Below are 57,671 nucleotides of genomic sequence, written 5' to 3'. Positions count from 1 at the left end.
GATTATCCGATTCATGGAGCGGAAAAATCGACATCATCGTCAGTGGTCTCCCGTTCGCCTCGTTCCCGGCAGCGTTGCGGCATGACTTATTGGCACAATTCCAAACGTTACTACGACCAGGCGGTCACTTCATCGCCTTTCAATACACCCGGTTCCAGTTCAAGATGTTCCGAGATTATTTTCAAGAACACAGTTACTCGCACACGCTCTACAATCTTCCCCCGGCTTACGTCTTCGAGGGGGTGCAACAGGAGGAAATGAATCATGCCTACGCTCTTGATCGTTGATGACGAAGCCGACATCCGTCAATTGCTTCGACTCTATTTAACAAATGAAGGTTACGAGATCATCGAATCCGAAAACGGTGAGGAGGCGTTAGCGACTCTTGCAACGCGTCCAGTTGATGCGATGTTACTCGACGTGATGATGCCCGTTCGCGATGGCTTCTCGACTGTTCAAGCAGCGCGCGCTGCCGGTCACACGTTACCCATCTTGATGCTGACGGCGAAACGCGAAGATATGGATAAAATTCAAGGTTTGACCTTCGGGGCGGACGATTACATCGGTAAACCGTTCAATCCGCTTGAAGTCGTCGCCCGCGTCAAGGCACTGCTGCGACGTGTCAGCCAGTATCATGTCCCAACTACGGCTTCAGCCGTTCAGGTGGGGCCATTCACGCTCAAAGAAGACGAACGCGTCATCTTTAAGTATGATGTTCCGCTTGCCCTGACCCGCCGTGAATTTGATTGCCTGGCGCTCTTCTTGAATCATCCGCGTCGTGTTTTTTCGGCTGACGACCTGTATGAGCGGGTTTGGCAGGAGGAAGCACTTGGTTCCGCATCGAACGCTGTCATGGTCTTGATCCATAAGCTCCGTGATAAAATCGAGGACGTTCCGAAAGAACCACGCTACCTCCAGACGGTCTGGGGCGTCGGTTATAAGGTCGAACCATGAGACGGATCAAATTGACGGTCTGGATGCTTGTTTTACTTCTGCTCGCTGCATTTTTGAGTACGGCACTTGCCTGGTTGCTGGCGAGTCAATTGCCGCTTGGTGGAAAAACGGTTCCCCGTTACTACTACACGACGGAAGAAGACACGGTGAGCGCTGTTAAAGAGGACATTACACGTTATCAAAATGGACAAATACCGACCGGGCCCTATGAGTGGGCAGTATACGATGCCAATGGTCGTCTGGTCAGCGCTTCCGACAAGTATCCGAAAGACTTAACACCGAGCCGACTGCTTGCTGAGCAAACACCAACCGAGCGGGAGCCATCAGACACAGGAAAGGTTAGGACATTGCACCATATCGAAGCGATCTATCTTGGAACCCGTGAGCCTGGCTATTTTTTGACTGTTCAGTCCGATAAACCAACACTCAATGAATATCAAGTCGGTAATTCGAACGCCTTCTTCATCTTACAAGTCGTCTTGTTCATCGTCTTTCTACTGCTTTTAACACGTTGGATCGCTGGTTTGTTCCGCGAACTCGAGCGACGGCTTGAGCGGTTGACGGTCGAACCAGCGCCAACAGAACCGTTACCTCCCGTCAAAGGACCGAAGGAATTCAAGTTGTTCGCCCAATCGATCGAACGAATCGAACAGGAACTCCGCACCTTACGCGTACGCGACCAGGAGCGGTTCGTCGAGCAGTTGCGATTGATCACGAGTCTGTCGCACGACCTACGGACTCCATTGACCTCAATCCAAGGCTTCATTCAGTGGCTAACCGAAAAACACGAGACGTTATCCGCGACGGAACGGACGGAGCTTCTAGCGATCGTCACCCGACAGTCGGAAACTCTCGCTTCCCGGATCGACGAATTGTTCACGCTCGCTAAATTATCGAACACCGATTATCCAGTCGAACGGACATCGCTTGATCTCGTCACACTGACGGAACAAGTCCTGGAGCTGTTTCCCGGCATCGATGGCGGCATCGATGGCGTCATCGATGGTCCACCTCACGTGGCATTGTTCGCCGATCCGATGCTCTTACGACGCTTGCTTGAGAATTTGATTCGCAATGCGACTCTTCACGGAACTGGTGACCTTCGGATTTCGATCAACGATGAAGCAGAAGACATTCAGCTGATCTGCTCAAATGCGATTGAAACGACCTATACGCTAGAGGAACTAAACACGTGGCTGACGCCATTCGGGACGTCGGATGCTTCTCGCTCGTCTGGTGGCTCCGGCATCGGTTTGTCAATCGTTCAGCAAATCATGGCGCGTCATGAGGGGAGCGTCGCGTTGACTTCAAAAGACAACCGCTTCATCGTGACCTGTCGTTTTCCACATGCTTCTTAAGATTGCATCCGATGTTCGCATCGGGTGCTTTTTTAGTCAGGTTGTTACTTCTTAGACACTTCTTTGAAATTGGAATTCGATACACTAAAGACTGTTAGAAATTAGTTGTCGTTTTAAAGGAGTTGTTCGTGTTTTATGAAATCCTCGTCTCGTTCGATTACATATATGCCAGGGCTTGATGGCTTACGTGCCTTTGCTGTTCTATCTGTCATTCTCTACCATCTGTCTGTTTCATTCTTCTCCGGTGGTTTCCTCGGTGTTGATCTCTTTTTCGTCCTATCCGGTTACCTGATTACTGGTCTCTTGTTACGCGAGTGGCAAACGACCGGACGCCTCGATTTGAAACGGTTTTGGATTCATCGCTTCCGTCGCCTATTCCCAGCCCTATTCGTCATGCTGTTACTCGTTCTCGGGTACGTGACCGTCTTTGAACGCGAGCTGTTGCACACGGTTCGCCAAGATAGTGCCTTTGCGCTCATTTACGGGACGAACTGGTGGTATATCTTCCATGATGTTTCTTATTTCGAGTCGTTCGGTAAGCCATCACCGATTCAAAACCTTTGGTCGCTCGCAATCGAAGAGCAGTTCTATCTGTTATTCCCGATCTTACTCTGGTTCGGAATGAAAAATCGCCGCTTATTTTTGCAATTGATCGGCGTTGCGATCGGCGCATCCGTGCTCGCGATGGCGATTCAGTTCACACCCGGTGAAGATCCAAGTCGTGTCTACTACGGCACGGATACTCGGTTATTCGCCTTGTTGATCGGCAGTCTGCTCGCTTTCGCGTGGCAACCGACCCGCTTTAAGCTCGATATCCCAAAACGTGGTGTCCGGTTACTGAATCAAACAGGTGCCGTTACTTTACCGCTCTTACTCATGCTGATGATCGTCACAAGTGAGTTCGGAAGCTTCTTATACCGGGGTGGCTTTTTCCTCGTCTCGCTTCTTGCTGCGTTATTGATTGCTACGATCGCCCACCCGGCGTCGATCTGGAGTCGGTGGTTTGCACATCCAGCACTCGTTGCGATCGGCAAACGATCGTACGGTTTATATCTCTGGCATTTTCCCGTCATCACGTTGATGACACCGGTCGAGCAGATCGGAACGTTCTCGTTGCTTCGGACCGTATTGATCGTCGTCGTGCTTATCGCCTTGACCGAAGTATCGTATCGCTTCATCGAACGTCCGATTCGTCAACACGGACTGTCCGGTTACTTAAAACGTCTATCGTTACATCCGCGGCAGTTACGTCAGTTTTCAACGATGCAGTGGACGAGTGTTGCCGTGTTGACGATTCTTATCGTCAGCTTCATCGGTAACTTATCGATTCTTGCTGTCTCCGATACGCCGAAGCCAGAACCTGCTTTCGAGAAGATAGCGGCGCCAAAAGAAAAACCAAAACCGGTCCTCAAACCGACGACACCGAAAGCAACACCCGATCAGCGAAAAATCTGCCGACCGACGCTTGCAATCGGAGATTCGGTCCTGCTCGGTGTTGAAGATTATCTCGGCAGTACACTCAAGCAACTAACAATTGATGCAAAACTCGGTCGTCAGCTGCGAGAAGCGATTCCGCTGAGTGAGCAGTATGCGGCGTACAATCAGCACGGACGCCAAGTCATTATTCACCTCGGAACGAACGGGAGCTTCCGGAAGGATCAGTTGAATAGTTTGCTCGATCAATTCGCAAATGCCGATCACGTCTATCTGGTCACTGCACGCGTCCCGCGTCCGTGGGAAACAGAAGTCAATCAGATGTTACGGGAGGCATCGAAGCGGAAGCGTGTCGAACTGATCGACTGGCATGCCGTTGCCGTCAAACATCCATCTTACTTCGAAGCAGATGGTGTCCATTTGAATATCAAGGGAGCACGTGCCTATTCGAAGATTCTTGCGAAAGCGACGAATTGTGCTGTTTCAACGAAATAAGACTACGTCAAACAAGGTAGCGGAACGATCCGCTACCTTGTTTTTTTGTACTCACCCTGTCGCTAGCAGCCCAAGATAGATTAAACTGACGCTGAATAAACTCAGTAAGACACCCACTGCATGCCGACGATATCCGAGTAAAAGCAATGGTAGCGTGGCGATGCCAATCATCAAGACCCACCCGTCCCCTGCTGGACCACTGACCGGTAGTTGCCCTAGCGTCGGTTGTTCCAGACGACTGAGTGAAGCGCTCGCCATGAACAGCAATACTAAAATGATACTTTCCATCCGTAGTAGTGGACGCGGATCGTACGTTGAGTCAAAACGCAACCGACGCCTTACGAGCGTTCCATTACAGAAGGCGTAGAACAAAAGTGGTAGCAGCAGGAGGTGCTTCAGCAACAACGCTTGACCGTACGGCACACCCCAGAGATTCGTATAACGTTCAAGTGGAATCGCCAGTTGCATCAGTAACAGACCCGACAGGATGACACCCGTAAAGGCGATCCGGGCAAACGGACTGAACCAACTTAAAAAGGCAGACCAATGAGCGGTCGAGCGGGCACCGATGGCTATCCAAAACACGACACCGATCCATGCCGTCACACATAAGAAGTGACTAAATTGAAGCGTCCACCCGAGCGCACCGTATTTGGCCGCCGCATGACTCGTTCCTGCGATACCAATCCATAACGGGATCGTCAAGAGTGCGAGCAGGATGGACCGTTGCTTTTGCCATGCGAATACGATCAACAGGAGTAAAGCAGAGAAGTAAACGACAAGAAACATCCGACCGATATGCAACTCCAGTAACCCCGTTCGTAGAGCTTCTGTCATCGTTTGCGTCGAAAGTAGAAAACGAACGGCACCAAAGACCGGGATGCTCGTTCCAAGAACGAGCATCCCGAGTCCCGCTACCGCCCACGACGTACCGTCCATTAATGGCGGTTTCCGTTTCCTTGGGATGAAGCATAATACCAAATAGCCCATCCAAAGCGCTCCACCGATGTAGACGAGTAGTTCTCCTAGAAACGCACTCATGTCGTGCGACGACGTAACAAGAGAAGGATGACGATACTGATTAACAGTCCCCCGACGATCCATGGGAGCAGTGTCGGAACGAGTCCTTTTGAAACTGGCTCCGCTTCAGGAACGACTGCTGCTTTTGTTTCCATCGGCTCAGCCTTTTCTACGGTGCTTGTTTCAGCTTTTGCCTCACCTAGTACCGTAAAACGAATCGTTCCTTTAACGGGATGACCATCATCTGAAATCGATGCCCACTTGATCGTGTATTTTCCTTCCGTTAAAGGCTCTGAGACGACAGCACTCAGTTCATTTCCGATGATGAGCGGTTTTGCGAGAGACTGTTCGACGCCATTCGCGTCTACTACACGTAAGGTGCTTGTTTTTTCAACAGCCTCACTAAACGTCAAGCGGATCCGATCGACGGGTTCAGATAATGCCGATCCCTCTGCCGGATTCGAGCTTTTTAAACTCGTATGTGCTTCGACCGATATGGGCAACAGACAAACGAGGAATAGGAGTACAAATCGGATGATGCGCATGTCGTTTACCTCCTTTCTGCTTGATGTGTAAAAGAAAACCCGCTGTTGCCAGCGGGTCGTCCTTTATTGTTGCGTGCGACGACGGAGTGCGAAGAATCCAAGGATCGATGCTGCTGCGATACCAAGCAATGACCAGACGATACCTGTCGTCGATGTTTCTTCTTGCATACCACCGAGACCTGTGTTTGGCATTCCAGGCGCACCTTTGAATTTATCTGGGAACTGATCGACGATTGCTGTCGCAGTTCCTTCCCCTACGCCGTACATATGCGCGTACGCTTCGCGAATTGCTGGGTACGTTTTGTCGTAATCTTTTTCATTGTAGCTATTGAAGGCAAGTAAGAGTTGGTCAATGTGAACCTTCAATCCTTCTTCCAAATCTTTCGCTTTCAAACGTCCTTCTGTTGCTGCATCAAGGAATGCTGCCTGTTCGACACGGTACTCATCGAGTTCCTTCACAGCCATGTCGCGTGCTTGATCATCTTTCGCACCTGTTGCTTTGACATAGTCAACGAAGTAGCCGATGTGGCTCGACCAAATCTTCTTGAATTGTTGCGCTGCTTCACTACCATAAACAGAGCCAATCGAAGCTGTCAGGTCATCCGTATTTTGATTCAAGGCACCAGCCGCAGCGTCAAAGTCTTTTGCTCCGTCAATTCCTTTTTGCATCGCGAGCACTGCAAGCGCCGCGTGTTCAGAGAAGTTTCGGTTCAGTCCGGCACGAAGATCAGCTGCTGGTGTATCAACTTTCGTATTTTTGAATTTATCTGGGTACTGATCGACGATCGCACCAGATAACCCTTCTCCCACCATATACATATGCTCGATTGCTTTACGTAGATTACTGTAGGCAGCATCATAATCACCAGCAACGTAGCTATCAAACGATGTTAACAGTTGCGTGATATGGACTTTTAGTCCTGCTTCGAGATCCGCTGCCTTCAGACGTCCTTCCGTTGCCTTATCAAGGAATGCAGCCTGTTCGACACGATACTCATCAAGCTCTTTCAATGCTTTTTGTTTCGCGTCTTCGTCCTTGGCACCAGTTGCTTTGACGTAATCGACGAAGTAACCGATATGGCTCGCCCAGATTTCTTTGAAGGCAGCGCCTGCTTCTTCCCCGTAGACGGAACCAACAGCTGCCGATAAATCATCCGTGTTTTGATTCAAGGCACCGGCTGCCTGCTCAAAATCTTCTTTACCATCAATTCCTTTTTGCATCGCAACGACTGCGAGATACGCGTGTTCAGATAGAATTTGATCGAGTGTCGCTCGTAAATCCGATGCTGGAGATGAGACATCGAGGGAGACTTTTCCTGAACTGTGAGACATCTTACTATGGTCCTCATGACCATGTGCACTAACACCTGCTGCTGGAATCAACAATGCGGCACTAAGCGGAACAGCGAGATACGACTTTTTCATCTTCATCTTATGAACACCCCTTTAATTTTTTGGACTTCACATAGATAACGTAAGGAGTTCACGAATGGTTTTATCTTTTTACATTTTTTATTTAAAATATTTTTTCTGAAGAAATAAACTTATGCAGCACTTTCATTATTTTTTAGTTTTTATTTACTCATTTCGCGAAACAGCCAACTTATTTTCTAATCATTTCATTAGAATCTTCTTATAACCTCATCTTTTATCTTTTATAGAACAGGAGTGGACTTATGAAACGGATTGTCATTGGCGCAGTACTTGCTTCGCTCGTCGTCTCGCAAGCAGTTGGACCTGTCGAAGCAAAAAGTAAAGCGAAGAAGAAACCTGTCGTGCAAGTCGATCGAGACAAAAATGGAATTCCAGATGCTTGGCAAAAACAATATCATTTGGGATATGGAAAACAAGTCGCAACAAAAGATCACGATCGCGACGGTTTGATGAATGTACAAGAGTATCAACTTCGTCTCAACCCCACTAAATCGGATTCGGACCGCGACGGAATCAAGGATGGGAAAGAGGATTCGGACCGCGACTTACTTACGAATCAACAAGAATACACAGCGCATCTAAATCCATTGAAGAAGGATTCCGATCAAGATGGTATTTCTGATGATAAAGAAGACCAAGATCAGGATCGATTGACGACACGAGAAGAATTCATCGTGGGTACGCAGCCACTGAAAAATGATTCAGATCGTGACGGCATCAAAGATAACGAAGAGGACCGCGATCAAGATACGCTTCTGAATGAAGACGAATTCGAACTTGGTTCTGATCCAACCAAAGCAGACAGCGATCATGACGGGACTCGAGATGATCAGGAAGATACGGATCAAGACGGAGTTCAGAATGACCAAGAACTCAAACGGATCATGATCAAAGTGACGAATACGAATAAGAAAAAGTTCGAGTGGCGTTACAGTAATGAACATCAACGGAAAGAATTGCGCTTTAAAGACGAGATCGGTATTACTGACGTTGCGACGTTAAAAGATCGTCTTCTCGTCACACCATCGATGACGGAAGAAGAATTATTAACGTTAGTCGCACAGGCGCTTCAATTACCAAACATCAAAACGTTACACGTCCAGATCAAGTTCTATAATGGACAGGAACTCGAATCAGAAGATGAGCACTCGGATGACGATGATTCTTCGGATGACTCAGAAGATGATGATCAAGATGATGATCAAGATGATGATCAAGATGATGATTCAGACGATCATGGAGACGATGACGGGGATGATCACGGAGATCATGGTGATGACGATTAATCGTCTATACGAAAAATGAGAGGACGGAATAGTATTCCGCCCTCTCATTTTGTATTTCCTTATTCTTCAATGATGGTGACCGCTACTTCCGCCAGCTGGTTTTGCTCCACCTTGTAAGATTTTTAAATCTTCTTTCGATAACTCACCGACGATGAACTGCCGTGTTGGCATGATCATCGCACCTTCACTGCTTGCATGCGCTTTGACATAATACAAGCCGGATTTTGGTAGTGCCTTCGCAATCGTATAGACACCTGGCTTTGTCTCCTCTGCCGGTTCCATACTATAGCGTACTGTTCCATCCGCTTTCCAGATTTCGAAATGTACATAATCGACTTTTTGAACCGGTTTGGCTTCACGCCAGACTGTTGCTTCAAATGTCTGCTTTTTCTTGGCATCCGGTTGTAAGTCCTTTGGGATATTCATTTTGATCGATAACGGCTTAGCTACGGCATACTGTTCTGCTGCATCGGAATCGACCGCACAGCCAGCAAGACTCGTCGTCGTGACGAGCAGTCCGCCGAGCATGAGTGTTTGTATCGATTTACGCATTGAAGAACCTCCTTACACTCGGAATACGACGGATGACGAGGAAATCGACCAGCCAGACGACGAGCAACGATAGACCGACGAGCGGGAAGACGATTCCCAGCACGACAAGCACAGCGAGGAATCCTTTCAACATGAATGCTTTCGGTCCTTTCGGCGCCCCCATCCCTTTACTTGGTTTTCGCTTCAGCCAGAGATAGAAACCACTGACTGCCACGAGAATGATTCCGAGACAAATCAACAGACTAATTAACTGATTGAACAAGCCGAATTCCGTTCCCTTGTGGAGTGTGATCCCGGTCGCGACGATCTTTCCGACGATACCATAGTTGTCATAACGATAGTCGGCGAGCACGGCACCGGAATATTGATCGAGATGGATCGTCGCTTCATTCTGTGCTTTCGCTGGATACGCAGACAGCGTATAGACACCGCTCGGATCACTTGGAATACTGATCTTAAAGCTTGGATCCATCCCTTGTTGTTTGCCGATTGCAACGATGTCATCGATCGAAGCCGGGACGGCTCCTTCGACTTTTGATTGCGGGACATCAAGTGTTTCGGCAGCCCACGGGACTTCCGCGATATCCTTCGTTTGAAGTGTTGACGTCGGTGCCTCCCCACCCCAGATGGACGGTGGATAACCAAGCCCTTGGTTCGTGACAAGGGACTGGAAGTTCGTTCCCCAGAAACCGGACCACGGTAAGCCAGTCAAGATCAGGAACAGCATCCCTGCTGTGATCCAGAATGCTGGAACAGCGTGGAGATCACGACGGAATAACTTCTTGCCTTGACGAAGACGTGGGAACAAGACACCTGACAGTCCCTTTTGCTTACGCGGGAACCATAGGAACAGTCCCGTCACGATCAAGACGATTGCCCAACAGGCGACGAGTTCAACGATCCGATCGCCAGTCGTTCCCGCCATCAGTTCCCCGTGGATCTCTTCGATTTTATTCATGATCCGGTCATCGTCAGATAATGTTCCGATGATCTTACCAGAATACGGATTGACGAAGACCGTCGCCGACATGTCTGGTGACGAGACCTTCACTTCACTGGATTGATCGTCGGATTCACCCGGTCGGTACGACGTGACAAGTGCATCGGGATACTTCGCTTTGATGCGATCAATCTGTTCCGTCGCAGTGATGCGATCTGCTTGTGGTGTAACTTCATAATACGATTGATACAGGACGTTTTCGATTTGTGGCTTAAAAAGATAAATGGATCCTGTCACAGCAAGCATGACTAGGAACGGTGCAAAAATGATACCAGCATAAAAGTGCCACCGCCAAATCGTCCGGTAAGCAGAAGAAGTCGGTGCTTTTTTGACCGTCTCTTCCGTCTGCATGAGATTCATATGTATCCTCCTCTGACAATAAATATGTCCACTCTGTGAACACCTCCTAGTATAAGCGTTTACAATCCAATTTCAGCCACTTGCTTGTGACGATAAATTGCCAATACAGTGTGTAAATAACGTAGCTTTTAAGAAGTGAAAAACGTCTTTTTTTGACAATGATTTCACTTTTCTTGTAGATTACTTCTTATTTCAAAAAACTATCCTTATTCATAAAACCAAACTTCATCTAAAAAAGCGAATCCTGATCTGGATTCGCTTGCTCGTGTGATGTTTTTATATTGAAGAACTTTCCTCGACTGATTCCTTTTGACGCCGATGATATACGATACCTGTTACTACTAGACCGATTAAGATGACTACGATCGCACTGATGATTCCGGGATTCACCTGAAGCCAGTTCCACAGCTCCGACCACGTCACAGCTTCTCCGATCCGGACGATCAAAAAAGTCCAGAGTCCTGTATAAACACCTGCTGCTAAGAATGTCATTACTAAATAACGCGGTAACGGATAACCGAGGAGTCCGGCGACATAATGAATCGGATGTCTGACGCCGGGTAAGAAGAACGATAGTCCGATCGCCCATAACCCGCGCCGTTCGATGATCGTTTCTGCTCGTTCTAAGAAACGTGACTTCATCCACCGTTTGACGAGCGGAATCTCACGGAAGAACCGAGCAAGTAGATAAAACCACGTAAAGGCGATGAAGAAGACCGGCCATGTGGTCAACCAGATGACGACCGGGTACATCCCCTCTCGTAATCGAAGTGCTGCAAAACTCATCATCAAGACATCGTCCGACAATGGGGTGAACATGATTCCGCCAGCCAGGCGGACGAGTGCCATGATATCCATCACGTATCCCTTCTTTCTGTTTCTCTCTATATTCAGTATCCCCGATTTTTCTGAAGTTGAGCCCTATCCATTTCTTAAGTTCTTCTTTAGTTATACTTTCCGATCAAAAGAAATCGTTATCGACGATTTAAAGTCACCTAGACCGGATGACATGCATACGCAATCGTTCAATAAAACATCCTTTTCCCACATCGAGAAAAAGGGTTTCATCCGTCCGTTCGAGAAGGGGTACAACGTACATCTGAACGCTCATCTGATAGGAGGAATTTCCATGTTACATCGCCGGAAGACCTATACGATTCGTCCCGAACGCCTAGAAGAATTCACTGAGTTTTTCCATACCTATTTGTACCCGCTCCAAGTCAGCCACGGTGCCCGTCTCGTTGGTCGCTGGGTGACCGAGGCAGAAGATGAAGTCATCGCCATTTGGGAATATCGCGACCGTGAACATTACGAACAAGTCGATCGTGATGTCCGCAACAGTGCCTTACGTCGCGAAGCGATGAAGAAGCGCGCGCGTCTCGGCAAAAACCTCTATATCAAATCCTATGAAGATTTCATGACAGCGACCGGTACGTATGCTCCCCCTCGCGCGATCGTCAGCGTGACCGCGTACATCACGAACGATGCCGGTGAAGTCCTGCTCGTCCGCAACCTCCACCGGGGTGATACGTATGAGATGCCGGGTGGACAAGTCGAAAATCACGAGTCGATTCTTGACGCCATCAAACGGGAAGTCAAAGAAGAAACCGGTGTTGATGTCACGATCGATGGCATCACCGGTATCTATCAAAATGTCTCAAGCCATGTCCTGTGCGTCTGCTTCCGTGGGAAAGCCGTCGGTGGTGAACTCGCGACACAAGAAGGCGAAACGACGGATGTCGGCTTCTTCCCACTGACACGTGACTCGCTGAGTGAGTATATCAAACGGGAACACTTCCAGTTGCGGACGCTTGATGCGATGGATCCCCATTACTTCCCGCATGCCTTATATAAAGTCAGACCGTATGAACTGATCAGCCGGTACGACGGTAACGCAACGTCGTCTTCACGGTAAACCAAAAATCCCCTTACAGTGTTTTCACTGTAAGGGGATTTTTTTCGGTTACGTTGTCAATCGAGCGGTAATTCCGGCATCATCGGTGACATAGACATCGCCTGCTTGATCCGTAACGGTATAAGCGGAAGACTTTAACGCCTCGATCGCTGCTTGGAGCGTCGCTTGATCCGGATAACGTAGTGTCCAGTAGACGAGTCCGACCGCATCTTCCGGATTCGTCGGTGCGTTGACACCAGACCAGACGTTCAGACCGATGTGATGGTGATAGCCACCGGCAGCAACGAACAATGCACGCATCCGCGAAGCGTCAGCGGCAACTTCAAAACCGAGCGTCTCGACATAAAATGTCCGCGCTGCTTCGAGTGTCTTGACGTGGAAATGCACATGCCCCATGACCGTATCGCTCGGCATGCCATACCAGTCTTCTTCTCCCGCTTCGACGAGCATACTTTGCCAATCGACGGGATCCGTTGTCATCTTGACGTCTCCATTGGCTTCGTATGTCCACGTCTCACGTGGACGATCGGCGTAAATCTCGATCCCGTTCCCATCTGGATCCGATAGATAAAAGGCTTCACTGACGAGATGGTCACCTTGACCAATCTCGATTCCTTGTTCGATCAAATTCCGGATGACGAAACCAAGTTCTTTTCGGTTCGGTAGCAAAATCGCAAAATGATATAACCCGGCGACCGAGTTCGGTGGAAAACGCCGGGCATTCGGATGAACTTCAAGTTCAACGAGTGGTGTATCTTGTGCGCCGAGCACCGTCAACTGATCCGTTTGCGTTAGCACGCGTAATCCGAGTGACGTTGTATAAAATGAAATCGAACGGTCGAGGTCCGTGATACGCAAGCGAACAGGACCGAGTGTGATTTGTGGATGAATGGACATCTTGTTTCCTCCTTCAATGAAATAGCTCGTATCCCTATTATTACGCGGAAGCGATCGAAGCGGAAGTAGGCACGAATAAGTGGTATAGTATCCTAAACGATACCATGAAGGAGGAAGACCGATGGAAGAGACACCAAGCTGTCGCGTCGAGACAGCACTCGAAATCTTGACCGGAAAATGGAAACCGTCGATTTTACTCGTCTTGATCACACACGGAACGCTCCGCTTCAGTGAATTGAAACGACAATTGCCGAACATTACCCAAAAAATGCTGACGGCTCAACTGCGTGAGCTCGAACTGAACGATATCGTTCATCGCGAGATTTATCAAGAAGTCCCACCCCGTGTCGAGTACTCTCTGACGGATTATGGTCGGACGCTCATTCCAGTCCTTGACGCGATCAATGCATGGGGGGAACAACATGTCCTCCATCTTGAACATAAAGAAAAACTCGCTTCTGCTTCTCAATGAGGAATCCATTTCGATGTGATTTCTCATTTTTTTATGGAAAAACCTGTCTATTATCCCGTATACTGACGTAATAGACTTCTGTTTTTGGAAAGGAATGAGTCCTCATGCATCAACTTCATGCGATCGAGCAACTGGTTGCTCGACTCAAACAAGATCCTGCAGTCGAAGCTATCTTCTTGAAAGGATCTTTTGGACGGGGAGAAGAAGATGTCCATTCAGACATCGATCTGTACTGTCTCGTCTCGGAAGAACGTCAAACAAAATTCTTATCGCGTCGTTTGTCCCATCTTTCTGCCTATCGTTCAATCATCTGGAAAGATGAGATCGATATCATCGCTCCACAAATGATCGTCGTCTATGATGATCTGCTACATATTGATTTATTCACGGTGACGCTTGATTCGCTGAACCATAAGGATCAATTGCGTGTCTTATATGATCCACAGGAACAGTTGACGGACTTTACCGACACATGTGACTTAACACTTTCTGCTCAAGAAGCGACCGATGAAGCAATCGATGCCGTCTGGTTCTTGTTCCAATATAAAAAAGCAGCAGCACGGGGAAATGACTTATGGGCAGTCGAGATGCTCCGTAGCGCCTTGATCAAGTTCGCAAAAGTATTAATCCATCATCATGCTCCTGAACGAGCACAACTCGGATTAAAGACGATTCCGACGACATTGCCAGACCATCCACGCCTTGCTCTTGAAGCAATCTACGACGTCCTGACACCCGCAACGCACGCTGAAGCGGTTCAACGTTATTTGGCTTGTTTAGAGACCGAACGAAACGCGCTCGACCAGACGCTTGCCTCTCATCCGGAGACGCTCGCTCTACTCGATCGATTAACGCCTGAACTCTCGATCCAACAATCAGGACGGTAACAAGAAAGGAGTAGTGGATAATTCCGCTACTCCTTTCTATGCTCGCTCATTAACGTGTCAATTGAATCTCTTTTGATTGTCCACCTGCCCAGCCAAAGCCAGATGAGACCTCAAGCTTCGGATTTTTCACCTGTTTCGGTAATTCGAAGACGATGTTGCCGGTTTTCTCGATATTCGGGTTGATCGTCTCTAAGAAGAAGCCCATCCCGTCTTCATTCGCATAAAGATCGAGTTCCGTATCGGCTGAGTATTCTGTATCGCTGACATTGACTTTAAACATGTTACTGTCGACGAATCGCTCTTCCTTATCTCCGTTTAGAATCGTCAGACCGATGACTAAGAATTGTCCTGATGTTTTCTTTTCGCCGAGGACGTTCGATAAGGTATCGACCATCTTGACGTCGTTGACGACGTACGTCAGTTTCCCGACCTTTACCTGATCATTCACCCCGTACGTTTTCTTGACCGGCTTCGCAACTGCTTTTGCTTTCACTGGTTTTGCTTCTGATTTGACTGCTTCTTGTTCGACTTCTACTTTTTTCTCCGGTGTTGCTTGTTCTTCGTCATCTCCTAGATTTCCGAGAATAACTGCTCCGATCACGATAATTCCTGCCCACTTTAATCCTTTTTTCATGTTACTTCCTCCTTTTAATTTGGCTGACTCACGTCTGATAGCCCTAGTATAGAAAGAAGCAACCCCTTATCCTTTACACTTTTTTAACCAGGTTATTTTTTGTTTAAGGTCCGATAAAAAGATTGACAAAAATAAAAGAGAACGCTAATTTCAGCGTCCTCCTCTCCTTATTCTCCTTTGACCCGGATGACGATTTTTCCTTTTGTGTGCCCTTCTTCGCCATAATCATGTGCTTCCTTGATTTGATCCAGATCAAAAATCCGATCAACGACAGGTTGTAGCTCACCACGTTCGACGGCTTTAGCGATATGTCGCAAACGTTCACCGGTTGGTTGCATGAAGACATACGCAGATCGTGCATTATGTTGCTTCGCTTGCTCTTCATCCGGTGGTGTGGAAATCGAGACGAGCATTCCGTTCGGCTTCAGCATCTGATACAGCTCCCCTTGCTTGTCGCCACCCATCGTATCGAATACAAAATCGATATCCCGAACACGATCGGCTGGGTTTTCTTGTTTGTAGTCGATGACTTCGTCGGCTCCAAGCGCTTTTACCCAGTCGACGTTTTTCGTACTTGTTGACGTGATAACGTACAAACCGTTTGCTTTTGCGAGTTGAATCGCAACCGTTCCGACGCCCCCTGATCCGGCACCAATAAAGATCCGGTCACCCGGCTTCGCATCCATCACTTCGAACATGACTTGCCATGCTGTATGCGAAACGAGTGGAAGAGACGCTGCTTCAGCAAAACTAAGCGATTCTGGTTTTTTGACGACGAGGTGCGCATCGACTGCGACATACTCGGCATATGTTCCTTGACGAGCAATTTCCGGGCGACTGAAAACGGCGTCCCCGACTTGAAGATCCGAGACGTTTTCTCCGACTTCCTGAATCACACCGGCAACGTCCCAACCGATGATGAGCGGCATCTCATAGCTCAACATCTGACGCAAATAGCCTTCGCGTAGTTTCCAATCGACCGGGTTCACACTCGCGGCATAGACTTCGATTAAAACATCATCTGGTCCAATGACTGGCTTGTCCAGTTCTCCGACCTTAAATTGTTCCGATCCACCATACTGTTCAATGTAAGCTGCCTTCATCCGTTGACTCCTCCTTCGATAATCGTTCCCTATCTTCTTCCCCGTCCGTAACAACGACAAACAGTCTGAAGATACACGACAGCTCTCCATCAATCGATGAAGAGCTGTTTCGTTAAGCATTCGTTTGTTGAAGGGTTGATGCTGTCTCATTCAAGGCATGAATCGCCTGCTGCAGTTCCATGACCTGGCCAACTTGATGACGTGTCAAACCGGATAATGACTCACTTTGTGAAAGCAAGGCATTCATGAACGTGTCGAGTTGACCGGTTGCTGTCGTGATAGCAGTAAGACTACTCGTCATCGTCGCGAACTGGGTCTGCGCCGACTGGATCGAACCGACGACTTCCGTTGCATCCATCTCAATCGTCTGTAGTGCTAACTGACTCTCGGCCATTCGCTCTTCCTGCTCACGTAACAATGTCGTGCTGGCATGAATCGAGTTGCCGGTTTGCGTGACGTCCTGATCAACACGTTCGATGATTGCATTGATTTCCTTCGACGCTTCTGCCGTCTGTGCTGATAGATTACGGATTTCTTGCGCAACGACCGTAAAGCCTTTTCCGAACTCGCCCGCACGAGCTGCTTCGATCGATGCGTTAAGACTAAGCAGGTTCGTTTGCGCCGCAATCGCATTAATGCTCGACGTGATGGCGACGATTTCCTGGAAACGTCCGGCGAGTTGTCCGAACGACGTGACCGACTCATCCATGCTCGTCGTCAATTGTTGTAAGGATTGTCCGGCAAGACCAATTGTCTGCCTGCTCTTTTCGGCTGTCGTTCGCGACGACGAACTTCGCTCGAGTGCGTGGTCGACAGAAACGGTCACATCCTCCATCCGGTTGACTTGCTGGTCGTTCAATTGGCGAATTTCACGAATCGCTTGAACGCTTCCTGCTGCATCATGTGCCAGCCGTTGCATCGCCAGATCAACCTGACTGAAGGAATCCTTCGCCGCGTCGACTGTTTCACTCATCTTTTCCGTGAACGTCGTTACTTCCGTTGCGGTTGCTGCCGTTTGCTCGAGGGCAGTTTGCGACGTTGCCGCGTAGGCTTCCGACCGTTCTTGTTCTTGACGGACGGCTAACATGACGTTCCGTCCAAAGACGGCGACAAAAACCGCCGCTGAGAAAATCATCAAATAGATGACATAGGCAACGATCAAATCGAATGCATTCGTAAAGACAATCGTTCCTAGCATTGTGAATACTGCCATCTCAACGAGTCCAAGGATTCCGGCGAGAATGACCAAACGCGGAATCAAATAAACGATTGAAATCGTCAAGTAGAGATAGACGATCGTCCAAATGCTCGGCGACGGCAATATCATCAAGACTAGAGCGAGGACGAAATACGTTAATGTCACTTGGACGTACTTCCCGCTTGGACGATGTCCAAGTAGGCGGTTACCCACAAGCAACGCGACCGTCAAGATCAAACCACCGACTAAAAACTGATAAAACACACTGATTGGGACGTAATTCATTTGCGCAAATAAGAAAATCAATGGATGCGCGATCGTAATTAACGTTGCAATCAGGCGGGACAAAATCTTTGTACTTTGTTGCTCGAGGGCAGATACCATCTTGTTCAAACTCCTTCACCTTATTAAAGTCATACAGTTGTTCATCGGCAGAAAGAATTCAATCGTTAAGTCCCTCGCGTGACTTTTTTTCTTGACGCTTTCTTGAGAGCGGGAGTACGGTTAACGTAGACTTTTTTCAGAAAAGAGGATTCATATGCTGTATGTACTCGTTGGTTTCGCGGGGGTACTGGGTGCCTCTGCGCGTTATGGGCTCGGACTGCTGATTAGCGACTTGACGACTGGTCCTTTCCCGTGGCCAACGCTTGTCATCAACTTGATCGGGAGTTTTCTTCTCGGCTATGCGACACACTTTTTATTTCGAACGAAACTCTTACATCAATATGCGATCACAGCCATCGGCACGGGTTTCATCGGCTCATTTACGACGTTTTCGACATTCAGCGTCGAGACCGTGACCTTACTCAACGAACGTCATTTAGCGGACGCGTTCCTCTATGTACTCGTCAGCCTATTCGGCGGTCTATTCCTGTCTTATGTCGGTTACGCGCTCGGAACACGACGACTGCGTCACGTGACGAAAGGACGTGAGTGAATGACGCTACTCGCTCTTGCCATCGGTGCTTTTTGTGGTGCCATCAGTCGTTTTGCCGTCAGTCAATGGATGAAGACGTTTTGGAAACGCGAATTTCCACTGGCGACGTTCCTGATTAACGTACTCGGTTCATTTTTACTTGGACTCGTCATCGGGGCGCATCTCGATACGACATGGACGTTACTCTTAGGTACCGGCTTCCTCGGATCATTTACGACATTCTCAACGTTTAAAATCGAGACATTGCAGCTATTTCAGGACGGAAATCGTAAAGTGCTCACCCTCTATCTCATCTCGAGCTACGGTTTCGGAATTCTTGCAGCTTTCCTTGGAATCACACTTACAGCTTGAACGAAACAAGAGGCGACGGAAAAATCCGTCGCCTCTTGTCGTATCCGTTTTAGTTTAATCATTCATCCAGAATAGACCAACCGTCTCTGCTCCGGCATGCGTCCCGATCGCTGGTCCGAACGTGCCTTCGAGAATCGTCAAATCCGGGAACTTCGCTGCGACTTGTTGCCGCAGTTCCGCTGCCATTTCCGGTGCCATCGTCGTCGCGACATAAATCCGGTTCTTGTAGAACGTGTGCTGACGCATCGATTCGTCGATTTGTTTGACCATCTCGATGTAAGCTTTCTTTAAAGAACGTGCTTTTTTGAATGGCACGATTTTTCCGGCTTCATCCGTCGTGATGATCGGTTTGATGCTAAGCAAGTTCGCAAGGAACAGATCTCCTGATGAGACACGTCCACCCCGGCGCATCGTCTCCATATTACCGACGATCATATAGAAATGGGTCTTTTTCGTCAATGCTTGTAAAGCAGCGACGATTTCCTCGACGGATTTCCCCTGTGCCGCAAGCTCCATCCCGTAACGAATGAATTCCTGCTGGTTCTCAAACGCCGTATGAGAGTCGATGATGTGAACGGGGAAGCTGGCTGCTTCCGCTGCTGATGCTGAACTTTGGACGGTACTCGATAATCCATTCGTACAGTGCACTGCAATCGCACAGTCATAGCCTTCTTCTTTCAAGCGTTCGTATGTTCCGACGAACTCTCCAAAAATTGGTTGTGATGTTTTGGCAATCAGCTTTTTGTCCGCATCTAGGGCACGGAACAGTCGTTCGACCGTGATCGCATTCTCTTGATACGCCGTATCACCGAGTAAGATTTGAATCGGTACGACATTGACGCCGATCGCTTCTGCCTCTTCCTTCGTGAAATAGGCCATACTATCGGTCACCCATGCTATTTTAGTCATTTTCCTTAGCCTCCGTTAGATTCTTCTCGCTTTATCCTACCATATACAGAAGTGGAAATCGCAAGAAACGTCATGACATCATCTGAAAATGAAACGATGTGCGCTTATGATAGTGTTTGCCGGCATGTAAGACGACGGAAGGAAAATTCGGTTGGTTGATCGCATCCGGCAACCCTTGTGTCTCAAAACAGATGCCAAGGTATGGCGTTGCTCGTCTTCCACAAATCGTAAACTCGCCTGACAAGTGATTAGCAGTGTAAACGACAACTCCCGGTTGATCCGTCACGACGCGCAAACGTCTACCACTGATTGGTTCGTCGAGAACGATTTCCCCACCCTCTCTGAGTAAAAAGGGGTGATCGACACCACTACCTGCTTGACGCAACTCTTCGTCTGGTGCGTGTGTCACTTCATGTAGCGGACGAGCTTCCGAAAAATCAAAGACGGTGTCTGTTACCGGGAGAATGTCACCGGTCGGTACCGCATCTTTTGTCAACGGAACATAAAAAGGTGCATCCATTCGTAACAGATGCTGTTCAATCGTCGTTTTTGCTTCACCCGTCAAGTTAAAGTACGTATGATTCGTCGGACTGAATGGTGTCGAAGCTGTCGTCTCCGCTTCATAATGAATATGCAGGACGTTCTCATCCGTCCATTCGAACGTCAGCGTGAACGACAAGTGACCCGGATAGCCGTTCTCACCACTCGGACTATCTAAACGTAGAACAAGTTTGTCGTCGTTGATTTCGTGTGTGAACATCCGGTTCGCCCAATTTTCGCTTCCTCCATGGAGGTGATGTTCACCCTCATTTTGCTCAAGAACGTACGTCATCCCTTCCAACGCGAATGCGCCATTCGCAATTCTTCCGCCGACGCGTCCGATCGTGGCGCCTAAGTGATGCGGATCATCCTGATATTCTGATAGGTCGTCAAACGCGAGTACGACATTTTCGATCATTCCATGTTGATCCGGAACCCGGATGGCAAGAATTTTTGCGCCTCGGTTCAAGATATCGATACTATGCCCATGCACATTCTGTAACGTGAATCGTAACAAGGACTGATCACCTAGTTGTCCCACTTCTGTTGTCGTAATCATCATCTGCTTCCTCCTGTACGATACATTTTCCTGTTTTCGTATTTACCCTCGGAACGAGACAAAAAAACAACAATGGCAAAAGACCACTGTTGTTAAAGAGACGGGAGAGGTAATCGCACTTCGATCCGAGTTCCTTGATGGATGATCGAGTGGACGTGTAATGTTGCAGTCAGACCGTATGTCACGTCTAATGCGCGTCGAATCAGGAACAGGTTCGAATCTCCCGCTTCCTGTTGATTCAGTTGTTGCATCACGGCAAGCGGCATCCCTTGTCCATTATCCGTGACTTCGATGACCCAGTCCGTCGTCGCCCTAAAGGCACGGACATCAATCCGGTGATGTCGTCCTGCCTTTACGAACGCATGACGCAGTGCATTATCGACAAGCTGCGTCACAAGGAATGGAAAGACGAAGTATTCTTCAACAGCGGTCTCGATATCAAGATCGACCGTGATATCGGCGGAGGTCAGTTGATTCGGGCGACGCCGTGTTCCTTCTAGTGATAAATAGGCCTTCAGGGTCGCCAGTTCCTCGCGTAGTGGATGTTCATCATGCCGCGTCGCTGCCGTCAAAAGTTGAAGCAGGGCATTCAATTGATGTTTCACAGGAGTTCCCGGATCAGCTGTCCGCTGGATTTCTTCGATGATACCTTTTAGATAGCTGACATGTAACATCGGTTTCATCTTTCTCCCACTTAATCGGAGCAACTGATCTTCTCGGTGCATGTGTAGCTCTCGTGCTAATAAACGGACGAGTTGTTCCGTCATCCGCTCGACAGTGTCGTCAAATAAGTCTTTCGAAAAGTAACAGATGACACCTGCCTTTTGACCGTTAATGCGCATCGGATGAAAACTGAGAATTTGTCCCGTCTGCTCGTCTTCCTGTCGGACGGGTTCTTCTGCTTCGATCCATCGTTGTTCCTCACGTCTCGGTTGCTCGCCACAGACTGCTGGTTGCTGGTCCGTCATATCGATGACGACCTCTGTCGCCCCGAGCACGACGATCCGTTGCATCTTCGTTTCCTTCAATAACGTCGCTCCAATCTGCCGCGCGACTTCCGAAGTCAATCCCTGCTTTCGTAAAGGTTGTAACGCTTGCAATAGACGATCGGAACGCTCGGTCTGGCGGACGAAGAGATCGCCTTCGAGTCGTAGTTGTGTCCGTAAGATCATGATGAACAGTACGACCCCACATATGTTCGCGAACAGTAACGGAAAAGCAGCACGGCTCATCAAATCAAGCGCTTCTGCCGTATCGGGGGCAAGTAATAACGTAATCCCACTTTCGAACAATAATGCCGTCAATACGATACCGATCGGTGGAACGAGCGCATAACCATCATGCAAACGCCAGCGTTTTCGATACCAACCGCTCGCAAGTCCAGCGAGCATTGCGATGATCCAACCTGCTTCTGCCCCTAACGAACCAAGTACGTAGCGGTGTAGACCGACTATACATCCCGTGATGCCGCCGATCACTGGTCCACCAATCAATCCGCTCGTCACGATGACAGCGAGTCGGGTATCGAGCAATAGGGCATCCTTTTCGACGGCTAATCCGAGTAACGGATCAATCGTCGTATCTTGCGAAAGTTCAATTCCTGCGTAGTTCATTAAAATACCGGATGACACGAATGCAAACAGCAGTGGAAGATTCATTCCGCGGTCCATCTTGAATATGTATCGGGAAATGCGCCACTGGGACAATAAAAAGGCTAACAGTGCTAACATACCTAAACGACTCAGTAAGAATGGAATCTGCTCGAGCACGGAATACCTCCTCGTTTCATAGGACGCGATTTAACAATAAAGTAGCTGTAGATTACATTCCCGCTCCTCTCTGCATTCTCCTATCATGACTGCCGAAAGTTCGCACAATCCGTCCATTCTTGATTTTTTGACTGATGCGATGAAAAAAAAGCCGGTTCCTCCATGAGGAACCGACCATTTTATGCTTCTGCTTGTTCAGCTGGATGCAACCAAATCTTGACGCGGTTGATTTGATAGTTTTCCATCTCCATCACTTCGACGGAGAAGTCTGGTGTGTCGATATGCTCACCTGGCTGAAGATCGATGTTGTGCATCTGAATCCAGCCACCGATCGTATCGACATCTTCGACATTCGTAAAGCGAATGTTGAAACGTTCTTCCAGGTCAGCGAGCAAGACTGTACCGTCGAGCAAGAACTCGTCCGATTTGACCTGTTCGATTTCTTCGACTTCATCTGCGTCGAATTCATCACGGATTTCACCGACGATTTCTTCGAGTAAGTCTTCCATCGAGACGAGGCCTGCCGTTCCACCGTATTCGTCGACGACGAGAACGAGATGGGTCCGGGTCCGTTTCATCTTGCGAAGTGTCTCTTGAAGCGACGTCACTTCCGAAACAACCGGTAAATCCTTGATATAATGCGTTACCGGATGCTCATTCCCGTTCGCATAATCCGTCAAGACTTCCTTGACGTTGACGTATCCGAGAATCCGGTCTTTATCATTTTCTTCTGTGACCGGGTAACGCGTGTACGGATTATCCATGAAGATTTCCATCAGTTCATTTTTCGTCAAACGTTCCGAGATCGTCTCCATCCGCATCCGCGGAACCATCAAATCTTTGACGATGTGCTCATCAAACGCAAAGACGTTTTGCATGAGGGCAAGTTCCGTTTGGTTGATTTCACCACTTTGGAAACTTTGCGCCATGATGATTTTCAATTCATCTTCCGAGTGGGCTTGTTCGTGCCCTGCTGGTTTGACACCGAACAGACCGAGGAATAAGCGCGCTGAACCGTTGAGTAACCAAATGAATGGGTACATGATTTTACCGAACACATAAAGTGGACGGGCGAACAACAATGTCATGCGTTCTGCATACTGAATCGCAAGCGTCTTCGGAGCGAGTTCACCGATGACGACGTGTAAGAACGTTACGGATACGAATGCGATACCGAACGACAAGAGTGTCGAAACAGCAGCAGAGATTCCGAAGTCGTCGAAAACAGGATGCAAGATCTTTTCAACGGTTGGTTCACCAAGTGCCCCAAGACCAAGTGCCGTGACCGTGATACCAAGCTGACAGGCAGACAAGTAGTAGTCGAGATCGCCCGCGATTTTTTTCGCAAGGACGGCACTTTTGTTTCCTTCTTGAATCATTTGATCCAAACGCGACATCCGAACCTTAACGACAGCAAATTCCGATCCGACGAAAAACGCCGTCAACGCAATCAACAAGACCACTAAAAATAAATTGATGAATAATATAGTATCCAAAATCCCCTAAACAGGGGTCACCTCCATTGTTTTGTATTAAAGCTGTGCAATCAAGGAAGCAATCAATGTCAGACGCCGGGACAGTTCTAAGCGGATCGCTTGTTTTTCGACATCCGTCGAATGTAACAAACGCTGCTCGAGTCCTTCAACCGTCGCCTGAAGTTGTTTCACTTCCTGATAAATCGTCTCCCCTGTTTTTTGTTCCCGTTCCGTAAAAGAAGCAAGAATCTCTTGCAGGGAAAGCCGTTGAGACTTCAAATATTCAATCTTTTCGATTTGATGAATGACCGATTCGTCATACAGACGGTAGCCAGACGCAGTACGCTCTGGTGTTAACAGACCGAGTGATGTGTAATAATCGATCGTTCGTTTTGATAAGCCGGTGGTCTCCGCGACCTGACCGATTCGAAGTAACGCCTTCCCAAAAGATTCTCACCTCCTTTCCATAGCTAGTTCTTTTATCTTATCATGTCAAAACCATACAGTAAAACGTCGCGCTTTTTTAGAGAAAAAAAACGACTACTCCCGTTCGCACGAGAATAATCGTTTCATCTCACTTTTTCATACGGTTGCGACAGGTTCTTCGACTGGTACACCGACGATCGACCGTTCCAGTAATTCAACGACATCGTACGTAGCAACCGCCTCGTCGACTTCCTTCGCCTTCGTGCCGTCACTGAGCATCGTCAGACAGTACGGACATGCTGACCCAATGACAGACGGTTGGACCGTCAACAATTGTTCCGTCCGTGCGACGTTGACGCGTGCGCCGACTTTTTCTTCTTGCCACATCATGCCGCCACCAGCACCGCAACACATCCCTTTTTCCCGGTTGCGTTCCGTCTCGACGAGCGTGATGCCTGGAATCTTCTCGAGAATATAACGTGGTGCGTCGTAAATATCATTGTAACGACCGAGATAACACGAATCGTGATAGACGACACGCTCCTTGACTTCATGGAGCGGTGTGATGCGTTTCTCGTCAATCAGTCGTGCGAGCAATTCAGTATGGTGATACACTTCAACGTCCGGACTAAGTCCGAAGTCTGGATACTCGTTTTTAAATGTATTGTAGGCATGCGGATCAATCGTGACGATCTTTTTGACGCCATACTTTTCAAATGATTTAATGTTTGCTTCCGCGAGTTCCTGGAACAAAACTTCGTTCCCGATCCGGCGCGGTGTATCTCCTGAGTTTTTCTCATCGTTTCCTAGAATCGCAAACGAGATGTCTGCCTCGTTTAGAATACGCGCAAACGCCATCGCGATTTTTTGACTTCGGTTATCGTACGATCCCATCGCACCAACCCAGAACAGGTACTCGAAGTCTTCGCCCGCTTTTTTCTTCTCCTTTGCTGTCGGAACGACGAGTTCATCCCGGTTTTTCCGCCAGTTTTCGCGTTCTTTCCGGTTCATCCCCCACGGATTACCTTGACGTTCGATGTTCGCCATCGTCCGTTGCATCTCCGGATCCATCTTGCCTTCCATCATGACAAGGTGACGACGAAGATCGATGATCTTATCGACATGTTCGTTCATGACCGGACACTGATCTTCACAGTTCCGACAAGTCGTACACGCCCAGATTTCTTCTTCCGTAATGACATTCCCAATCAATGAATCCGGAACGATATCCATCTGTCCGGCTGCTGCCAGTGAAGCGATTTGGTTGCCTTGCGATCCTTCAAACGCAAAGGCAGGTGCCCATGGCGAACGTTGAGTGATTGCTGCCGTTTTCATGTTGAGATGGTCCCGTAATTTAACGATCAAATCCATCGGCGACAGCATCTTCCCCGTTCCGCTCGCTGGGCACATATTCGTACAGCGTCCACACTCGACGCAAGCATACAGATCAACGAGCTGTTTCTGATTGAAATCTTCGATTCGGTTGACCCCGAAGCTAAATTCCGCTTCGTCGTCTTCTGCCTCTTCCATGACCGATAGATCAATCGGCGCCAAACGCCCGACTTTCGATGTTCGACCGAGCCAAACATTGGCTGTACCGGCAATCAAGTGTGCATGTTTACCTTGCGGGATATAGACCATGAAGCTAAGTAAGAACAGTAAGTGCGCCCACCAGAAGAAAACGAATAGTCCGAACGCAATTGATTCCGGCACCCAACTGAATAAGAACGCGATGCTTGAAGCAACCGGTTCACCGAGCGTCGAATGATTCTCATAGACAAGGAAGAATCCATTTCCGAACAGGACGGCGACCATCAAACCACCGATGAAGATCAACGCAAGACCTGCCATGAAGTTTCGTTTCAAGCGGACGAGTTTCTCGACGTACCGGCGATAAAATCCCCAAACGACGGCAATCAAGATGACGAGCATGACGATTTCTTGGAAGAATGTAAAAATCGGATAAAGCGGACCGAGTGGGACGTGCGGGAAACGCTGACCGACGGCGAGTCCTTTCCAGATAAAATCGATCGCTCCGAATTGAACAAGTAAGAAGCCGTAGAACATCATGACGTGGATAGCGCCACTTTTCTTATCCTTTAATAATTTCTTTTGACCGAAAACGTTGACTAAGACCGCGTCCAGTCGTTCTTTGTTCGTCAGTGTCCATTCCGCCTTTTTCCCCCGTTTAATGGCGGCATAACGACTTTTGACGAGTGACGTGAACAGATAGCCCGCATAGCCGATGACGAGTAGGAAGGCAATCCAGTTAATGAGTAAAAACGTATTCATGTTCGAACAAACCCCTTTCCCCCTAAAGCAGTTGTGTTGAAATGAGTATAGCATATAATGAATGGCTATTCATTCATTTTTTTCATTTAGTTTTTACTGTGTCACAGAAGCAGATAAGTACTCAAAAAAAATCAAGCAGTGGATCATCCACCGCTTGATTTAATCACATCCGATAAGTCATTTTTTTAATTTCATCGCATTGGCCATCAGACCAGGGATGTCCGTATTTTCATGCAATCCACTGAACTGTTCGCTTTGTGGACCGTACGCGTAGAGCGGAACGTCAACACCTGTATGCACGGCAGTCGTCCAGCCGACATACGCTCGTTTACTGATCATCTCATTCAATGTCATGACGCGTTTCTTCGCATCCACTTTTTGCAACGTCTGAATTTCTTCAGCCGTCAAATCAAACGTCGTTTCTCGTTTGACGACAGTTGCGATGTTCGATAAGTCGTCGTTGAACTGACGAACCATCTCATCTCCCGTCGCCTTGACGTTTTTCAAGACTTCCGGTTTCGCTACGTACTCATCGTATCCACCGACTGACATACCACCTGTATCATGGTCACCGGCAACGACGACTAAAGTATGTTTATCTTTTGCAGCAAAACGAAGCACTTTTTCGACAGCCTGGTGGAACGCTTCTGCATCCTTCATCGCCCAAGCAGCATCATGCGCGTGACCCGCCCAGTCGATCTGACTTCCTTCTACCATCAAGAAGAAGCCATCGCGGTCTTTCTTCAATGTTTGCAGGGCTTTCGATGTCATCGTCGCAAGACTCGGTTGATTCGTGTTTTCCCGGTCCAGTTCTGGTGCCATTCCTTCTTCTGCAAACAATCCAAGAACTTTACGACCATCCGTCTCATTCAGACTTTCGAGTGAATCCGCATACTGGTATCCTGCTCGTTCTGCTTTCTTCACTAGATTACCAGCCTCTTGAACGCCACCATTCTTTTGATCAAAAAAGAACTTCTGACCGCCACCCAGTAAGACGTCGACTTTCATTTCATCCATGTATTGTTTCGCGATGTCCGCTTCATTCGCACGCGTTGCGACGTGCGATGCAAAAACAGCTGGTGTCGCATGGGTGATGGCTGATGTCGAGACAAGTCCTGTTGCTTTGCCTGCTTGATCCGCCCGATCAAGAATAGACGCTACTTCTTTTCCACTTGGATCCATACCGATTGTTCCGTTGTTTGTTTTTGTTCCTGTTGCCATCGCCGTTCCGGCAGCTGCTGAATCGGTCACTTTCGTGTTTGCCGAATACGTCCGCATCATTCCTTTTAAGTGATCGTCGAGTTCCGTCTCCTCGCCTCCTTGATACCAGCGATAATTCGTTGCATAGGCAGCCGAATAACCGTCCGGGATCATGAAGATGACATTTTTAACCTTCGCTTGTTTCGTGTTTTGTTTTGCCTCGACTGGCTGAGCCGATTCATATGTATAGCCCGCAACTCCCGTCATAAGCACTGTACCGAGAATACCTGTCGCCATCCATTTCTTGTTCATTTGTGTTTCCTCCCTGTTCCCGATGATGGTTTCATCATACCGAGCGAATGTAAATGAACGATGGAGACCGCTTTAAGGAATGTAAAGAAATGATGACAGCCGAGTTACCACTTCATCTCTTCAAACATGTAATAGCCTTTGTGCTGTTCTTCTAAATATGCCGATAACGGAAGACGGACGTCTTCACTCGTGATGTACTCCGCTAACTCCGTTTGATCGATCCACTTCGTCTCAATGATTTCTTCATCGGGATCATTTGGATCAAGTACACCACTCACTTCGCAATCAAAATAAGTCACGAGGCTGTGCGCTCGATAGGTCGGCATGAAGTTCTCCGTTAAGAACGCAAACGACGACGATGTGACCGTCAAGCCGGTTTCTTCTTCCACCTCGCGACGCAGTGCTTGCTCGAGTGTCTCTCCAGACTCAATCTGTCCACCGGGTAAGCTCCAGCGCTTCTCCTGACCTGATTGATTATGGACGACGAGCAGTTGATCGCCCTTGCGGATGATCGCGACGATGATTCGATAGAGTGGATACATGGCGCTTCCTCCTAAAAAGACCACCTTGTCTAAAACAAGATGGTCCACTGATTGTTTATTCTAAACCGAGCGACTGTGGCAGACGGACTGCACGTGCGAAGGCGTTTTTATAGTCCTTTTTCGCGACTAACTTTTCGACTTCACGGATTGCTGGATGCTGTTCGTCCGCGAACGCACCAAGAATCGTCAAGTAACGCTCGTATACTTGATCGTCTTCCTGACGTGCTTTCAAGAGTGCTGTATACAGCATGACGGTATCTTCACCGTATAAGACAGGTAATTCTTCATTGATTAAAAGTAACGTATCGATGGACTCCGGGTCGACCTTCGGATTGTATTCCGTGATGACCTGCTCTGCGAGTCCTTCGAGTTGATCACGCCATTCGTTATAACGCGGCTCATCGTTTTCGAGCCATTCAAACCATTCCTCTTCCAACATCTGCTCCATTTGACGTACTGTTTGTTCAAATGCCATTCGTCTCACTCCGTTCCCAAGTTAAATCAATCGTATACGTACCGACTGCTTGTCCATTCATCTTTAATGTATAGCGAAACTGCATCTGCTGCCGTTTCATCTCAATCGTCTCCGTGTCCGTTTCCATCAACATCTGACCGAATTGACTGCCGTACTGGCTTTTGGTCGTCTCTCCTAAAATGAAGACGTGATGCATCGCAACAGGACCTTTGCGATTCAAAGCGATCTGGTCTTTTGACCATTTGATCGTCGTATCGATCGGTTGTTCATCCGGCTGAACGAACTTCACGGCAAAACCGTCTTTTGTTTCGAACAACGTGCCGTCCGCCTCAAGTTCGACCGATTCATGCATCGGACCATCTTCGATCGTCGTCACTTGTCGTAATGACACCGGGTACTTTACTGGTTTCACTTCTATCACCTCATCGTTTAGCGTACACGATTTTTTCGTCTGATGCACCTTCTGCTTACATGCAAGAAAAAAACGGATTCGATGTACTTCGAATCCATTCCAGATTGTAGACAAATGGACTGACTCAAAAAAATGACGCACCTTTTCACGCCCTTTCCTCAGGCGAGACACAAGCCAGTTTTCCCGCTCCATTCGAGCAGGAAAACGGGTCTTGTTTGTCTCTGACAGCGCAAAATTGCGCTTTTTCCTGTAGGAGTGGCGTGTAACGTGTCATTTTTTTACATCGAAAGAACAATCAGAGAAGCGTTTTGTTCACTCGACATCGCCTCCTAGGGAAAAACAAGCAAGAGCGACCCTGCAGCGAAGCGAAGCGGCGCGATGCTTGTCCCAGGAAAACGATGCGAGACGAACAAAAAAAGCGCAATCCTTCTCGTTAGAGAACAATTGCACTTATCTTCAGTCTCAAACGTATTCGATGTACTCCGAATCCGTTCAAAACATATTAGCGCACACGGTACAGACGAGCTTCGAATGGACGAAGGACGAGTTCTGTTCCTTCGTGGTGCATCGTCGGATAGTTGCCAAGCAACATATTATCCGAGTGCAAGATGATGTCCGTATCGATTTCTGCTGTTTCGCCTTTTAAGTTCGTAACGATCAAGAATTGTTCGTCACCAAACGTCCGTGTATACGCGTAGACTTTCGTATCTTCCGGTAAGATGAGATCGTACGCACCGTAAATCAACGTCTCTTCCATCTTACGGATTTGGATCATTCGTTTGTAGAAGTTCAAGATCGAATCTTCATCTTGTTCTTGCGACGCGACGTTGATATCCGCGTAGTTCGGATTGACACCAAACCATGGAGATTGATTCGAGAAGCCACCGTTTTGCTCATTCGTCCACTGCATTGGTGTGCGTGAGTTATCACGGGACGAGTTCCAGATGACTTCCATGATTTCCTCATGTGTTTTCCCGGAAGCAAGTTGCATCTCATACATATTTTTTGTCGCGACATCATCATAATCCGAGATATCCGGGAATTGAACGTTCGTCATCCCGATCTCTTGTCCTTGATAGATGAACGGCGTGCCTTGCATGAAGAAGTACATCATCGCAAGCGACTTCGCGCTCTCTTTCCAGTACTGTTCCTCGTCACCCCAAAGAGAGACCGAACGAACCTTATCGTGGTTTTCGAGGTACAAGGCATTCCAACCTGTTGCTTCAAGTCCTTTTTGCCATTTCGTCAGCACTTGTTTCAGTTTGACGACGTCGACGCCTTTTTCTGCATCGGCACGCCAGAGATCCATGTGCTCGAACTGGAAGACCATGTTCATCTTGCCATTCTCTTCTCCGACCCAGAGATCTGCTTCTTCCGGCGTGACGCCATTTGCTTCTCCGACTGTCATGATATCGTATTTCGAGAATGTCTCATCCTTCAACTCTTCGAGATACGCATGGATGCCTTCGACGTTCATATGCATGTCGAATGACGGAACATACGGCATACCGAGCGGGTTCGGGAGATCAGCGAATGATTGATCCTTGTTGATGTGACTAATTGCATCGATTCGGAAACCGTCGATGCCTTTATCGAGCCACCAGTTGATCATCGTATAGACAGCTTGACGCATGTCGCGGTTTTGCCAATTCAAGTCTGGTTGACGACGCGAGAAGACGTGCAGGAAGTACTGCTCTGTCTTTTCATCATATTCCCATGCTGATCCACCGAAAATACTTTCCCAGTTGTTCGGTTCTCCACCATTGACGGCATCTTTCCAGATGTACCAATCGCGTTTATCATTGTCTTTTGATGAACGTGATTCAAGGAACCACGGGTGTTCATCCGATGTGTGGTTGACGACGAGATCAAGCAAGACCTTGATGTCACGCTTGTGCGCTTCTTCCATTAAAAGATCGAAGTCCGCCATCGTACCAAACTCATCCATGATGTCTTCATAATCACTAATGTCATATCCGTTATCGTCGTTCGGTGACTTGAACATTGGGCAAATCCAAAGAACGTCGACGCCAAGATCCTTCAAATAATCCAGTTTTGCGATGATACCCGGAATATCGCCGATTCCATCGTTGTTTGCATCGTAAAAGCTGCGTGGATAGATTTGGTAAGCAACTGCTTCTTTCCACCAAGCTCGTGTAATTGTTTGTTGGGCCGTTTCAGGGCGCGGTATCATTTGTGTCATGTGTCGTGAATCCTCTCGTAGGTCAGTCTTTGGGGTGTTATTTTCATCAGTCAGTTAACTTCTATACATATAGCGCAACCGATTGCGCAATTCCTCTACCTTTATCTTATCAAATCCACTTTTAAAGTCAATGTTTCGGGGGTGATTCCACCATTTCACATCAACGGTTGTCACTCTTCGTTCACACTGAATATTTCAGATTGTTTTACATTACATTTACTGAATTATCCTACACTGTTTATCGGTCGATTTCTACCCTTTTGCATAACCTTTCCTTCCGAAAGTGAATCTTTTTTTCTTCGTTCGGGTATACCCTTACCAATGCATGTAAAAAAGGGGGATTTTCAAGATGAAGGGACAATTCTTTATTGGTGGACAATGGCTAGATCATGGACGAGAACGGACGGATGTTACGAATCCAGCTACTGGAGAAGTCGTCGGTAGTGTACCAAACGGAACAAAATCAGACGTCAACGACGCAGTAGAAGCAGCACGGAAGGCATTTCCTGATTGGTCGAAACGGACAGTCTACGAACGTGCCGAACTTCTCGAGAAGTTATATGCGAAGATGATTGAGAAAAAAGACGAACTGGCTCGCCTGATGACGCTTGAAATGGGGAAACCGCTTGCTGAATCAGAAGGTGAAGTGCAGTATGCCGCAAACTTCGTCAAATGGTTTGCAGAGGAAGGAAAACGCGCTTATGGACGTGTCATTCCAACGCATGATGCTTCTAAACGACTTCAAGTCATCAAACAGCCGGTTGGTGTCGTTGCTGCGATCACACCATGGAATTTCCCGGCTGCCATGATTACCCGAAAGCTTGCTCCAGCACTCGTCGCCGGATGTACGTTCGTCATCAAACCACCAACAGCGACTCCGCTTACCGCGCTTCGTCTTCTTGAACTCTGTCAGGAAGTCGGGATTCCAGAAGGCGTCGTCAATGCCGTTACAGGGAGTGGGAAAGCACTCGGTGAATCACTCGCGACACATCCACATGTCGATAAGATCACCTTCACTGGTTCAACCGAAGTCGGACGGACGCTGATGGCTCAGGGAGCAGAGACGATCAAGGCGATGTCGCTCGAACTCGGCGGACATGCCCCGATTCTCGTCTTTGATGACTGTGATCTCGATTTAGCTGTCGCTGAGACGATTAAGTCGAAATTCCGTAATGGCGGACAAACGTGCGTCTGTGGAAACCGGATTTACGTATCCGACTCAATCTATGACACGTTCGTTGAAAAACTCGGGCAAGAGACAGCGAAGCTGAAGACCGGAAATGGTTTGGATGCTGAGACGAAGATTGGACCGATGATCAATAAGGCGGGTTACGATAAAGTCAAAAAGCATGTTGACGATGCGACATCTGCTGGTGCGCGAGTCGTCACGGGCGGAACAGGAACGACGGATGACGAGAACGATGTCTATTATTACGAAGCAACCGTTCTCGCAGACGTAAAACCCGGCATGCTGATCATGAACGAGGAGACGTTCGGACCTGTTGCTCCCGTCCAGCGTGTCAGTTCTGATGAGGAAGCAGTTCGTTACGCCAACCAGACACCGTTCGGTCTCGCTTCATACGTCTTTACGAAGGATTACGCGCGTGCGATTCGTGCAATCGAAGGGCTTGATTACGGAATCGTCGGCTGGAATGACGGCGTACCTTCCGCTGCGCAAGCACCATTTGGTGGAATGAAACAATCCGGTCTTGGGCGCGAAGGTGGCAGTGAAGGACTCGAAGCGTATCTCGAGACGAAGTACATTTCCATCGGTGGACTAGCGTGAACGCGGCGGATTGGTTCGTCCAATGTTTAGAGGCAGAGGGCGTCACGCATATCTTCGGTGTTCCCGGTGAGGAAAATATTACATTGCTCGAATCACTCAGTCGTTCATCGATCACGTTCATCACGACACGTCACGAAACGAACGCTGCGTTCATGGCAGCGATGTTCGGTCGCCTGAGTGGGCGACCGGGTGTCTGCCTATCGACGCTTGGTCCCGGTGCGACCAACATGATGACCGGTATTGCAAGTGCGACGATGGATCACTCCCCTGTCGTTGCGATCACAGGTCAAGGCGCGACAGCACGGCAACACAAAGCATCGCATCAAATGTTTGATCTCGTAGACCTCTATCGTCCGGTCACGAAGTCCAGTACGTCCGTTCTGTCAGCGGAGGTCATTCCGGAAATCGTTCGACGTGCCTTCGCGGCAGCAAAAAGCGAAAAACCAGGGGCAACCCATATTTCTTTTCCAGAAGACATTGCAAAACAAGAACGTGATCAAGCAGCGACACCCCTACAGCAGGACAGTACACCAACGCATCTCCATTCCTTGACGATTGATGATCCCGATGCCTTACGTCTGATTGAGCGCGCAAAACGTCCCGTCATCATTGCTGGATTTGGTATTCATCGACAACAAGCACTCGATGCGTTTCGAGCATTCGTCGAAAAGCTCCAAGCTCCCGTCGTCGAGACGATGATGGGAAAAGGAGCGATTTCTTCGCACCATCCGCTTGCTGCACACACGATCGGTTTACCAGACGTCGATTACAACCAGCGGATTCTCGATGCGAGTGACCTCATCATCACGGTCGGCTACGATATTACTGAGTTACCTCCGCAAAAATGGAATCCGAAAAAGACACCAATCGTCCATTTGGATACGAATCCTCACGAAATCGATGCCTATTATCCGGTCGTCGCAAACCTAGTCGGACCACTCGTCGATATGCTGACTGTATTGACTCCTTTACTGCCCGAGCGTGCGTGGAACGACTGGCAACAAGATCGCGATAAATTACGCGACGAGATTCAAGAAACGTACTCGTTTGCCTTGCCTTTACATCCTCAAAGTATCGTTCGTGAACTCGAACGAACTGTCGGCGAGGATGGCATGGTCTTCTCGGACGTTGGCGCACACAAAGTCTGGCTCGCTCGTCATTATCAAACGACACGTCCGAATCAGTTATTCATTTCCAACGGATTTGCTTCGATGGGCTATGGTTTATCGAGTGCGCTCGCAGCCAAGCTGTTATATCCGGACCGGCGAATCGTCTGTGCCGCTGGAGATGGTGCCTTTTTGATGAATGGACAAGATCTTGAAACCGCCGTTCGTCTGAAGCTTCCACTTGTCGTATTGATTTGGCGTGACGGAACCTATGGCCTGATTGAATGGAAACAACAACAAGCGTTTGGGCGGTCGTCCTACATCACGTTTGACAATCCAGACCTCGTTCAACTCGCTCATGCCTTCGGCGCACTCGGTCTCCGTGTCGGTGAACACGGCTCTCTCGCACATTGTCTTGACCAAGCATTTGCGAGTGATGGACCCGTTTTGATTGACTGTCCGGTCGATTACCGGGAAAATCTAAAGTTAAGTGAACGTCTCCGGACGTATGGAGGGTGAGATACATGACACAACCACGTAAGCTGCAATCTATTTCTGATTTTGATCAATTTGCGTCCGAACATACTGCGTTCGTGATTTGCAAACACAGCACGACATGTCCGATTAGTGCCGCAGGCTTCTCGGAGTATACGAAGTTCGCGGATGAAACGTCTGTTCCAACGGCGTATCTTTTCGTCCAAGAAGCTCGGACGTTATCGAACCATATCGCCGAACATTACAGCGTTCGACACGAGTCACCACAAGTCTTATTCATTCAAGACGGTAAATCGGTCTGGACAGCCTCTCATTACGACATCACGAAAGATGCACTTGAAACAAACGTCCAGTAATGCTAGCTATGAAACAAGCCTCCGGCAGTTTCAAACTGAAGACGAAGCGCAATTTTTCTTTCACGAGAAGGATTGCGCTTTTTTGTTTACTTCACTAGAAAAACGCTTTCAATCTTACATAAAAAATAAAATTATCTTTCTTAGCTATTATTATTTGTAATTCGAACTAAATCGGATTAAGATAAACTACAGATAGAACGACCGTATAGAAATATGTACCGTTAGTTTAGTTAGGAGGATATTCATGCAACAAAGTGCAACTCACACAGCTCGAGCTCCTTACGGCATTCTCGCCGTTTTGATGATCGGGGCATTCATTGCTTTCTTAAATAATACATTGCTCAACATCGCCCTGCCTTCGATCATGAAGGATCTTGCGATTGAACCATCGACTGCTCAATGGCTGTCGACTGGTTTCATGCTCGTCAACGGTGTCTTGATTCCGACATCTGCATTCTTGATTCAAAAATATTCGGTTCGTCGCCTCTTCTTACTCGCGATGACGCTCTTCTCGGCCGGAACGATTCTTGCCGGCTTCGCGGAAGTCTTTCCTGTGCTACTCGCAGGACGGATGATTCAAGCATCTGGTTCTGCAATCATGATGCCGTTACTGATGAACGTCATGCTCGTCAGTTTCCCGATTGAAAAACGTGGGACTGCGATGGGCTTCTTCGGATTAATCATGATGGGGGCTCCAGCGATCGGACCGACGTTGTCTGGTTGGATCATCGAGCACTATGATTGGCGGATGTTGTTCCACTTCATCACACCAATCGCCTTGATCGTGCTCGTTGCTGGTTTCTTCTTACTTCGTGACGTCAAGGAGCGGTCTGCCACTCGGATTGATCTCGCTTCCGTGGCACTTTCGTCACTTGGTTTCGGTGGCTTACTGTATGGATTCAGCTCAGCTGGCTCTAAAGGTTGGGATAGCTTCCACGTATATGGAGCGCTGATCGTCGGAGTCATCGCACTCGTGACATTCATTTACCGTCAGCTCTATATGGAACGTCCGATGCTCAACTTCAAGATTTATCGTTACCCGATGTTCGCCTTGTCTTCTGCCATCTCGATGGTCGTCACGATGGCGATGTTCTCTGGGATGTTATTGCTTCCGATTTATGTCCAGACGATTCGCGGTATCTCACCACTTGATGCGGGTCTCATGCTATTACCAGGGGCAATCTTGATGGCCGTCATGTCACCAATCAACGGGAAACTGTTTGATAAGATCGGTGGACGTCCTCTTGCGTTGACTGGTTTGTTCATCACAGTCGTTACCAGTTACTACTTCAGTCAGCTTGAGATGGATACGACGTATACACATCTGATCGTCCTGTATTCGTTACGGATGTTCGGGATGTCAATGGTCATGATGCCAGTCTCGACGAATGGTTTGAACCAGTTACCAACGCGCTACTATCCACACGGAACAGCGATGAACAATACGTTGCAACAAGTATCCGGTGCGATCGGAACCGCCTTGCTCGTAACGATCATGTCGACGCATGCCAAGACGCGTGGGACAGAACTCGCGGCTGAAGCGGCGAAGAACATGACGAGTCAACCGACAGCTGAAGCGGCTGCTGCTCTGAAACAGCAGATTACGATGCAAGCGACGCTTGACGGAATCAACTATGCGTTCTTCATCTCGACGTTCATCGCTGGTCTAGCATTCGTCCTTGCCTTCTTCATTAAACGGGCGACACAAGCTGAAGACATCATCAGCGATCAACGCTCATTGAACGAAACGATCGTCAAACCACAAGTTTCCAATCAGTAAGTGCAAAAGCAGTCGCCTCTCGCGACTGCTTTTTTTATTTCTTAAGCTATATACTGGTACCCCCCATACCTATATGTTAGAGTAAAGATAACAACAAAATCACCAAAGGAGGCACGACTATGACACACGATCACCCCGTCGTTCCACGAACGAATGAAGAACAAGATGCGTTGATGAAGCGATTGAAGCGCATCGAAGGACAAGTCCGCGGGATTGCTAATATGGTCACTGAAGATCGGTATTGTATCGACATTTTGACGCAAACGGCATCAATCCAAGCAGCACTAAGACAAGTCGAACTACAAATCATCGAACGCCACGTTAAGATGTGCATGCATGAAGTCGCCACCCGTCAAGATAGTACGGACGCTTACGTCGATGAATTGATGTCGGTCATCGCTCGATTGAAAAAGTAAGGAGGGTTTTCTGATGTCAAAAACGATTGAGTTTGATATTGAAGGCATGACGTGTGCCGCCTGCTCCGCCCGGATTGAAAAAGTCCTCAACCGGATGGACGGGGTTGAAGCAACGGTCAACTTGCCGCTTGAAACCGCTCGTGTCTCGATTTCTGATGCCTATGACGATCAAGCGATCATCGAAAAAATCCGAAAAATCGGCTACGGGGCAACGGTCAAACAAGCACCACACGCAACAAAATCGAATCGCCGGATGCTGTATCGCTTTATAATCGCGGCCATTCTATCGTTACCGTTGCTCGCGAGCATGCTGACGCATATTCCAAACAGTCCGTTCCACCTTCCATTCTTGATGAATCCGTGGCTACAGTTTGCTTTAGCGACACCGGTTCAATTCATCATCGGAGCGCCCTTCTATAGTGGGGCCTATAAAAGTTTACGGAGCGGTAGCGCCAACATGGACGTTCTCGTTGCACTCGGAACATCGGCAGCTTACTTTTATTCCGTTGCTGAAATGCTACTCGTCTCTGATATGCCGCATCTCTACTTTGAGACGAGTGCGATTCTGATTACACTCGTCTTGCTCGGCAAGGTCCTTGAAGACCGTGCGAAACAACAGACGACGGGAGCAATTAAAAGTCTGCTCTCCCTACAAGCAAAGGAAGCCGTCATCTTAGAGGACGGACAGGAACGAACGGTCTCCATCGATGCGATTCAAACCGGGATGATCTTACTCGTAAAACCTGGGAACAAAATTCCGACAGATGGTGTCATTCGTGCAGGCGACGCGTATCTCGATGAATCGATGTTAACCGGTGAATCTGCGCCTGTTCATAAAACGGTTGGGGCATCCGTCATTGGTGGTACGCTGAATACGAACGGATCTTTACAAGTCGAAGCGACAAAGATCGGACAAGCGACGGTTCTTTCACAAATCATTCGCGTCGTCGAACAAGCGCAGACTGAAAAAGCACCGATTCAACGACAAGCCGATCGGATTTCTGGTGTGTTCGTGCCAATCGTCGTCGCCATCGCGCTTCTGACATTAGCCGCTTGGTGGATGATCAGTGGATCCTTTGCGGAAGCGATTCGTCCTGCCATCGCGGTGCTCGTCATCGCTTGTCCATGTGCACTCGGACTTGCGACACCGACTTCGATCATGGTCGGAACCGGAAAAGGGGCAGAACGAGGTATTCTCTTTAAAGGAGGCGCTCAACTCGAAAATCTCCAACATGTCGATGCTGTCGTCTTTGATAAGACCGGAACACTGACAGTCGGTCGCCCTGTCGTCGTCGAAACGTTCGGTACGGAGACAGCGCTCGATTTCGCTGCTGCGCTTGAACGGCAATCGGAACACCCTCTTGCTCGCGCCATCACAGCAGAACGGGATGTCGTCTTTGATATCGAACGGTTCCACGTCGAATCAGGACGTGGGATCACGGGACAAATCATGGGACATGATCTCATCGTCGGATCGGCGCGAATGATGCAGGAACGAAACATCGTTCTTCCTGATTGGACATCACCTGGAGCGACTCTCGTATACGTCGCTGTCGATGGAGAAGTCGCGGCCGGATACGCCATCCGTGACGCGCTAAAAGATTCAGCGAAAGAAACGATCCAGCGTTTGCGCCAGACAAAAGAAGTATATCTCTTGACCGGTGACCGCCGGGAAGTCGCCGATCATTTAGCAACAGAACTGGGACTGGATCCAGCGTTCGTCTTTGCTGACGTTTTGCCGATTGAAAAGGCAGATGTCATTCAGTCACTTCAACAAACGAAACGTGTCGCGATGGTCGGAGACGGTATCAATGATGCCCCTGCTCTCGTAACAGCGGATGTCGGCATCGCGCTCGGTAGCGGAACGGATGTCGCTCTTGAAGCAGCCGACGTGACGTTGCTTGGACACGACTTAAAACAAGTTTTACTTGCGATCGAGCTGAGTGAGCAGACGATGAAAAACATTCGTCAAAATCTCGTCTTCGCACTTGGCTACAATACGATTGGCATTCCGGTCGCTTTTCTCGGTCTGCTTGCCCCATGGCTTGCGGGTGCCGCGATGGCATTCAGCTCTGTCTCTGTCGTGACGAATGCGTTACGATTAAAACGTACCCCACTATCTGAAGGAGGAACTTCATCATGAAAGAAACAACGTTATCTGTCATCGGTATGACATGCAATCACTGTAAAGCGAGTGTCGAATCCGCTCTATCTGAAGTCGAAGGTGTCCAACAGGCAACTGTCTCACTCGAACAAAACCAGGTTACAGTCCAGCACGAGGATGTTCCTCGTGAACGTCTCGTCGATGCGATCGAAGAAATCGGCTACGATGTACCGACTGCTTAAATTTTCATGCCAAACTGCTTCTAACACGCAGTTTGGCTTTTTTTTTTTTTGAAAAGCGGGAATGTACGGAGTAAGGAGGGGTTCGTATGGTACCGAAAATCGAATTCGTAGAACACTTCGACGACAACAAAGGAAAACGATTTAAAATCGAACTTTGGAATCTCGGAACCTTCACATTCAGTGCCGAGTCAGCTCGTGGACCTGTCACCCGTTTCACCTCCATTGACATTCAATTCGTTCAAGCTTGCGTTCAACGAATGCGCTCGATCGTGGACGCTAAAAAAGCATTTCAGGAAGATCAACCGGTCTAATCCTGTTCTTTTTCTATTCTCCTCATGGCACTTGCCATGAGTTTTTTTGTTTCCGGTCAATGTTTTTCAATATTCTCGTCTTTTTTTCGAAAATCAGTATCGCTTCGTCAAGATGAACCGATAAGAAACAGACATCATTTTATTCACATCTTGAGTATTGGAGGCAACTACGTGCGTAACCCTTTTAAAAGTAAGACTACTTCGGCTTATCAAGCTACCATCGGCTTTCCTGATTCCCGTCTCATCACAAAGACGGCAGATCCTGATCTCACATCCCGTCTCGTATACATGGGATATACAGAAGAACAGCTACAGACACTTAAATCGATGGCACCTGTCGTTCAAGGGATTTTAGATGAGGTCCTTGAACAAGTTCTCGATCACCTTCTCTTAAATCCAGAGATGGCAACGATCGCGAAACAATCATCGACACGCGAACGACTGAAGAAAGTTTTCGCCGACTATTTCACGAGTCTACTGACAGGAAACATGGACGAGTCGTTTCTCGCGATGCGGACACGGATGGGACAGACGCATAAACATAACTTCGTTCCCGTCACTTGGTTCATCGCTTCGTATGCTGCGTTTCAGACGTTGTTGATTCCAAAAATCGTTGAACATTATCAGCATGACCCAGCGCAACTGACGACAGCCGTACTCGCCTTGACACATGCGATGAACTTAGATGCTCAAATCGTGACGAGCCAGTATGTCGATTCTCGTCTTCATGAAGTGACAGCAGCGAACGAGTCGCGTCGTCAACTTTTGACAGACGTCGTTCGTGTCAGTCAAGAAGTTGCAAGTTCCGTCGAGCACACGGATCATGCCATCATTGAGACGAGCCGTCGTGCCTCACAAGTATTAGCAGAAACAGCTCAGACAGAGCAGACGAGTCAGCAACTCGTCCAAATGACGATTGCCAACGAACGACAGATGCAACAGATGGAGCAACAATTCGCTCAATCGACACAACAAGTCGGTACTTCGCTTGAAAGCATCCATGAATTGAAGACAACGTCGGATGACATCGTCCAGATGACGCAAAGCATCGAAGCAATCGCCAATCAGACGAACTTACTCGCGTTGAATGCTTCGATTGAAGCAGCACGTGCCGGTGAACACGGTAAAGGATTTGCTGTCGTCGCGACCGAAGTTCGAAACCTTGCCGAGAATGCGAAATCGTTGAGTAGCAGTATCAACGGTCTGATTCAAAAGAACAATGGTAATATCACACAACTCGTTTCTCAGATGGAAGACATCACACGTGCCAACACCGCATCTCAGCAAGAATTGCAACAAGTGAAACAAGGAATTCAAACCGTTAAGAGTGAAATGGAGAATTCCCTCACCTTGTTTGGACGCAACAAAGAAAACCTCGGGCAAATCGTCGAGACGATCCAAGGTCTCAGTAAGACGACGCAAGGCTTGACGACATTGACGACGGATCTTGTCGCTGCTTCCGAAACACATTAAAAAATAGGCAATTCTTATTCTCGGTTTTAACCGAAATAAGAATTGCCTATTTTACTTTACTCGTCTTGTTCTGCTGTGACGACAAGACGCTGATCGTATCCTTTTGATTCTGAAAACGTACCAACACATGAAATGAGTGTCAGTTTATTCATGACGGTTGCACCGAAGATTGATCCGACAGGTGCTTCATCAACAGGATAGGACATGACGTTCGTCACCACGTATGATACCTGTTGTCCTGCTTTTCCCGTCACTTCAATCCGTTGCCCTTTTTCCATCTTGGCTAAATCATAAAAAACAGCGGGACCTTCTTGATCATCCAAATGTCCGGCTAGCACGACATTTCCGGTTTGTCCGGCTTTTGCTCCGTACTTGTACCAAGCGACCTGATCGGTCTGTTTCGGAACATCCATCCGTCCTTGTTTATCCTTCCCGACGACTTCGATGTTCGCTTTCACATCGAGCGTCGGAATTGTAATACGCGTTGGTATGAACGCCTCTTCGTCCACCTTTTCGGATGGCGTGGACGAAGAAGACGTCGTTGTTTCGGTTTGTTTTGGTTTTTCCGGCTTTGTAGCATCTGGAGGTGACCCCGATTGACATCCGGCTAATACGAGTAAGAGAAGAAGACTACTCTTAAGCGTTTTGTTTACGACGGACGACATACGCTGTTCCTACTAACAAGGCAGCTGCTGCTGCGACTGCCCATGGTGTAGCAGAAGCCGTATCAGATGAACCACCAAGTCCTGTTTCTGGCATTGATGCCATTTCACCACCGTCTGGGATCAAGAGGACTTCAAATGCCGGTTCGCCTTCAAGTAAGCCGATTGCGAGTGCTGTATAGTTTTTGCCACTGTCGAGTTTGACGCCATCCAGTGCTTTGACGACATCCGTTGCGCCTGCAGGACGGACTTCAAGGTCATACGTACCTGCATCGAGTGTACCGTAGTCAGAGACTTTCGAGAATTCAAGGTTACTGAAGAGTGGGTCTCCACCTTTTGGTGCGACATCAACAGCTGGTGCATCTGGTGCAAAGTGTGCGACACGAACCATTGATTTTCCATCTTCGCCTTTACCGTTGTCTTCCATGACCGCAAGTTTGATATCAGCTAGTTTGCCGATTGCTGCGACCGAATAGAATTTACCAGCTTCTACGTTGAGTGTTTGAGAGAGCACAGGATCTTTTGTTGTTCCTGCAGCGAATACTTCTACTTTATGTTCGCCAGCTGGTAGTGTGAGATAATCTGTGACATCTTTGAATTTTGCTCCTGATACCGCTTTTTTGCCATCGACCGCGATATCGACTGCCGGAGCATCTGGTGAAGCATGAATGACACGAACCATTGCGTCATCTGCTGCGCCTACTGGTAGCACGAATAGTGCAAACAGTAACGTAGCGGTCACAAACGATAAGAGTTTCTTCATCTTTTTTCCACCTTTCTGATTGTCAAATGTACATCGCTCTCAAACCAATGTTCTTACACTTCTGAACATTTCCTTCGTGGTGACATCTTAAACTTAAGATACTTCCGTATATGTGTAAAGATTTCAGTGTGCTATGAACTTGTTTTGAAAACACATTGACTTTATCTTTATTTTCAAAATAAAATATTTTAAATAACAATAGAAAAGAAGGTTAGAGATTATGGATTCCTACGATTTAAAAATTATTAATTTTTTGAAAAGGGATGCCCGGATGAAATGGTCAACACTTGCACAACACATCGGCTTATCGGCACCGGCTGTAGCAGAACGCGTTGCACGCTTACAAGAGCAAGGTATCATCCGTCAATTGACGACGGTGCTAGACCCCACCTCCTTTGACTATCGCCTTGCTGCATTCGTCGCTGTTTCACTCGAGCGACCGGAACATCGGGCACCGTTTCTAAAACGAGTTCAAGAACTTGAGTATGTACTGGAATGCCATCACGTCGCGGGGGACGATGATTACCTACTTAAAATCCGCTGTCGGGATACAGAACAACTTGATGAAATCATCACTTACCACATCAAAGAATTAGCAGGTATCCTACGGACGAAAACGACAATCATCATGCGGACGGAAAAGGAATCGCTCCATTTTCCGTTACCCGAGGTCGACTGATGTTTACGACTGGTTTTGGAATCGGATTTGCCTTAGCCGCCCCCGTCGGTCCGATCGGCCTCTTATGCATGCAACGAACTCTTCGACATGGAAGAGTTTCTGGCATCGTTTCCGGACTCGGAGCCGCTACGGCAGACTTCACTTACGGGATACTTGCGTTATCTGGTTTTTCACTCGTGCAATCTTTACTCACCCAAGCATCTTGGATGCAATTGATTGGCAGTCTATTTTTGCGTTACATCGGCTGGTCGATGTTTCAAGCTTCTTCGAACGCCTCGATTTCTGATACGGCCACGTCACGGTTAAGTGCCTATCTGTCCGTCTTACTCCTGACATTCTTGAACCCGATGGATCACACTGTTCCTGGCGTTGTTTGCACGCTTTGAGTTAACGATGACGAACGGATAGGATGCGTTTTTGTTTCTAATCGGTATTTTTCTCGGTTCTGCCGCCTGGTGGGTCATTCTAGCGAACATCACGCACCTGCTCAAGTACCAGCTTGCGACACCCACTTTACGTATCATTCAGTGGACGTCTGCCAGTCTAATCATCGGATTCGGTGCATTCGGGGGCATTCAGTTCTTCTTCTGAGCAAAACAAAAGAGACCGACATCACGTCCGGTCTCTTTTGCTTTTTCATTTAATGAATCCAATCATCATTTCGCGTAATACTTTTGCTGCCGCGATCGCTGTCATATCGGATTGATCGTACGCTGGGCATACTTCTACCAAATCCGCGCCGATGACGTCAACGTCTGCTCGTGCGATCATATGAACGACTTCAAGTAATTCCTTCGTTGTCACTCCACCGATTTCTTGCGTCCCTGTTCCTGGTGCTGCTGACGGATCGAGAACATCGATATCGATCGTGACGTAGACTTTTTTACCGGCAAGTGTTGGAAGAACTTGACGAAGCGGCTCGACGATCTCGTATTTGAAGAGGTTGTAGCCTGACGTCTTCGCCCATTCGAACTCTTCTTTCATACCTGAACGAATTCCGAATGAATAGCAGTTCTCTGGTCCGATCAAGTTTGCGATTTTCTTAAGTGGCGTCGAGTGCGACAATGGCTCTCCTTCATACTCATCGCGTAAGTCTGTATGCGCATCAAAGTGAAGCACGACGAAATCATCGTAGTGTTTATCGAACGCTTTGACGACCGGCCATGTGACTAAATGTTCGCCGCCCATACCGAGCGGGAACTTGCCTGCTGTCAGTAACGAATCGACGTATTCTTCAATCATATCAAGTGATTTTTGAGCATTCCCGAATGGTAACGGGATATCTCCCGCGTCAAACAATTTTGCGTCAGCGATGTCACCATCTAAGTACGGGCTATATTCTTCTAAACCAAGTGAGACTTCACGGATACGTGCCGGACCGAATCGTGAACCCGGACGGAAACTGACCGTCCAGTCCATCGGCATGCCGTACAAAATTCCTTTCGCATCCTCGTGAGTCGGTTGACTCGCGATAAAGACTTTTCCTGAATATGCTTCATCAAAACGCATGATCTATTCCCCCTGTTCATTTGCCGCTTGCTGATGCAAACGCCTCTTTACCTGACAACAGAGCGATTTCGAAAATCGAAACCGCTCTGTTCATGTGTGCTATAGTGATTGAGCTCAGCCGTTTGTCAAATCTTTAACGAATTTCGGAAGTGCGAAGGCTGCCGTGTGAAGCTCAGGCGTGTAATACTTCGTGTCGATCTCGTGGAAACGCTCTGGTGCAACAGCAAGCGGATCGTGTTTCTTTGATCCGATCGTGAACGTCCAAAGACCACTTGGGTATGTCGGAACGTTTGCGATATAGAGCTTCGTGATCGGGAAGATTTCTTTGACGTCGCGTTGAACATCACGGATCAAGTCTGGTGTGAACCATGGGTTATCCGATTGTGCGACGAAAATGCCGTCTTCTTTCAATGCTTTTGAAATACCAGAGTAGAAGCCTTTCGTGAACAAGTTGACCGCTGGACCAACTGGTTCTGTCGAGTCGACCATGATGACATCATACTCGTTTTCTGCTTCTGCGATATGCATGAATCCATCCCCAACGATGACTTCGACGCGTGCATCGTCCAATCCACCTGCAATGTTCGGGAGGTATTTTTTCGAATACTCGATGACTTTTCCGTCGATTTCAACCAAAACAGCTTTTTCGACGGACGGGTGTTTCAAGACTTCACGGATGACTCCGCCATCTCCTCCACCAACGACCAGAACCGATTTTGGATTCGGGTGTGTGAACAATGGGACGTGCGCGACCATCTCGTGGTAAACGAACTCGTCCTTATCTGTCGTCATGACCATTCCGTCAAGTAACAACATCGTACCGAACTCGTCCGTTTCAACCATCTCTAGGCGTTGAAACTCCGTTTGTTCGCTCTCATAAACGTGGTTGACACGGAATGTGATACCGTAATCTTCCGTTTGGTGTTCCGTGAACCATAACTTTAATTTTTGTTCCATTTGCGATAGAACCCCTTTCTTTCATCAAGACAAAAGTTGTTCGTATGCGAGTGGCGTTTACGGCGCTTCTTAATCATACAAATGCGAGTATACCGAATTTCGAAAGAAACTTCTATATAATTCGAAAATTTTTGTCTTCCGTCTTTACTCGATGAACGTCACGATTTCATCAAGCGGACGACGTTGCTTCTCACGTTTTGGTTCGTCTGCCCGGTAACCGAATGCGACCATGACCGGCACCGTGAAAACAGAGCGATCGATCAGTCCACGATCGACAAGTAATTGCTCGACGGCTTGCTGATCGAATCCTTCGATTGGGCATGAATCGATTCCGATTTGTGCTGCCGTCGACATCATGTTCCCAAGTGCGATATAGGCTTGTTTTGCTGCCCAGTCTTCCATCGCTTTCGGGTTATCACCAATCGCGAAATCCTCCTCTAAAAACAGACCGTAACGCTTCGTCCGTCCGGCTTTCGCTTCTTCAGATAGACCTAGGAAATCCATCATCTGCGTGACATGCGGACCATCTGCCTGCATTTGTTCTCCTATCCGAGCGAGGAACAAGACGAAGTGACTCGCTGTCGGCAATTGTCCTTGTGCGCCCCAAGAAATTTCTTTTAAGGCTTCTCGGATTTCTGGATTTTGAATGACGAGCATGTTCCATGGCTCATATCCGAACGAACTCGGTGACAGACGCGCCGTTTCTAAGATGAACCGGAAATCGTCTTCTGGGATCACTTGACCATTAAATGCCTTTGTCGCATGACGAGATTGAAATGCTTCAAGAATCGCTTGTTTTTGTTGTTGTTTTTCCATGGGAAATGCCTCCTTCAAAATGATGACTGCTCTTGTTATATCAAATCTGATTTCAGACCGCCTCTGATTTGCTCATATCAGTCATTACGTTAGTTTTTAAGTAAAACGGGAAATAAGGATATTAACGTCTTTCTTTTCATTATTTAAAAATTATTTTAAACATTTGATGATCCGCCATTTTACACCTTTCCTTTCTGGTAATCCGCTAGTTTCTATGGTTTCATTTCCCAAACGATTTGCTTTTTCGCACAAATGTTTGTTACGGTAGTCACCTGCGTGATTAGGTTTTGTTATCGGACAAACGGGGAATCATTATTGTCGTTGTTATCATTCGATTCAAAACAACCATGTAAAATTCGAAAGAAGGTGTGGAACACAATGGAAAATAATCGAAAAAGTAAGATCACAAAAGTCTTTATGGTATCTGTCATTTTCTGTGTGCTCTTTACCATATGGGGAATCTTACCGGAATCCCTAATCGGTGCAGCTAGTCTTGGAAATGTCACATCAATAGCACAATCGTTTGTCTCCAACCGTTTGGGTTGGCTTTATCTCCTCGGAATGAGCGCATTTCTCTTAATTGCCATCTTCCTTATTTTTTCCCGCTTCGGTTCAATCCGACTCGGTAAGGATTCAGACCGTCCTGAATACAGTTTGCTTTCCTGGTTCGCCATGCTCTTTAGTGCTGGTATGGGAATTGGGCTTGTTTTCTGGGGTGTCTCTGAACCACTGACACACTTCCATACGCCACCAATCGCAACAAGTGACCCGACAGAAGCCGGTCCTCTTGCGATGCGTTATTCATTCTTCCACTGGGGCTTGCACCCTTGGGCACTATACGCAGTTGTCGCGCTTGCGATTGCTTACTCGACATTCCGTAAAGGGCGTCCCGCTACTATCGGGGATACCGTCGCTTCCCTAATGAAGCCGCGCTATGAAGCAGCTGGTAAAGGAACAGTTGAAGTACTCGCAATCGTTGCAACAGCATTTGGTGTCGCAACATCGCTTGGTCTTGGTGCGCAGCAAATCTCAGGTGGACTCAACTTCCTGACGAGCAGTGTCCCGAACACATTTACGACACAAATCATCATCATCGCTGTCGTTTCGGTACTGTATATGATGAGTGCTGCATCTGGTCTTGACAAAGGGATCGTCCGCCTCAGTAATGCCAATATCGTCTTAGCGACTTTATTGATGATTGGTGTCATGTTCCTCGGACCATTCAGCTTCATCATGGACCTCTTCGTGCAAACGACGGGTGCTTATCTGCAAAACTTACCGGTCATGAGTTTCCGTGCATCTGCCTTCAACCCAGATGAACGTGAGTGGATCAACGGTTGGACGATCTTCTACTGGGCATGGTGGATTTCATGGTCACCATTCGTCGGAACATTCATCGCTCGTGTCTCGAAAGGACGGACGATTCGTGAGTTCGTCATCGGCATCATGCTCGTTCCAACGATTTTTGGTCTCCTTTGGTTCTCAGTCTTCGGTGGTTCAGCGATTTGGAACGAACTGTTCCAAAACGTCGACCTAATCTCGACTGTCAACGATAAAGGGGTTGAAACTGGAATGTTTGCATTGTTCGAGACATTCGGTGGCTTAGGAACGTTCCTCAGTATCGTTGCCGTCTTCTTGATCACGACGTTCTTCATCACTTCAGCTGACTCCGCGACATATGTTCTCGGTATGCTATCGTCTGGTGGTAGTCTCATGCCAAGCTTACGCATTAAGCTCGCTTGGGGTGTCGTCCAGTCATCGATTGCCGCTGTACTCTTATATGCTGGTGGATTAGGTGCGTTACAGGCTGCTGCCATATTAGCCGCTTTCCCATTCATCTTCGTCGTCGGGATGATGGTCGTCGCCCTATTCAAAGATTTGTCGGATGAACCCGACGCACAAAAAGAAACAACTGAATTAAAACAAGACGCTTAAATCGAATTGATTTCCTCCTTCCGTCGCATACGGAAGGAGGTCTTTTTTGTTATCCTGAATTATGATTAGTGGAAGAAATGAGGTGGCTTATGCGTAAACGTACACGCTGGCTGTTATCCCTTGGCGTCCTCGCCTTAGGAAGCTGGTTTTTATATCGTGAAAACAACATCATCGATGTCTCACAGGTGACGGTTACGTCCAGCCGTTTACCGGAAGCGTTTAACGAATATCGTGTCGTGCAGGTCGCAGATTTACATGGCAAGGCGTTCGGTAATGAACAACAACGATTACTGAAAAAAATCAATCAGGCAGAACCAGACCTCATTGTCATGACTGGTGATTTGATTGACTCGAGACGAAACGGTGAAGAAGCTGCCCTTACACTCATGAAAGCACTCGTCGATCGATACCCGGTCTACTTCGTCACCGGGAATCATGAGGTTCGACTCAATCTAACGATTTTGCCAAAGCTTGAACAACTAGGTGTAACCGTTCTCCGGAATGAATCGCGCGTCATCGAATACCAAGGTCAATCGTTTTCGTTACTCGGTATCGATGACCCGACGACGACACGATGGCACGAAGGACTGTCGGAACCGGATGGGATTCGTCAAAGTCTCGATCAAGCACTGCAAGACGTGTCACCTGATGCGTTTCAGCTCTTGCTTGCGCATCGTCCGGAATATAAATCCTTGTATGCCGAGCGTTCCGTTGATCTCGTCTTATCCGGTCACGCCCACGGCGGACAGATCCGCCTGCCGTTTACGGAAGGTCTGTATGCCCCTGGTCAAGGATTCTTTCCAGCGGTGACGGCAGGTCGCTATCAGGAACAGCAGACGGAACTGATCGTCAGTCGTGGTCTCGGGAACAGCCTGTTTCCGTTTCGTCTGTTCAATCATCCAGAACTCGTCGTCTTGACGCTGAAACGACCATGAAAAAAGAACGTGTGCCGCGGCACACGTTCTTTTTGTTTAGACTAACGCTTCATGTAAAGCAGCGTCAGCATTTTCCCACATCTCCGGTTTATGTGTCTGTAAGAAATCACGCAGTAATTCCTTTGAACGCTCATCCATATGATTGACGACGATCCGTCCTTTAAGGGATTTATCCATCTTATTGACATGATCAGCAAGAATCTTAAATCCGCGACGTGCTTCCGCATCGACTAACAGATCACAGGCAGCGACACCACCATAATAGAATCCTTCTGGCTTACGACCGACCGTCACCCAAACGATCCAGTATAATTTACCGTTTGGCGTATCGGCTTTATCCGTCGTGAATTTGACGCGTTTCTCGATGGCTGCTTTCGCGTGCATCGCGCCCATATCGATGTAAGCTTCACCGTCTTCCGGAGAAATGATGACTGGTGACATACTATTTAAACTGAGTGTTCCGACACCAAATCCTCCGTGACCGTCTGTAGAGTTATCTGAAATGATATTGAAGTTAATCTTTTTTTCCATCGTGTTTTGTCCCCTTTTAATCCTGTTGCTTCTATCATACCGTATTCCGAGGTGTCTGCAACCCGTCACTCGTAACGGAGAAGCTGTAATTGTTCCTCTGTCGCTCGGCGAATCGTTGGGAGACGATAACACGTCATGGACGCAATTTCCTCATGTGCCGGGGGATTGACCTCTTCAAGATGAAGCAAAGCGCGGTCAAACAGGGTTTGCGCCGCACGACCGAACAAGAAGAGACGTTCCAGCGAGGAACACCGCGACCGAATCGCACGTAACTGATGCGCGAGTTCTCGTACCTTCGCCTCGACCTCTTCTTCCATGTCAGCTGTCGGTTTTCGATTTTGAAACAACGGTTTGAAACGTACATCGTCTTCAAGCAACGTCAACATCCCGTATCGCTTTGCTTCTTTTTGATTCAGCAGTTGAGCGAGTTCTTTATCCGTTACGAGTCGTCCGAATGGAATGTTCTGTTCAAAAACGATATCTGCGACTTCGAGTCCTTTTGCACCAGACAACGGATAATTCGTATCTTCCGGTAACGCCCGATCAAAAATCAGTAACGTATGAATCTTCTTCCGTATGATTGCGTCCATATGTCTCTCCTTTTCTGCCGTATGTGTATGACTACCTTCGCTTCCGACAATAATAGCTCCTACCTTATACCCTTCTTTTTCGAAAACGATGTTCGAATTGACGAATCCCCTATCGAATGCGCTATACTGATGGCGTATCGTCATCATGTTAGAGGGGGAAATGAAGTCATGCCATATGTTACGGTTAAAATGTTATCGGGTCGTACAGTCGAACAAAAACGCGCTTTGATTGAAAAAGTCACGGAAGCGGTGTCGGAAACGACGAATGCTCCTAAAGAAAACATCACGGTCTTCATCGAAGAGATGGAAAAAACGGATTACGGTCAAGCTGGCGTCATGTTCGCGGATAAATAACCAAAAAGAGACGTCCGGTCGTTACCGCACGTCTCTTTTTCCCATCTACTTGATCTCTAAGGAGGAAAACTTATGACTACTGTTACTGTACTTGGTGCGACCGGTCGAACGGGTCGACCTTTGATTGATCGGTTATTAGAAGACGGCTACGATGTTCTTGCACTCGTACGTTCCACGTCACCGGACTTACCCGTCCATGACCGACTTCACGTCCTGACAGGAGATGCGACAAATCCAGAGGATCTCGAACAAGCACTCGCAGGAAGCACCGCTGTCTTCAGTTGTCTCGGTACCGATCAACAGCAGGTCCTCTCGACAGCGATTCCGCATCTTGTCACGAAGATGAAGGAAGCAGGCATCGAACGGATCGTCTTCATCGGTACAGCAGGCATTCTCGATGCATCAGAAGAACCTGGGAAGTATCGTTTCCAATCGAGTGAGTCCCGTCGACGCTCGACGATTGCAGCCGAGGATCACTTGAAAGCTTATCTGACCCTAAAGGATGCAGACGTCGACTTCACCGTCATCTGTCCAACACAACTGACCGAAGACAACGCACTTGCTGCTGACGACCTGTTAATCGAGACGACACGTTTCACTGCACCGACAGGTCCGATTCCCCGGGAAAACGTCGCCCAGTTCGCCTTTGAAGTTTATCGTGACGGAACCCATCATCGCGTCCGTGTCGGGATTGCTTCGCATGGATCAACTGAATGAAAAACAAAAAGAGCAATGGATCTGCTGATCCATTGCTCTTTCATATGTGTAACGATTACAGCAAGACGCTGACGACGATTGCCGTTAAGACACTGACGAGTGTTGCGCCGTAGAGTAACTTCAGACCAAAACTAGCCGCAACGCTTCCTTGGCGGTCGTTCAATCCTTTAACCGCACCAGCGATGATTCCGATCGACGAGAAGTTCGCAAACGAGATCAAGAAGACAGACACGATTCCGAGTGTGCGTTCCGAGAATTCTTTTGAGTACTCTGGAAGGCTCAACATCGCAACGAATTCGTTCGTGATCAATTTCGTTGCCATGACACTACCGGCACTGACAGCTTCCGCCCATGGAATACCCATGATGAAAGCGAACGGTGCAAAGATGTATCCGAGGATTTCTTGGAACGAGATGTTTAGAACCATCAAGAAGATATCGTTGACCATTCCGATCAAGGCATTGTAACCAATCAACATCGCACCAACGATGATTGCGACTTTGAATCCATCCATGATGTATTCGCCGAGCATTTCGAAGAATGTTTGTTTTTCTTCGACGATTTCAAGAATATCTTCTTCCGGATCAACCGTGTATGGGTTGATGATCGAGACGATCATGAAACCACCGAACAAGTTCAAGACGATTGCTGTAACGACATATTTCGGTTCGACCATCGTCATGTATGCACCGACGATTGACATCGAAACCGTCGACATCGCTGACGCACACAATGTGTAGAGGCGGTTTGCTGGTAATTGACCGATTTGTTTTTTGACTGTGATGAATACTTCTGATTGTCCGATCGCAGCTGAAGCAACCGCGTTGTAAGACTCAAGACGTCCCATACCGTTGACTTTTGATAGGACGAAACCGATACCGCGCATTAAAAGTGGTAAAATCTTCGTGAATTGTAGAATCCCGATCAAAGCAGAGATGAAGACGATCGGTAACAAGACATTGATGAAGAATGGTTGTGCGCCTTCGTTCGCTAAACCACCGAAGACGAAATCAATTCCGATTGCCGCATAACTAAGCAGTTTTTCAAAGACTTTCGCAACGCCACGAATGACGATATATCCGAACGATGTATTGAGTAAAATGAACCCAAGTACGAGCTGAAGAACTAGCATGACCGCAAGCGGTTTCAATTTGATGCCTTTACGGTTACTGCTGACAAGGAGTGCCAAGCCGAAAACGATAGCCAGTCCGAGTAGTGCGATAAGATATTTCATGAAGTACCCCTCTATCTATTAGTTGTTTATCAGTTGTACATTCGTACGATGTCTGACGTTTAATCTCTTTCCAAGTAATAGAATAATCAATATTTCGAAGAACTACAAGAGGAAAAGTTCATTTAGTAACCGCTTTCGTTATTTTCATAGACTTTCAAGACAAACTTTTCCAAGCGTTCCCGAACATTGTCCTGACTAAGGTTTTGCCTTCCATATGCTTTCCACCCCGGATAGACGTCGATCGTTTCAGATCCAAAATCAAAAACAGCCCGAATATCCCAAGCGTGATCGTAAGAACGGTTCGTCTGTTTGAGGTAACTTTTTAAAAAATGATCCGCCATCTCAATGGATTCAAGCAAGGCAAGATTCAAACGACAATGCGCAAGGTCGACTTCAATGGGACCTACACACGCATTAATCCAATCAATCGTATGGCACGTTCCATTCATTTCGTATAACACATTGACCGGATGAAAATCCCGATGAATGAATCGGATCGTTTGACTTTCGTCCGGTTCAACCGCCAGTAGCTGACGCCATCTCTCCGGATGCTGCGTCCACGTCGGAACGTGACGCTCTGTCGCATACGGCTGATAGACATACCGAGATTCTGGTACCGGTAGCGCATGGATCGCCGCAAGTATTTGTGCCAGTCGATCGACATATTGCTCATCCACCTGATCAAGCCGGATCTCTCCCGGCGAGCGGGTCATATATAACCACGGCGGGACTTCGTCTCTAACATCGGTTTGATAGTCCAACACATCTGGTGCTAAGTCACTTGCTGCTTGTAACGCAAACACTTCATGCAAGACAAGATCCGGCTCCTCATGTAGCCAGTCTTGATTCGTATGGACGCGAAGAATTCCCTCACCGACTCGAAAAACAAGGGAGGATGTCGCGCCTTTTAAGACTTCGACCTCTCCTCCCTCCTGTCCAAGCTGTTGCAAGATTTTCGTAAGGACAGCGGACGATATCATGATGTCACGCTGCCAATCAATAACTGGTCGATCTGCATCTTCTCATTCGCATGTTCGCGCAAGTCATGCAAAATTTCTTGCGGGAAGAACAGCTTCTCATCAGTCTGGCGTGACGTCGCAATGGCTTGAACGAGTGGTGAAACTTGCGAAATTTCTTTCATCTGTCCATCCTTCATCTGTAACATGATCGGTTGTTTGCTGATTTCCCCGTTGTCTCCATATAAATCGTAAGGAAGACGACTGAGTTTATCTTCAAGCAGATAATACGTCGGATTCAAGCCGATTGCTTCGAACAACTCACACAACTTATCGTGGACGAGTTCACGTTTTTCAGCCGGATAATCGACATACTTGAACAACTTTCGGTCAACGAATCGCCTCGAGAGATCCGCAAGGATCGAATCCTGCTCGTTCGCCCACTGCTGAAAATAGAAGTAGACGATCGTCTCATCCAGCCCAAGGAAATCACGCAACTCCATCTTCTGATCAAATAGCGGCATCAAATGGATCGGTGCGATGGCAAACGGATATGCGGACAGGTACAACTCCTGCGCCCGCTCGAGAATAGCTTTTAATAGGTAATCACTCGAACGTGTCACCGGATGTAGGTAGACTTGCCAATACATCTGATACCGCCGCATGATGTAGTCTTCGATCGAATGCATTCCGGACTGTTTGACGACCATCTGATTATGGGCTGGACGCAATACCCGAAGCATCCGCTCGAGATCGAATTTTCCGTAGCTGACACCGGCAAAGTGCGCATCGCGCAATAAATAATCCATCCGGTCAACGTCGAGTTGTGAGCTGATCATCGTAACGAGCAGTTGATTCGGGTGCGTCTTGTTGATGATCGATGCCACTTCTTCCGCAAATCCGTCGCCGACTTGGTCGAGGACTTTCTTGATTTCCGTATCCCCGAGAATGATCCGCTCTGTCCACGTCTCATGGTTGACACCGAAGACGTTCTCGAATGCGTGCGAAAACGGACCGTGTCCGACATCGTGTAAGAGTGCCGCAGCCAGCGTCAACTCCCGGTACTGATCGTCCCAATCGGCGCGACCGTTGAAGACATCGATCAGTTGACGCGTGATTTCATAGACACCGAGCGAATGATGGAACCGTGTGTGCTCTGCTCCATGAAACGTCAAAAAGGATGTTCCGAGTTGTTTGATTCGGCGTAGTCGCTGAAATTCACGTGTACCGATCAGTTGCCAAATCAACTGATCACTGACATAGATATAGCGATGAACCGGATCCTTGAAGACCTTCGTTTCCTTTAATTGTCCTAATGATTGATACATATGTTTCTCTCCTTTAAATCGTGTCTATGTCGTTGTTGTTCGGTTTTGTTTCCAAGGATTCCTGTCTCCCGCGGCGCTTCGCACAGAAACTTTACACACCCTGTGCTATAATGATGTCGCAAATCTACAATAAAGGAACGAGCCTATGGGAATCGAACTCTTAAAACAAGAACATTATCGTATTTTTGATCAAACGTCACTCGGAACTGCTTTCCATGCGACACAATCGTTTGCGATGGACGACACATTATGTGCTTCCGTTGCAACAGAAGGAGCCGCACTCCGCTCTTGGATTCACCACGAAACCGTCGTCCTCGGCATTCAGGATGCCCGACTTCCTTATCTTGCTGACGGTGTAGCCGTCCTGCATGAACATGGTTTCTCGCCCGTCGTCCGTAACTCAGGTGGTCTTGCCGTCGTCCTCGACGCCGGTGTCTTGAATATTTCACTCGTCCTACCGGAACGCGGTGGCATCGATATCGACAGTGGTTACGAAGCGATGCTTGCGCTCGTCCGCCGCATGTTCGCACAAGAAACGGACGCGATTGTCGCTGGTGAAGTCGTCGGATCGTATTGTCCCGGTTCTTATGACTTATCGATTGCGGGTAAAAAATTCGCTGGTATCTCCCAGCGTCGTGTCCGTGGCGGAGTTGCCGTTCAAATCTATCTTTGTGTCAACGGAAGTGGAAGTCAACGCGCCGCTTTAGTCCGTGACTTTTACGAGGCAGCGCTTCAAGGTGAAACGACGAAATTCGTTTATCCGACCGTCGTGCCGGAAACGATGGCGTCACTCGAGGAACTGCTTGGTACTCCATTGACAGTCGAGGAGTGCTTACGTCGTGCATATGAAGCGTTACTTGCGCTCGGCGCTGATTTGACGCCCGCAACTTTGACGGAACTCGAGAATGAGCGTTTCGGCGTCAACTTGAGTCGGATGCTTGATCGAAACGAAAAAGCCCTAGGTTAAGAAAGGAGAGAACGTGATGATCCGATTGATCACAGACAGTGGTGCTGATGCACCAAAAGACATGTTAGATGCTTATGATTTTACGGTCATGCCATTCGGCGTATTGATCGACGAAGACACGTTCTTCGACGGAGAATCGATATCTCCAAAACAACTGTATGATAAGATGCGTGACGGTGCAGCACCGAAGACATTCCAGGTCGAAGTCAGCCGGATGGTCGAGGTGTTCACGCGTCACTTCGAACAAGGGGATCCCTTCCTCTACCTCGCCTTCTCGAGCGAATTATCGGGAACATATCAAACCGCGAAGATGCTCGCGGAAGAACTCGCCGAAAAATATCCGAACGTTCCTTACTTGGTACTCGATACGAAAACCGCTTCGACAGGACAAGGACTATTCGTTCTCGACGTCGCAGAATACGCACAAACGCATTCGTTTGAAGAAACAGTGGCTTATGCTGAAGCCAAGGTGAATACGATTCGTCATCTGTTTACAGTCGAATCACTCGAATATTTGATGCGCGGTGGACGGGTTTCTCGTGCCAGTGCCTTCATTGGTGGTCTCTTATCGATCTTGCCACTGTTGACAGTCGAAGACGGGAAATTGATTCCAAAAGAGAAGATCCGTGGTCAGAAAAAAGTCATGAACCGGATCGTCGAGTGGATGGAAGAAGCACGTCCAGCGATTGACGGACACCGGATCATCATTGGTCACGGGGATTC

The 57,671-nt window shown here is 48.0% G+C and carries 59 protein-coding genes (2 of these 59 only partly in view); 28 read left to right on the top strand and 31 right to left on the bottom strand.

Annotated elements, in window-relative coordinates; genetic code table 11:
* The 4 genes from AYO36_RS11910 to AYO36_RS11895 all read left to right on the top strand — a co-directional run.
* Positions 1-287: the 3' end of a class I SAM-dependent methyltransferase gene (locus AYO36_RS11910; protein ID WP_064300540.1), read on the top strand. Its footprint begins 289 nt before the window's first position; 287 of the gene's 576 nt are visible here — the last part of the coding sequence; its start codon lies off the left edge, out of view; the stop codon is at positions 285-287.
* A complete protein-coding gene (locus AYO36_RS11905) occupies positions 265-954 on the top strand; it encodes a response regulator transcription factor (protein WP_050676879.1) in 690 nt (229 codons plus the stop codon). The genes AYO36_RS11910 and AYO36_RS11905 overlap by 23 nt, the downstream gene beginning before the upstream one ends.
* Positions 951-2,312, top strand: a complete 1,362-nt coding sequence (locus AYO36_RS11900) for a sensor histidine kinase (protein WP_064300539.1) — start codon at positions 951-953, stop codon at positions 2,310-2,312. The genes AYO36_RS11905 and AYO36_RS11900 overlap by 4 nt, the downstream gene beginning before the upstream one ends.
* A gap of 135 nt (positions 2,313-2,447) precedes the next feature.
* Complete coding sequence (locus tag AYO36_RS11895; RefSeq protein ID WP_064300538.1) at positions 2,448-4,241, top strand: acyltransferase family protein; 1,794 nt, start codon at positions 2,448-2,450, stop codon at positions 4,239-4,241.
* Positions 4,242-4,292: 51 nt separating this feature from the next.
* On the opposite strand, the gene AYO36_RS11890 is transcribed toward AYO36_RS11895, so the two are convergent.
* From AYO36_RS11890 to AYO36_RS11880, 3 genes are all read right to left on the bottom strand, one after another.
* Complete coding sequence (locus AYO36_RS11890) at positions 4,293-5,282, bottom strand: copper resistance D family protein (RefSeq protein WP_197484529.1); 990 nt, start codon at positions 5,280-5,282, stop codon at positions 4,293-4,295.
* Positions 5,279-5,806: a copper resistance CopC family protein gene (locus tag AYO36_RS11885; RefSeq protein ID WP_064300536.1), complete on the bottom strand. Its 528-nt coding sequence runs from the start codon at positions 5,804-5,806 to the stop codon at positions 5,279-5,281. Before AYO36_RS11885 ends, AYO36_RS11890 begins: the two co-directional genes overlap by 4 nt.
* 63 nt (positions 5,807-5,869) lie before the next feature.
* A complete protein-coding gene (locus AYO36_RS11880; RefSeq protein WP_064300535.1) occupies positions 5,870-7,237 on the bottom strand; it encodes a hypothetical protein in 1,368 nt (455 codons plus the stop codon).
* A 245-nt stretch (positions 7,238-7,482) separates the two neighbouring features.
* Here AYO36_RS11880 and AYO36_RS11875 point away from each other — a divergent pair, with 245 nt between their 5' ends.
* Complete coding sequence (locus AYO36_RS11875) at positions 7,483-8,526, top strand: hypothetical protein (protein ID WP_064300534.1); 1,044 nt, start codon at positions 7,483-7,485, stop codon at positions 8,524-8,526.
* A 66-nt stretch (positions 8,527-8,592) separates the two neighbouring features.
* Here AYO36_RS11875 and AYO36_RS11870 read toward each other — a convergent pair whose 3' ends face one another.
* The 3 genes from AYO36_RS11870 to AYO36_RS11860 form a co-directional block, all read right to left on the bottom strand.
* Positions 8,593-9,078, bottom strand: a complete 486-nt coding sequence (locus AYO36_RS11870) for a FixH family protein (RefSeq protein WP_023466843.1) — start codon at positions 9,076-9,078, stop codon at positions 8,593-8,595.
* Positions 9,071-10,438, bottom strand: a complete 1,368-nt coding sequence (locus AYO36_RS11865) for a PepSY-associated TM helix domain-containing protein (protein WP_064300533.1) — start codon at positions 10,436-10,438, stop codon at positions 9,071-9,073. Before AYO36_RS11865 ends, AYO36_RS11870 begins: the two co-directional genes overlap by 8 nt.
* A 276-nt stretch (positions 10,439-10,714) precedes the next feature.
* Positions 10,715-11,296 (bottom strand): DedA family protein, encoded by a 582-nt coding sequence (locus AYO36_RS11860; RefSeq protein ID WP_064300532.1) that lies wholly within the window; start codon positions 11,294-11,296, stop codon positions 10,715-10,717.
* Positions 11,297-11,567: 271 nt separating this feature from the next.
* Between AYO36_RS11860 and AYO36_RS16705 the strand changes: the two genes are divergently transcribed.
* Positions 11,568-12,353 carry an NUDIX domain-containing protein gene (locus AYO36_RS16705; RefSeq protein WP_023466838.1) on the top strand — a complete coding sequence of 262 codons (786 nt, stop codon included), beginning with the start codon at positions 11,568-11,570 and terminating at the stop codon, positions 12,351-12,353.
* Positions 12,354-12,401: 48 nt separating this feature from the next.
* Here the strand turns inward: AYO36_RS16705 and AYO36_RS11850 are convergent, their stop codons facing one another.
* Entirely contained in the window at positions 12,402-13,250 is an 849-nt protein-coding gene (locus AYO36_RS11850) for a VOC family protein (protein ID WP_058704653.1), read from the bottom strand.
* A gap of 121 nt (positions 13,251-13,371) precedes the next feature.
* Here AYO36_RS11850 and AYO36_RS11845 point away from each other — a divergent pair, with 121 nt between their 5' ends.
* Positions 13,372-13,722, top strand: a complete 351-nt coding sequence (locus tag AYO36_RS11845; protein ID WP_023466835.1) for a winged helix-turn-helix transcriptional regulator — start codon at positions 13,372-13,374, stop codon at positions 13,720-13,722.
* Between the two features lie 104 nt (positions 13,723-13,826).
* Positions 13,827-14,609: a nucleotidyltransferase domain-containing protein gene (locus tag AYO36_RS11840; RefSeq protein ID WP_064300531.1), complete on the top strand. Its 783-nt coding sequence runs from the start codon at positions 13,827-13,829 to the stop codon at positions 14,607-14,609.
* A 49-nt stretch (positions 14,610-14,658) separates the two neighbouring features.
* On the opposite strand, the gene AYO36_RS11835 is transcribed toward AYO36_RS11840, so the two are convergent.
* The 3 genes from AYO36_RS11835 to AYO36_RS11825 form a co-directional block, all read right to left on the bottom strand.
* A complete protein-coding gene (locus AYO36_RS11835) occupies positions 14,659-15,243 on the bottom strand; it encodes a DUF4352 domain-containing protein (RefSeq protein ID WP_064300530.1) in 585 nt (194 codons plus the stop codon).
* A 167-nt stretch (positions 15,244-15,410) separates the two neighbouring features.
* Positions 15,411-16,346 carry an NADP-dependent oxidoreductase gene (locus tag AYO36_RS11830; RefSeq protein ID WP_064300529.1) on the bottom strand — a complete coding sequence of 312 codons (936 nt, stop codon included), beginning with the start codon at positions 16,344-16,346 and terminating at the stop codon, positions 15,411-15,413.
* 112 nt (positions 16,347-16,458) lie between these two features.
* Entirely contained in the window at positions 16,459-17,928 is a 1,470-nt protein-coding gene (locus tag AYO36_RS11825; protein WP_064300528.1) for a methyl-accepting chemotaxis protein, read from the bottom strand.
* A 154-nt stretch (positions 17,929-18,082) separates the two neighbouring features.
* Here AYO36_RS11825 and crcB (AYO36_RS11820) point away from each other — a divergent pair, with 154 nt between their 5' ends.
* Positions 18,083-18,481, top strand: coding sequence for a fluoride efflux transporter CrcB (gene crcB / locus AYO36_RS11820; RefSeq protein WP_064300527.1), 399 nt, complete (start codon positions 18,083-18,085; stop codon positions 18,479-18,481).
* Positions 18,482-18,832: a fluoride efflux transporter CrcB gene (gene crcB, locus AYO36_RS11815; protein ID WP_064300526.1), complete on the top strand. Its 351-nt coding sequence runs from the start codon at positions 18,482-18,484 to the stop codon at positions 18,830-18,832.
* A 54-nt stretch (positions 18,833-18,886) separates the two neighbouring features.
* Here the strand turns inward: crcB (AYO36_RS11815) and AYO36_RS11810 are convergent, their stop codons facing one another.
* From AYO36_RS11810 to AYO36_RS11760, 11 genes are all read right to left on the bottom strand, one after another.
* Positions 18,887-19,741: a DegV family protein gene (locus AYO36_RS11810; RefSeq protein ID WP_058265493.1), complete on the bottom strand. Its 855-nt coding sequence runs from the start codon at positions 19,739-19,741 to the stop codon at positions 18,887-18,889.
* Between the two features lie 70 nt (positions 19,742-19,811).
* Positions 19,812-20,843, bottom strand: coding sequence for an aldose epimerase family protein (locus tag AYO36_RS11805; RefSeq protein ID WP_050678898.1), 1,032 nt, complete (start codon positions 20,841-20,843; stop codon positions 19,812-19,814).
* Between the two features lie 89 nt (positions 20,844-20,932).
* Positions 20,933-22,609: a LytS/YhcK type 5TM receptor domain-containing protein gene (locus tag AYO36_RS11800; protein ID WP_064300525.1), complete on the bottom strand. Its 1,677-nt coding sequence runs from the start codon at positions 22,607-22,609 to the stop codon at positions 20,933-20,935.
* A gap of 179 nt (positions 22,610-22,788) precedes the next feature.
* Positions 22,789-24,105, bottom strand: coding sequence for a hemolysin family protein (locus tag AYO36_RS11795; protein ID WP_064300524.1), 1,317 nt, complete (start codon positions 24,103-24,105; stop codon positions 22,789-22,791).
* 36 nt (positions 24,106-24,141) lie between these two features.
* Positions 24,142-24,510 (bottom strand): MerR family transcriptional regulator, encoded by a 369-nt coding sequence (locus AYO36_RS17130; protein WP_035399153.1) that lies wholly within the window; start codon positions 24,508-24,510, stop codon positions 24,142-24,144.
* 156 nt (positions 24,511-24,666) lie between these two features.
* Entirely contained in the window at positions 24,667-26,802 is a 2,136-nt protein-coding gene (locus AYO36_RS11785) for a (Fe-S)-binding protein (protein ID WP_064300523.1), read from the bottom strand.
* A 177-nt stretch (positions 26,803-26,979) separates the two neighbouring features.
* Complete coding sequence (locus AYO36_RS11780) at positions 26,980-28,314, bottom strand: alkaline phosphatase (RefSeq protein WP_064300522.1); 1,335 nt, start codon at positions 28,312-28,314, stop codon at positions 26,980-26,982.
* Positions 28,315-28,418: 104 nt separating this feature from the next.
* The gene (locus AYO36_RS11775; protein ID WP_064300521.1) at positions 28,419-28,856 is read right to left on the bottom strand and encodes an NUDIX domain-containing protein; all 438 of its coding nucleotides are present in this window, start codon (positions 28,854-28,856) and stop codon (positions 28,419-28,421) included.
* 55 nt (positions 28,857-28,911) lie between these two features.
* Positions 28,912-29,331, bottom strand: a complete 420-nt coding sequence (locus tag AYO36_RS11770) for a hypothetical protein (protein ID WP_050677289.1) — start codon at positions 29,329-29,331, stop codon at positions 28,912-28,914.
* Complete coding sequence (locus tag AYO36_RS11765) at positions 29,321-29,743, bottom strand: YwiB family protein (protein WP_231884711.1); 423 nt, start codon at positions 29,741-29,743, stop codon at positions 29,321-29,323. The genes AYO36_RS11770 and AYO36_RS11765 overlap by 11 nt, the downstream gene beginning before the upstream one ends.
* Before the next feature lie 502 nt (positions 29,744-30,245).
* Entirely contained in the window at positions 30,246-31,946 is a 1,701-nt protein-coding gene (locus AYO36_RS11760; RefSeq protein WP_064300520.1) for a glycoside hydrolase family 13 protein, read from the bottom strand.
* A gap of 349 nt (positions 31,947-32,295) precedes the next feature.
* Between AYO36_RS11760 and AYO36_RS11755 the strand changes: the two genes are divergently transcribed.
* The 9 genes from AYO36_RS11755 to AYO36_RS11715 all read left to right on the top strand — a co-directional run bounded on the left by AYO36_RS11755 (position 32,296) and on the right by AYO36_RS11715 (position 42,015).
* Entirely contained in the window at positions 32,296-33,732 is a 1,437-nt protein-coding gene (locus AYO36_RS11755) for an NAD-dependent succinate-semialdehyde dehydrogenase (RefSeq protein ID WP_064300519.1), read from the top strand.
* A complete protein-coding gene (locus AYO36_RS11750; RefSeq protein WP_064300518.1) occupies positions 33,729-35,357 on the top strand; it encodes an acetolactate synthase large subunit in 1,629 nt (542 codons plus the stop codon). The genes AYO36_RS11755 and AYO36_RS11750 overlap by 4 nt, the downstream gene beginning before the upstream one ends.
* 5 nt (positions 35,358-35,362) lie before the next feature.
* Positions 35,363-35,689 (top strand): bacillithiol system redox-active protein YtxJ, encoded by a 327-nt coding sequence (gene ytxJ, locus AYO36_RS11745; RefSeq protein WP_029343222.1) that lies wholly within the window; start codon positions 35,363-35,365, stop codon positions 35,687-35,689.
* A gap of 244 nt (positions 35,690-35,933) precedes the next feature.
* Positions 35,934-37,469, top strand: coding sequence for a DHA2 family efflux MFS transporter permease subunit (locus tag AYO36_RS11740; protein ID WP_064300517.1), 1,536 nt, complete (start codon positions 35,934-35,936; stop codon positions 37,467-37,469).
* Positions 37,470-37,588: 119 nt separating this feature from the next.
* Complete coding sequence (locus AYO36_RS11735) at positions 37,589-37,885, top strand: metal-sensitive transcriptional regulator (RefSeq protein ID WP_058713463.1); 297 nt, start codon at positions 37,589-37,591, stop codon at positions 37,883-37,885.
* A 13-nt stretch (positions 37,886-37,898) separates the two neighbouring features.
* Entirely contained in the window at positions 37,899-40,028 is a 2,130-nt protein-coding gene (locus AYO36_RS11730) for a heavy metal translocating P-type ATPase (protein WP_064300516.1), read from the top strand.
* A complete protein-coding gene (locus tag AYO36_RS11725) occupies positions 40,025-40,231 on the top strand; it encodes a cation transporter (protein ID WP_035399161.1) in 207 nt (68 codons plus the stop codon). The genes AYO36_RS11730 and AYO36_RS11725 overlap by 4 nt, the downstream gene beginning before the upstream one ends.
* Before the next feature lie 86 nt (positions 40,232-40,317).
* Positions 40,318-40,542, top strand: coding sequence for a hypothetical protein (locus tag AYO36_RS11720; protein WP_023466807.1), 225 nt, complete (start codon positions 40,318-40,320; stop codon positions 40,540-40,542).
* A 171-nt stretch (positions 40,543-40,713) separates the two neighbouring features.
* The gene (locus AYO36_RS11715; protein ID WP_029343217.1) at positions 40,714-42,015 is read left to right on the top strand and encodes a globin-coupled sensor protein; all 1,302 of its coding nucleotides are present in this window, start codon (positions 40,714-40,716) and stop codon (positions 42,013-42,015) included.
* 56 nt (positions 42,016-42,071) lie between these two features.
* On the opposite strand, the gene AYO36_RS11710 is transcribed toward AYO36_RS11715, so the two are convergent.
* Together AYO36_RS11710 and AYO36_RS11705 are read right to left on the bottom strand one after the other, a co-directional pair.
* Positions 42,072-42,680 carry a class F sortase gene (locus AYO36_RS11710; RefSeq protein ID WP_064300515.1) on the bottom strand — a complete coding sequence of 203 codons (609 nt, stop codon included), beginning with the start codon at positions 42,678-42,680 and terminating at the stop codon, positions 42,072-42,074.
* Positions 42,652-43,440 carry a DUF4397 domain-containing protein gene (locus tag AYO36_RS11705; protein ID WP_023466804.1) on the bottom strand — a complete coding sequence of 263 codons (789 nt, stop codon included), beginning with the start codon at positions 43,438-43,440 and terminating at the stop codon, positions 42,652-42,654. Before AYO36_RS11705 ends, AYO36_RS11710 begins: the two co-directional genes overlap by 29 nt.
* A gap of 220 nt (positions 43,441-43,660) precedes the next feature.
* Between AYO36_RS11705 and AYO36_RS11700 the strand changes: the two genes are divergently transcribed.
* Genes AYO36_RS11700 through AYO36_RS16800 form a run of 3 tightly spaced genes read left to right on the top strand, consistent with a single transcriptional unit; the run spans position 43,661 to position 44,710 of the window.
* Positions 43,661-44,119, top strand: a complete 459-nt coding sequence (locus AYO36_RS11700) for an Lrp/AsnC family transcriptional regulator (RefSeq protein WP_050677294.1) — start codon at positions 43,661-43,663, stop codon at positions 44,117-44,119.
* Positions 44,119-44,505 carry a LysE family translocator gene (locus AYO36_RS11695; RefSeq protein WP_082874239.1) on the top strand — a complete coding sequence of 129 codons (387 nt, stop codon included), beginning with the start codon at positions 44,119-44,121 and terminating at the stop codon, positions 44,503-44,505. Before AYO36_RS11700 ends, AYO36_RS11695 begins: the two co-directional genes overlap by 1 nt.
* Positions 44,506-44,536: 31 nt before the next feature.
* A complete protein-coding gene (locus AYO36_RS16800) occupies positions 44,537-44,710 on the top strand; it encodes a hypothetical protein (RefSeq protein ID WP_156501856.1) in 174 nt (57 codons plus the stop codon).
* Positions 44,711-44,755: 45 nt separating this feature from the next.
* On the opposite strand, the gene speB is transcribed toward AYO36_RS16800, so the two are convergent.
* From speB to AYO36_RS11680, 3 genes are all read right to left on the bottom strand, one after another.
* The gene (gene speB / locus AYO36_RS11690; RefSeq protein WP_023466800.1) at positions 44,756-45,628 is read right to left on the bottom strand and encodes an agmatinase; all 873 of its coding nucleotides are present in this window, start codon (positions 45,626-45,628) and stop codon (positions 44,756-44,758) included.
* A gap of 114 nt (positions 45,629-45,742) precedes the next feature.
* On the bottom strand, positions 45,743-46,585 hold the full coding sequence (gene speE, locus AYO36_RS11685; protein WP_023466799.1) for a polyamine aminopropyltransferase: 843 nt from the start codon (positions 46,583-46,585) through the stop codon (positions 45,743-45,745).
* 144 nt (positions 46,586-46,729) lie between these two features.
* Positions 46,730-47,401 carry an NAD(P)H-dependent oxidoreductase gene (locus AYO36_RS11680; RefSeq protein ID WP_064300513.1) on the bottom strand — a complete coding sequence of 224 codons (672 nt, stop codon included), beginning with the start codon at positions 47,399-47,401 and terminating at the stop codon, positions 46,730-46,732.
* Positions 47,402-47,779: 378 nt separating this feature from the next.
* On the opposite strand from AYO36_RS11680, the gene AYO36_RS11675 reads away from it, so the two are divergent.
* Positions 47,780-49,336, top strand: coding sequence for a BCCT family transporter (locus AYO36_RS11675; protein WP_064300512.1), 1,557 nt, complete (start codon positions 47,780-47,782; stop codon positions 49,334-49,336).
* A gap of 89 nt (positions 49,337-49,425) precedes the next feature.
* On the top strand, positions 49,426-50,271 hold the full coding sequence (locus AYO36_RS11670; RefSeq protein WP_064300511.1) for a metallophosphoesterase: 846 nt from the start codon (positions 49,426-49,428) through the stop codon (positions 50,269-50,271).
* Positions 50,272-50,307: 36 nt separating this feature from the next.
* On the opposite strand, the gene AYO36_RS11665 is transcribed toward AYO36_RS11670, so the two are convergent.
* Together AYO36_RS11665 and AYO36_RS11660 are read right to left on the bottom strand one after the other, a co-directional pair.
* Entirely contained in the window at positions 50,308-50,802 is a 495-nt protein-coding gene (locus tag AYO36_RS11665) for a YwhD family protein (protein ID WP_058265480.1), read from the bottom strand.
* 65 nt (positions 50,803-50,867) lie between these two features.
* On the bottom strand, positions 50,868-51,392 hold the full coding sequence (locus AYO36_RS11660; protein ID WP_064300510.1) for a hypothetical protein: 525 nt from the start codon (positions 51,390-51,392) through the stop codon (positions 50,868-50,870).
* A gap of 168 nt (positions 51,393-51,560) precedes the next feature.
* Here AYO36_RS11660 and AYO36_RS11655 point away from each other — a divergent pair, with 168 nt between their 5' ends.
* Both AYO36_RS11655 and AYO36_RS11650 read left to right on the top strand, forming a co-directional pair.
* A complete protein-coding gene (locus AYO36_RS11655) occupies positions 51,561-51,746 on the top strand; it encodes a 2-hydroxymuconate tautomerase (protein ID WP_023466792.1) in 186 nt (61 codons plus the stop codon).
* Between the two features lie 72 nt (positions 51,747-51,818).
* On the top strand, positions 51,819-52,463 hold the full coding sequence (locus AYO36_RS11650; protein WP_064300509.1) for an NAD(P)-dependent oxidoreductase: 645 nt from the start codon (positions 51,819-51,821) through the stop codon (positions 52,461-52,463).
* Positions 52,464-52,518: 55 nt separating this feature from the next.
* Here the strand turns inward: AYO36_RS11650 and AYO36_RS11645 are convergent, their stop codons facing one another.
* From AYO36_RS11645 to AYO36_RS11635, 3 genes are all read right to left on the bottom strand, one after another.
* On the bottom strand, positions 52,519-53,697 hold the full coding sequence (locus AYO36_RS11645; protein ID WP_023466789.1) for a NupC/NupG family nucleoside CNT transporter: 1,179 nt from the start codon (positions 53,695-53,697) through the stop codon (positions 52,519-52,521).
* Between the two features lie 122 nt (positions 53,698-53,819).
* Positions 53,820-54,677 (bottom strand): phosphotransferase family protein, encoded by an 858-nt coding sequence (locus AYO36_RS11640; protein WP_064300508.1) that lies wholly within the window; start codon positions 54,675-54,677, stop codon positions 53,820-53,822.
* Positions 54,674-55,981, bottom strand: coding sequence for an HD domain-containing protein (locus tag AYO36_RS11635; protein WP_064300507.1), 1,308 nt, complete (start codon positions 55,979-55,981; stop codon positions 54,674-54,676). Before AYO36_RS11635 ends, AYO36_RS11640 begins: the two co-directional genes overlap by 4 nt.
* 145 nt (positions 55,982-56,126) lie before the next feature.
* On the opposite strand from AYO36_RS11635, the gene lipL reads away from it, so the two are divergent.
* Both lipL and AYO36_RS11625 read left to right on the top strand, forming a co-directional pair.
* Positions 56,127-56,948, top strand: coding sequence for an octanoyl-[GcvH]:protein N-octanoyltransferase (gene lipL / locus AYO36_RS11630; protein WP_064300506.1), 822 nt, complete (start codon positions 56,127-56,129; stop codon positions 56,946-56,948).
* A 16-nt stretch (positions 56,949-56,964) separates the two neighbouring features.
* Positions 56,965-57,671, top strand: the 5' portion of a protein-coding gene (locus tag AYO36_RS11625) for a DegV family protein (protein ID WP_064300505.1). It continues 142 nt past the right edge of the window; 707 of the gene's 849 nt are visible here — the first part of the coding sequence; it begins with the start codon at positions 56,965-56,967; the stop codon falls past the right edge of the window.

Source organism: Exiguobacterium sp. KKBO11, assembly GCF_001644945.1.
Taxonomy (GTDB): domain Bacteria; phylum Bacillota; class Bacilli; order Exiguobacteriales; family Exiguobacteriaceae; genus Exiguobacterium_A; species Exiguobacterium_A abrahamii.
This window is presented reverse-complemented; position numbering and strand designations above follow the sequence as displayed.

Coding starts and splice junctions, on each gene's coding strand:
- AYO36_RS11810 (WP_058265493.1), bottom strand. CDS start 19,741: ATGACTAAAATAGCATGGGTGACCGATAGTATGGCCTATTTCACGAAG.
- AYO36_RS11865 (WP_064300533.1), bottom strand. CDS start 10,438: ATGAATCTCATGCAGACGGAAGAGACGGTCAAAAAAGCACCGACTTCT.
- AYO36_RS11845 (WP_023466835.1), top strand. CDS start 13,372: ATGGAAGAGACACCAAGCTGTCGCGTCGAGACAGCACTCGAAATCTTG.
- AYO36_RS11645 (WP_023466789.1), bottom strand. CDS start 53,697: ATGAAATATCTTATCGCACTACTCGGACTGGCTATCGTTTTCGGCTTG.
- AYO36_RS11895 (WP_064300538.1), top strand. CDS start 2,448: ATGAAATCCTCGTCTCGTTCGATTACATATATGCCAGGGCTTGATGGC.
- AYO36_RS11875 (WP_064300534.1), top strand. CDS start 7,483: ATGAAACGGATTGTCATTGGCGCAGTACTTGCTTCGCTCGTCGTCTCG.
- AYO36_RS11885 (WP_064300536.1), bottom strand. CDS start 5,806: ATGCGCATCATCCGATTTGTACTCCTATTCCTCGTTTGTCTGTTGCCC.
- AYO36_RS11760 (WP_064300520.1), bottom strand. CDS start 31,946: ATGACACAAATGATACCGCGCCCTGAAACGGCCCAACAAACAATTACA.
- AYO36_RS11660 (WP_064300510.1), bottom strand. CDS start 51,392: ATGGACGCAATCATACGGAAGAAGATTCATACGTTACTGATTTTTGAT.
- crcB (WP_064300527.1), top strand. CDS start 18,083: ATGCTGTATGTACTCGTTGGTTTCGCGGGGGTACTGGGTGCCTCTGCG.
- AYO36_RS11650 (WP_064300509.1), top strand. CDS start 51,819: ATGACTACTGTTACTGTACTTGGTGCGACCGGTCGAACGGGTCGACCT.
- AYO36_RS11840 (WP_064300531.1), top strand. CDS start 13,827: ATGCATCAACTTCATGCGATCGAGCAACTGGTTGCTCGACTCAAACAA.
- AYO36_RS11700 (WP_050677294.1), top strand. CDS start 43,661: ATGGATTCCTACGATTTAAAAATTATTAATTTTTTGAAAAGGGATGCC.
- speE (WP_023466799.1), bottom strand. CDS start 46,585: ATGGAACAAAAATTAAAGTTATGGTTCACGGAACACCAAACGGAAGAT.
- AYO36_RS11880 (WP_064300535.1), bottom strand. CDS start 7,237: ATGAAGATGAAAAAGTCGTATCTCGCTGTTCCGCTTAGTGCCGCATTG.
- AYO36_RS11670 (WP_064300511.1), top strand. CDS start 49,426: ATGCGTAAACGTACACGCTGGCTGTTATCCCTTGGCGTCCTCGCCTTA.
- AYO36_RS11835 (WP_064300530.1), bottom strand. CDS start 15,243: ATGAAAAAAGGATTAAAGTGGGCAGGAATTATCGTGATCGGAGCAGTT.
- speB (WP_023466800.1), bottom strand. CDS start 45,628: ATGCGTTTTGATGAAGCATATTCAGGAAAAGTCTTTATCGCGAGTCAA.
- AYO36_RS11640 (WP_064300508.1), bottom strand. CDS start 54,677: ATGATATCGTCCGCTGTCCTTACGAAAATCTTGCAACAGCTTGGACAG.
- AYO36_RS11705 (WP_023466804.1), bottom strand. CDS start 43,440: ATGAAGAAACTCTTATCGTTTGTGACCGCTACGTTACTGTTTGCACTA.
- AYO36_RS11675 (WP_064300512.1), top strand. CDS start 47,780: ATGGAAAATAATCGAAAAAGTAAGATCACAAAAGTCTTTATGGTATCT.
- AYO36_RS11890 (WP_197484529.1), bottom strand. CDS start 5,282: ATGAGTGCGTTTCTAGGAGAACTACTCGTCTACATCGGTGGAGCGCTT.
- AYO36_RS11635 (WP_064300507.1), bottom strand. CDS start 55,981: ATGTATCAATCATTAGGACAATTAAAGGAAACGAAGGTCTTCAAGGAT.
- AYO36_RS11870 (WP_023466843.1), bottom strand. CDS start 9,078: ATGCGTAAATCGATACAAACACTCATGCTCGGCGGACTGCTCGTCACG.
- AYO36_RS11655 (WP_023466792.1), top strand. CDS start 51,561: ATGCCATATGTTACGGTTAAAATGTTATCGGGTCGTACAGTCGAACAA.
- lipL (WP_064300506.1), top strand. CDS start 56,127: ATGGGAATCGAACTCTTAAAACAAGAACATTATCGTATTTTTGATCAA.
- AYO36_RS11830 (WP_064300529.1), bottom strand. CDS start 16,346: ATGAAGGCAGCTTACATTGAACAGTATGGTGGATCGGAACAATTTAAG.
- AYO36_RS11665 (WP_058265480.1), bottom strand. CDS start 50,802: ATGGAAAAAAAGATTAACTTCAATATCATTTCAGATAACTCTACAGAC.
- AYO36_RS11755 (WP_064300519.1), top strand. CDS start 32,296: ATGAAGGGACAATTCTTTATTGGTGGACAATGGCTAGATCATGGACGA.
- AYO36_RS11900 (WP_064300539.1), top strand. CDS start 951: ATGAGACGGATCAAATTGACGGTCTGGATGCTTGTTTTACTTCTGCTC.
- AYO36_RS11695 (WP_082874239.1), top strand. CDS start 44,119: ATGTTTACGACTGGTTTTGGAATCGGATTTGCCTTAGCCGCCCCCGTC.
- AYO36_RS11805 (WP_050678898.1), bottom strand. CDS start 20,843: ATGATGATTACGACAACAGAAGTGGGACAACTAGGTGATCAGTCCTTG.
- AYO36_RS11730 (WP_064300516.1), top strand. CDS start 37,899: ATGTCAAAAACGATTGAGTTTGATATTGAAGGCATGACGTGTGCCGCC.
- AYO36_RS11825 (WP_064300528.1), bottom strand. CDS start 17,928: ATGGTATCTGCCCTCGAGCAACAAAGTACAAAGATTTTGTCCCGCCTG.
- ytxJ (WP_029343222.1), top strand. CDS start 35,363: ATGACACAACCACGTAAGCTGCAATCTATTTCTGATTTTGATCAATTT.
- AYO36_RS11850 (WP_058704653.1), bottom strand. CDS start 13,250: ATGTCCATTCATCCACAAATCACACTCGGTCCTGTTCGCTTGCGTATC.
- AYO36_RS11720 (WP_023466807.1), top strand. CDS start 40,318: ATGGTACCGAAAATCGAATTCGTAGAACACTTCGACGACAACAAAGGA.
- AYO36_RS16705 (WP_023466838.1), top strand. CDS start 11,568: ATGTTACATCGCCGGAAGACCTATACGATTCGTCCCGAACGCCTAGAA.
- AYO36_RS11785 (WP_064300523.1), bottom strand. CDS start 26,802: ATGAATACGTTTTTACTCATTAACTGGATTGCCTTCCTACTCGTCATC.
- AYO36_RS11780 (WP_064300522.1), bottom strand. CDS start 28,314: ATGAACAAGAAATGGATGGCGACAGGTATTCTCGGTACAGTGCTTATG.
- AYO36_RS11775 (WP_064300521.1), bottom strand. CDS start 28,856: ATGTATCCACTCTATCGAATCATCGTCGCGATCATCCGCAAGGGCGAT.
- AYO36_RS11735 (WP_058713463.1), top strand. CDS start 37,589: ATGACACACGATCACCCCGTCGTTCCACGAACGAATGAAGAACAAGAT.
- AYO36_RS11860 (WP_064300532.1), bottom strand. CDS start 11,296: ATGGATATCATGGCACTCGTCCGCCTGGCTGGCGGAATCATGTTCACC.
- AYO36_RS11905 (WP_050676879.1), top strand. CDS start 265: ATGCCTACGCTCTTGATCGTTGATGACGAAGCCGACATCCGTCAATTG.
- AYO36_RS11725 (WP_035399161.1), top strand. CDS start 40,025: ATGAAAGAAACAACGTTATCTGTCATCGGTATGACATGCAATCACTGT.
- AYO36_RS11710 (WP_064300515.1), bottom strand. CDS start 42,680: ATGTCGTCCGTCGTAAACAAAACGCTTAAGAGTAGTCTTCTTCTCTTA.
- AYO36_RS11770 (WP_050677289.1), bottom strand. CDS start 29,331: ATGGCATTTGAACAAACAGTACGTCAAATGGAGCAGATGTTGGAAGAG.
- AYO36_RS11680 (WP_064300513.1), bottom strand. CDS start 47,401: ATGGAAAAACAACAACAAAAACAAGCGATTCTTGAAGCATTTCAATCT.
- AYO36_RS11740 (WP_064300517.1), top strand. CDS start 35,934: ATGCAACAAAGTGCAACTCACACAGCTCGAGCTCCTTACGGCATTCTC.
- crcB (WP_064300526.1), top strand. CDS start 18,482: ATGACGCTACTCGCTCTTGCCATCGGTGCTTTTTGTGGTGCCATCAGT.